Source organism: Solibacillus isronensis (assembly GCF_900168685.1).
GTDB classification, from domain to species: Bacteria; Bacillota; Bacilli; order Bacillales_A; family Planococcaceae; genus Solibacillus; species Solibacillus isronensis_A.
In genome coordinates, this window is the sequence record NZ_FVZN01000010.1 from 57672 (window position 1) to 115342 (window position 57671).

At 38.0% G+C, this 57671-nt stretch carries 59 protein-coding genes and 1 pseudogene (2 of these 60 cut by a window edge); 18 read left to right on the forward strand and 42 right to left on the reverse strand.

Annotation, left to right across the window (positions count from 1 at the left end):
• The 10 genes from B5473_RS03370 to B5473_RS03415 all read right to left on the reverse strand — a co-directional run.
• Window positions 1-185, reverse strand: partial view of a DEAD/DEAH box helicase gene (locus tag B5473_RS03370; protein WP_079523658.1) — the 5' end (the start) only. The gene continues 1048 nt to the left of window position 1, outside the view; the window shows 185 of its 1233 coding nt (coding positions 1-185); it begins with the start codon at window positions 183-185; its stop codon lies beyond the left edge, outside the window.
• A 518-nt stretch (window positions 186-703) separates the two neighbouring features.
• Window positions 704-1885 carry an acetyl-CoA C-acetyltransferase gene (locus B5473_RS03375; RefSeq protein WP_079523659.1) on the reverse strand — a complete coding sequence of 394 codons (1182 nt, stop codon included), beginning with the start codon at window positions 1883-1885 and terminating at the stop codon, window positions 704-706.
• Window positions 1886-1908: 23 nt separating this feature from the next.
• Complete coding sequence (locus B5473_RS03380) at window positions 1909-3051, reverse strand: acyl-CoA dehydrogenase family protein (RefSeq protein ID WP_079523660.1); 1143 nt, start codon at window positions 3049-3051, stop codon at window positions 1909-1911.
• A gap of 161 nt (window positions 3052-3212) precedes the next feature.
• Complete coding sequence (murQ, locus tag B5473_RS03385; protein ID WP_079523661.1) at window positions 3213-4118, reverse strand: N-acetylmuramic acid 6-phosphate etherase; 906 nt, start codon at window positions 4116-4118, stop codon at window positions 3213-3215.
• On the reverse strand, window positions 4115-5092 hold the full coding sequence (locus B5473_RS03390; protein ID WP_079523662.1) for a BadF/BadG/BcrA/BcrD ATPase family protein: 978 nt from the start codon (window positions 5090-5092) through the stop codon (window positions 4115-4117). Before B5473_RS03390 ends, murQ begins: the two co-directional genes overlap by 4 nt.
• A 13-nt stretch (window positions 5093-5105) precedes the next feature.
• Window positions 5106-6137 carry a serine hydrolase domain-containing protein gene (locus tag B5473_RS03395; protein ID WP_079523663.1) on the reverse strand — a complete coding sequence of 344 codons (1032 nt, stop codon included), beginning with the start codon at window positions 6135-6137 and terminating at the stop codon, window positions 5106-5108.
• Between the two features lie 10 nt (window positions 6138-6147).
• Window positions 6148-6972 (reverse strand): carbohydrate ABC transporter permease, encoded by an 825-nt coding sequence (locus B5473_RS03400; RefSeq protein WP_079523664.1) that lies wholly within the window; start codon window positions 6970-6972, stop codon window positions 6148-6150.
• A 14-nt stretch (window positions 6973-6986) separates the two neighbouring features.
• On the reverse strand, window positions 6987-7880 hold the full coding sequence (locus tag B5473_RS03405) for a carbohydrate ABC transporter permease (RefSeq protein ID WP_079523665.1): 894 nt from the start codon (window positions 7878-7880) through the stop codon (window positions 6987-6989).
• 71 nt (window positions 7881-7951) lie between these two features.
• A complete protein-coding gene (locus tag B5473_RS03410) occupies window positions 7952-9355 on the reverse strand; it encodes an extracellular solute-binding protein (RefSeq protein WP_079523666.1) in 1404 nt (467 codons plus the stop codon).
• Between the two features lie 57 nt (window positions 9356-9412).
• Complete coding sequence (locus B5473_RS03415; protein ID WP_079523667.1) at window positions 9413-10258, reverse strand: MurR/RpiR family transcriptional regulator; 846 nt, start codon at window positions 10256-10258, stop codon at window positions 9413-9415.
• A gap of 212 nt (window positions 10259-10470) precedes the next feature.
• Here B5473_RS03415 and B5473_RS03420 point away from each other — a divergent pair, with 212 nt between their 5' ends.
• Window positions 10471-11046 carry a metallophosphoesterase family protein gene (locus B5473_RS03420; protein WP_079523668.1) on the forward strand — a complete coding sequence of 192 codons (576 nt, stop codon included), beginning with the start codon at window positions 10471-10473 and terminating at the stop codon, window positions 11044-11046.
• A 58-nt stretch (window positions 11047-11104) separates the two neighbouring features.
• Here the strand turns inward: B5473_RS03420 and B5473_RS03425 are convergent, their stop codons facing one another.
• Window positions 11105-12004, reverse strand: a complete 900-nt coding sequence (locus B5473_RS03425) for a radical SAM/SPASM domain-containing protein (RefSeq protein WP_079523669.1) — start codon at window positions 12002-12004, stop codon at window positions 11105-11107.
• 150 nt (window positions 12005-12154) lie between these two features.
• The gene (locus B5473_RS03430; protein ID WP_079523670.1) at window positions 12155-12652 is read right to left on the reverse strand and encodes a DUF1456 family protein; all 498 of its coding nucleotides are present in this window, start codon (window positions 12650-12652) and stop codon (window positions 12155-12157) included.
• Between the two features lie 324 nt (window positions 12653-12976).
• Here B5473_RS03430 and B5473_RS03435 point away from each other — a divergent pair, with 324 nt between their 5' ends.
• The 5 genes from B5473_RS03435 to B5473_RS03455 all read left to right on the forward strand — a co-directional run bounded on the left by B5473_RS03435 (window position 12977) and on the right by B5473_RS03455 (window position 18604).
• Window positions 12977-14644: a peptide ABC transporter substrate-binding protein gene (locus tag B5473_RS03435; RefSeq protein WP_079523671.1), complete on the forward strand. Its 1668-nt coding sequence runs from the start codon at window positions 12977-12979 to the stop codon at window positions 14642-14644.
• Window positions 14645-14773: 129 nt separating this feature from the next.
• Entirely contained in the window at window positions 14774-15703 is a 930-nt protein-coding gene (locus B5473_RS03440) for an ABC transporter permease (protein WP_079523672.1), read from the forward strand.
• The gene (locus B5473_RS03445) at window positions 15703-16638 is read left to right on the forward strand and encodes an ABC transporter permease (RefSeq protein ID WP_079523673.1); all 936 of its coding nucleotides are present in this window, start codon (window positions 15703-15705) and stop codon (window positions 16636-16638) included. The genes B5473_RS03440 and B5473_RS03445 overlap by 1 nt, the downstream gene beginning before the upstream one ends.
• A 15-nt stretch (window positions 16639-16653) precedes the next feature.
• A complete protein-coding gene (locus B5473_RS03450; RefSeq protein WP_079523674.1) occupies window positions 16654-17706 on the forward strand; it encodes an ABC transporter ATP-binding protein in 1053 nt (350 codons plus the stop codon).
• Complete coding sequence (locus tag B5473_RS03455; RefSeq protein WP_079523675.1) at window positions 17699-18604, forward strand: ABC transporter ATP-binding protein; 906 nt, start codon at window positions 17699-17701, stop codon at window positions 18602-18604. Before B5473_RS03450 ends, B5473_RS03455 begins: the two co-directional genes overlap by 8 nt.
• A gap of 155 nt (window positions 18605-18759) precedes the next feature.
• Here the strand turns inward: B5473_RS03455 and B5473_RS03460 are convergent, their stop codons facing one another.
• The gene (locus B5473_RS03460; RefSeq protein WP_079523676.1) at window positions 18760-20247 is read right to left on the reverse strand and encodes a class I adenylate-forming enzyme family protein; all 1488 of its coding nucleotides are present in this window, start codon (window positions 20245-20247) and stop codon (window positions 18760-18762) included.
• A gap of 291 nt (window positions 20248-20538) precedes the next feature.
• On the opposite strand from B5473_RS03460, the gene B5473_RS03465 reads away from it, so the two are divergent.
• Window positions 20539-20775 carry a DUF1540 domain-containing protein gene (locus B5473_RS03465; RefSeq protein ID WP_079523677.1) on the forward strand — a complete coding sequence of 79 codons (237 nt, stop codon included), beginning with the start codon at window positions 20539-20541 and terminating at the stop codon, window positions 20773-20775.
• Between the two features lie 68 nt (window positions 20776-20843).
• On the opposite strand, the gene B5473_RS03470 is transcribed toward B5473_RS03465, so the two are convergent.
• The gene (locus B5473_RS03470) at window positions 20844-21083 is read right to left on the reverse strand and encodes a hypothetical protein (RefSeq protein ID WP_079523678.1); all 240 of its coding nucleotides are present in this window, start codon (window positions 21081-21083) and stop codon (window positions 20844-20846) included.
• 68 nt (window positions 21084-21151) lie between these two features.
• Window positions 21152-22408, reverse strand: a complete 1257-nt coding sequence (locus tag B5473_RS03475; RefSeq protein ID WP_079523679.1) for an MFS transporter — start codon at window positions 22406-22408, stop codon at window positions 21152-21154.
• Between the two features lie 225 nt (window positions 22409-22633).
• On the opposite strand from B5473_RS03475, the gene B5473_RS03480 reads away from it, so the two are divergent.
• Complete coding sequence (locus B5473_RS03480; protein ID WP_254865231.1) at window positions 22634-23236, forward strand: DUF3298 and DUF4163 domain-containing protein; 603 nt, start codon at window positions 22634-22636, stop codon at window positions 23234-23236.
• Window positions 23237-23341: 105 nt separating this feature from the next.
• Here the strand turns inward: B5473_RS03480 and B5473_RS03485 are convergent, their stop codons facing one another.
• Entirely contained in the window at window positions 23342-24739 is a 1398-nt protein-coding gene (locus B5473_RS03485) for a hypothetical protein (protein WP_079523680.1), read from the reverse strand.
• A 229-nt stretch (window positions 24740-24968) separates the two neighbouring features.
• Between B5473_RS03485 and B5473_RS03490 the strand changes: the two genes are divergently transcribed.
• Window positions 24969-25214, forward strand: a complete 246-nt coding sequence (locus B5473_RS03490; protein ID WP_079523681.1) for a hypothetical protein — start codon at window positions 24969-24971, stop codon at window positions 25212-25214.
• Between the two features lie 46 nt (window positions 25215-25260).
• Here the strand turns inward: B5473_RS03490 and B5473_RS03495 are convergent, their stop codons facing one another.
• The 6 genes from B5473_RS03495 to B5473_RS03520 are packed head-to-tail and all read right to left on the reverse strand — an operon-like array spanning window position 25261 to window position 31186.
• A complete protein-coding gene (locus B5473_RS03495) occupies window positions 25261-26598 on the reverse strand; it encodes a gluconate:H+ symporter (RefSeq protein ID WP_079523682.1) in 1338 nt (445 codons plus the stop codon).
• 60 nt (window positions 26599-26658) lie between these two features.
• Window positions 26659-27663 (reverse strand): LacI family DNA-binding transcriptional regulator, encoded by a 1005-nt coding sequence (locus B5473_RS03500; RefSeq protein WP_079523683.1) that lies wholly within the window; start codon window positions 27661-27663, stop codon window positions 26659-26661.
• A gap of 3 nt (window positions 27664-27666) precedes the next feature.
• Window positions 27667-28503: an SDR family oxidoreductase gene (locus B5473_RS03505; protein WP_079523684.1), complete on the reverse strand. Its 837-nt coding sequence runs from the start codon at window positions 28501-28503 to the stop codon at window positions 27667-27669.
• Window positions 28503-29573: a mannonate dehydratase gene (gene uxuA, locus B5473_RS03510; protein WP_079523685.1), complete on the reverse strand. Its 1071-nt coding sequence runs from the start codon at window positions 29571-29573 to the stop codon at window positions 28503-28505. Before uxuA ends, B5473_RS03505 begins: the two co-directional genes overlap by 1 nt.
• A 3-nt stretch (window positions 29574-29576) precedes the next feature.
• Window positions 29577-30206 (reverse strand): bifunctional 2-keto-4-hydroxyglutarate aldolase/2-keto-3-deoxy-6-phosphogluconate aldolase, encoded by a 630-nt coding sequence (locus B5473_RS03515; protein ID WP_079523686.1) that lies wholly within the window; start codon window positions 30204-30206, stop codon window positions 29577-29579.
• A gap of 23 nt (window positions 30207-30229) precedes the next feature.
• Window positions 30230-31186 carry a sugar kinase gene (locus tag B5473_RS03520; protein ID WP_079523687.1) on the reverse strand — a complete coding sequence of 319 codons (957 nt, stop codon included), beginning with the start codon at window positions 31184-31186 and terminating at the stop codon, window positions 30230-30232.
• Window positions 31187-31586: 400 nt separating this feature from the next.
• Between B5473_RS03520 and B5473_RS03525 the strand changes: the two genes are divergently transcribed.
• Complete coding sequence (locus B5473_RS03525) at window positions 31587-32471, forward strand: patatin-like phospholipase family protein (RefSeq protein WP_079523688.1); 885 nt, start codon at window positions 31587-31589, stop codon at window positions 32469-32471.
• A gap of 32 nt (window positions 32472-32503) precedes the next feature.
• Here the strand turns inward: B5473_RS03525 and B5473_RS03530 are convergent, their stop codons facing one another.
• From B5473_RS03530 to nadX, 4 genes are all read right to left on the reverse strand, one after another.
• Window positions 32504-33967: an alkaline phosphatase family protein gene (locus B5473_RS03530; RefSeq protein ID WP_254865232.1), complete on the reverse strand. Its 1464-nt coding sequence runs from the start codon at window positions 33965-33967 to the stop codon at window positions 32504-32506.
• A gap of 225 nt (window positions 33968-34192) precedes the next feature.
• On the reverse strand, window positions 34193-35854 hold the full coding sequence (locus B5473_RS03535) for an SLC13 family permease (protein ID WP_079523690.1): 1662 nt from the start codon (window positions 35852-35854) through the stop codon (window positions 34193-34195).
• A 387-nt stretch (window positions 35855-36241) separates the two neighbouring features.
• Complete coding sequence (locus B5473_RS03540) at window positions 36242-37210, reverse strand: tRNA dihydrouridine synthase (RefSeq protein WP_079523691.1); 969 nt, start codon at window positions 37208-37210, stop codon at window positions 36242-36244.
• 136 nt (window positions 37211-37346) lie between these two features.
• A complete protein-coding gene (gene nadX, locus B5473_RS03545; RefSeq protein WP_079523692.1) occupies window positions 37347-38123 on the reverse strand; it encodes an aspartate dehydrogenase in 777 nt (258 codons plus the stop codon).
• 165 nt (window positions 38124-38288) lie between these two features.
• Between nadX and B5473_RS03550 the strand changes: the two genes are divergently transcribed.
• Entirely contained in the window at window positions 38289-38729 is a 441-nt protein-coding gene (locus B5473_RS03550) for a YtoQ family protein (RefSeq protein WP_079523693.1), read from the forward strand.
• Between the two features lie 60 nt (window positions 38730-38789).
• Here the strand turns inward: B5473_RS03550 and B5473_RS03555 are convergent, their stop codons facing one another.
• Window positions 38790-39644 carry a malate synthase gene (locus tag B5473_RS03555; RefSeq protein WP_079523694.1) on the reverse strand — a complete coding sequence of 285 codons (855 nt, stop codon included), beginning with the start codon at window positions 39642-39644 and terminating at the stop codon, window positions 38790-38792.
• A gap of 550 nt (window positions 39645-40194) precedes the next feature.
• Here B5473_RS03555 and hpaB point away from each other — a divergent pair.
• Both hpaB and B5473_RS21025 read left to right on the forward strand, forming a co-directional pair.
• Window positions 40195-41649 (forward strand): 4-hydroxyphenylacetate 3-monooxygenase, oxygenase component, encoded by a 1455-nt coding sequence (gene hpaB / locus B5473_RS03560; protein WP_079523695.1) that lies wholly within the window; start codon window positions 40195-40197, stop codon window positions 41647-41649.
• Window positions 41650-41735: 86 nt separating this feature from the next.
• The gene (locus B5473_RS21025) at window positions 41736-41861 is read left to right on the forward strand and encodes a hypothetical protein (protein WP_303047302.1); all 126 of its coding nucleotides are present in this window, start codon (window positions 41736-41738) and stop codon (window positions 41859-41861) included.
• Here B5473_RS21025 and B5473_RS20570 read toward each other — a convergent pair.
• Window positions 41858-42064, reverse strand: coding sequence for a hypothetical protein (locus B5473_RS20570; RefSeq protein ID WP_176142007.1), 207 nt, complete (start codon window positions 42062-42064; stop codon window positions 41858-41860). The genes B5473_RS21025 and B5473_RS20570 overlap by 4 nt on opposite strands.
• Before the next feature lie 379 nt (window positions 42065-42443).
• On the opposite strand from B5473_RS20570, the gene splB reads away from it, so the two are divergent.
• Window positions 42444-43472 (forward strand): spore photoproduct lyase, encoded by a 1029-nt coding sequence (gene splB / locus B5473_RS03570; protein ID WP_079523697.1) that lies wholly within the window; start codon window positions 42444-42446, stop codon window positions 43470-43472.
• A gap of 70 nt (window positions 43473-43542) precedes the next feature.
• On the opposite strand, the gene B5473_RS03575 is transcribed toward splB, so the two are convergent.
• From B5473_RS03575 to B5473_RS03595, 6 genes are all read right to left on the reverse strand, one after another.
• Complete coding sequence (locus B5473_RS03575) at window positions 43543-44046, reverse strand: QueT transporter family protein (protein WP_079523698.1); 504 nt, start codon at window positions 44044-44046, stop codon at window positions 43543-43545.
• 151 nt (window positions 44047-44197) lie between these two features.
• Window positions 44198-44920, reverse strand: a complete 723-nt coding sequence (locus tag B5473_RS03580; RefSeq protein WP_079523699.1) for a 3-oxoacyl-ACP reductase — start codon at window positions 44918-44920, stop codon at window positions 44198-44200.
• Between the two features lie 59 nt (window positions 44921-44979).
• Window positions 44980-45201: a DUF2829 domain-containing protein gene (locus B5473_RS03585; RefSeq protein ID WP_014822646.1), complete on the reverse strand. Its 222-nt coding sequence runs from the start codon at window positions 45199-45201 to the stop codon at window positions 44980-44982.
• Between the two features lie 105 nt (window positions 45202-45306).
• The gene (locus tag B5473_RS20575) at window positions 45307-45450 is read right to left on the reverse strand and encodes a hypothetical protein (protein ID WP_014822645.1); all 144 of its coding nucleotides are present in this window, start codon (window positions 45448-45450) and stop codon (window positions 45307-45309) included.
• Window positions 45451-46131: 681 nt separating this feature from the next.
• On the reverse strand, window positions 46132-46983 hold the full coding sequence (locus tag B5473_RS03590; protein WP_079523700.1) for a DegV family protein: 852 nt from the start codon (window positions 46981-46983) through the stop codon (window positions 46132-46134).
• A 176-nt stretch (window positions 46984-47159) separates the two neighbouring features.
• Entirely contained in the window at window positions 47160-48014 is an 855-nt protein-coding gene (locus B5473_RS03595; RefSeq protein ID WP_079523701.1) for a dimethylarginine dimethylaminohydrolase family protein, read from the reverse strand.
• 166 nt (window positions 48015-48180) lie between these two features.
• Here B5473_RS03595 and B5473_RS03600 point away from each other — a divergent pair, with 166 nt between their 5' ends.
• The gene (locus B5473_RS03600) at window positions 48181-48915 is read left to right on the forward strand and encodes a YqcI/YcgG family protein (RefSeq protein ID WP_079523702.1); all 735 of its coding nucleotides are present in this window, start codon (window positions 48181-48183) and stop codon (window positions 48913-48915) included.
• Window positions 48916-48981: 66 nt separating this feature from the next.
• On the opposite strand, the gene B5473_RS03605 is transcribed toward B5473_RS03600, so the two are convergent.
• From B5473_RS03605 to B5473_RS03615, 3 genes are all read right to left on the reverse strand, one after another.
• Window positions 48982-49263, reverse strand: coding sequence for a potassium transporter Kef (locus B5473_RS03605; RefSeq protein ID WP_079523703.1), 282 nt, complete (start codon window positions 49261-49263; stop codon window positions 48982-48984).
• A gap of 46 nt (window positions 49264-49309) precedes the next feature.
• On the reverse strand, window positions 49310-50161 hold the full coding sequence (locus B5473_RS03610; RefSeq protein ID WP_079523704.1) for a DegV family protein: 852 nt from the start codon (window positions 50159-50161) through the stop codon (window positions 49310-49312).
• 227 nt (window positions 50162-50388) lie between these two features.
• Window positions 50389-51294 (reverse strand): NAD(P)/FAD-dependent oxidoreductase, encoded by a 906-nt coding sequence (locus B5473_RS03615; protein ID WP_079523705.1) that lies wholly within the window; start codon window positions 51292-51294, stop codon window positions 50389-50391.
• 367 nt (window positions 51295-51661) lie between these two features.
• Here B5473_RS03615 and B5473_RS03620 point away from each other — a divergent pair, with 367 nt between their 5' ends.
• Window positions 51662-53665 (forward strand): methyl-accepting chemotaxis protein, encoded by a 2004-nt coding sequence (locus tag B5473_RS03620; RefSeq protein WP_254865233.1) that lies wholly within the window; start codon window positions 51662-51664, stop codon window positions 53663-53665.
• Between the two features lie 125 nt (window positions 53666-53790).
• Here B5473_RS03620 and B5473_RS03625 read toward each other — a convergent pair whose 3' ends face one another.
• The 3 genes from B5473_RS03625 to B5473_RS03630 all read right to left on the reverse strand — a co-directional run bounded on the left by B5473_RS03625 (window position 53791) and on the right by B5473_RS03630 (window position 55592).
• Window positions 53791-54747, reverse strand: coding sequence for a zinc-binding dehydrogenase (locus B5473_RS03625; RefSeq protein WP_079523707.1), 957 nt, complete (start codon window positions 54745-54747; stop codon window positions 53791-53793).
• A gap of 146 nt (window positions 54748-54893) precedes the next feature.
• Window positions 54894-55067, reverse strand: a complete 174-nt coding sequence (locus B5473_RS20580) for a hypothetical protein (protein WP_176142009.1) — start codon at window positions 55065-55067, stop codon at window positions 54894-54896.
• Between the two features lie 54 nt (window positions 55068-55121).
• Complete coding sequence (locus B5473_RS03630; RefSeq protein ID WP_079523708.1) at window positions 55122-55592, reverse strand: SRPBCC family protein; 471 nt, start codon at window positions 55590-55592, stop codon at window positions 55122-55124.
• Between the two features lie 184 nt (window positions 55593-55776).
• On the opposite strand from B5473_RS03630, the gene B5473_RS03635 reads away from it, so the two are divergent.
• Entirely contained in the window at window positions 55777-56463 is a 687-nt protein-coding gene (locus B5473_RS03635) for a hypothetical protein (protein WP_079523709.1), read from the forward strand.
• Window positions 56464-56931: 468 nt separating this feature from the next.
• On the opposite strand, the gene B5473_RS03640 is transcribed toward B5473_RS03635, so the two are convergent.
• Both B5473_RS03640 and B5473_RS21180 read right to left on the reverse strand, forming a co-directional pair.
• Window positions 56932-57336 carry a hypothetical protein gene (locus tag B5473_RS03640; RefSeq protein WP_139377674.1) on the reverse strand — a complete coding sequence of 135 codons (405 nt, stop codon included), beginning with the start codon at window positions 57334-57336 and terminating at the stop codon, window positions 56932-56934.
• A gap of 10 nt (window positions 57337-57346) precedes the next feature.
• Window positions 57347-57433: pseudogene (locus B5473_RS21180) on the reverse strand (CotG/ExsB N-terminal domain-containing protein); the annotation flags it as partial.
• Window positions 57434-57638: 205 nt separating this feature from the next.
• On the opposite strand from B5473_RS21180, the gene B5473_RS03645 reads away from it, so the two are divergent.
• Window positions 57639-57671: the 5' end (the start) of a CotH kinase family protein gene (locus B5473_RS03645; protein WP_079523711.1), read on the forward strand. It continues 1059 nt past the right edge of the window; the window shows 33 of its 1092 coding nt (coding positions 1-33); its start codon is at window positions 57639-57641; its stop codon lies beyond the right edge, outside the window.

A 57671-nucleotide genomic window follows, 5' to 3' on the forward strand; every position in this document is an offset into this window, starting at 1 on the left:
TTACCGTCTACTTTATTTAAAATCGGTAATGTGTAGGCTAACGTTTTCCCAGATCCTGTCGGTGATTCTGCTACGATATCTTTGCCCTCAACCATCGCAGGAATCATTTCCTCTTGTATTTTCATTGTCGTTTCAAACGACCATTTATTTTGAAGTGTTTCGTTTAATAAGCTAATTGCTGACATATTGTTTTACCACCTTTTATTCGTTGGCTTTAGTGTACCATATTCCATTATTAATGCGAAAATTTGGCGGGATATCGGTAAGTGTTTTACAGCGAAAAAAGGAGGCGATGTGTCAAATGAAGAATGGAGCGTGGAAGCTGGAGGATTTTCTAATAAATTCGGAAATCATCTAATAAATTTGAATTTGTTCTAATAAAATGGCGATCTTCTAATATATGCGTCCGTTGTGCTAATATCGGTTCGCTTTGTTCTAATATCAACTTGCCTTTTTCTAATAAAGCTCGGACATTTTCTAATATCCCGTATCATTGTTCTAATAAAATTCAAACCGGATGCTTTTCCGTACGATTTGAACTCAAAAACCCGCCCCTAAAATTCAGGTATTAACCGAAGTTCTAATAACCTCACTATTTCTTCTAATATTCCCCTCATTTCTTCTAATAACTCTCTCCATTGTTCTAATAAAAAACCCGCAATAAAAAAGCATGCCGGAAACCAAATTCCAGCACGCCTAGTTTCTACACTCTTTCAATAATTAAAGCAATTCCTTGTCCGCCACCTATACAAAGACTGGCAACCGCATACTTCCCGTTGCGTCGTTGCAGTTCATATGCAGCGGATAAGATAATTCTTGTTCCACTTGCACCGACCGGGTGACCGAGGGCAATTGCACCACCGTTTACATTCGTTTTCTCACGGTCCAGACCAAGTTCCTTCTCCACCGCAATATACTGGGCTGCAAATGCTTCATTAATTTCAACTAAATCCATGTCTTCAATTGTTAAATTCGCACGCTCCAATGCTTGACGAATTGCCGGAGCCGGGCCGATTCCCATAATCGTAGGATCTACACCCGCTATTCCCCATGAGACAATGCGGGCTAACGGCTTTAACCCTTGTTCATTTACAAAATTTTCACTAGCGACAACGACAGATGCTGCCCCGTCATTAATTCCCGAAGCGTTCGCAGCAGTAACCGAGCCGTCCTTTTTAAATGCAGGGCGTAACTTTGCCAAGCTTTCCATTGTTCCGCCTTCTTTAATATGTTCATCCTGATCTATTAAAATCTCGCCTTTTCTCGTAGCTACAGCAACCGGCACAATCTCTTTTGCAAAAGTGCCATTCTCACGCGCTTTTGCGGCCCGTTCATTTGATAGTATTGCAAATGCATCTTGTTCCTCACGGGAAATCGTATATTGTTCAGCAAGTTTTTCTGCCGTCATGCCCATTCCTGATCCAGTATACTGATCAGTTAATGTCGCTTGAAGCATGTCGGTAAACTCCAGGTTACCTAGTTTTGAACCGCTGAAGCGTTGTTCGAAATTCGAATATGGTGATTGGGACATATTTTCCGCTCCCCCAGCGAGTACAACATCCCCTTCACCTAGCTGAATCATCTGAGCCGCCGATACGACCGATTGCATACCCGATCCGCAAAGACGATTTAACGTTAGTGCCGGCACTTCCTTTGGCACCCCTGCATAAAGGCCGATATGACGGGCTAAATATGCCGAGTTCGCACCAGTTGTAATTACACCCCCGTAAATAACATGGTCGACTTGCTCAGGCTGTACGTTTGCCCGTTTTAACGCTTCCACTGCTGTTTTTGTGCCAAGCTGTACTGCATCTGTTGTTGCAAAAGATCCTCCAAAAGCTGTAAATGCTGTACGAGCCCCGTCTACGATATATACGTTTTTCATTAATTCCATCCCCTTTGAAAGTACTATTTTATAATTTGTTTTGCGATAATCCCCTTCATGATTTCGGTCGTTCCTGCGTAAATTGCTGCTACTGGAATATCACGATATCGTCTTGCGATTTCATATTCCTCCATATAACCGTAACCACCGTGAAGCTGCAGACAATCCGATACAACACGCTTGGCCATTTCACTGATCCACCATTTGGCCATCGATACTTCCTTCACGATATCTTGTCCTGCAATATGTTTGGCAATTAAACTATCGACATATGTACGGCCAAGGTCAATTTCAGTTGCCATTTCCGCTAACTTAAATTGAGTATTTTGGAAATCGGCGATGCGGCTGCCGAATGCTTTTCGTTCTTTTACATAGTCTACTGTCAGGTTTAAACAGCATTCTGCCTCAATTTGTGTTTCGATAGCGACAATAAGACGTTCCTGCTGCAGTTTTTCCATTAAATAATAGAAGCCGCGGTTTTCTTCCCCTAATAAGTTTTCGGCCGGTACACGTGCATCTTCAAAAATAAGCTCTCCTGTATCTGCACTGTGCATCCCGATTTTATCGAGTTTTTTCCCGCGCTTGAAACCAGGTGTCCCACTTTCCACAATAAGTAGACTAACTCCTTTATATGCCGGACTTGCCTGCGGATCTGTTTTACAAACGACAACAATATAATCTGCATGAATGCCATTCGTAATAAATGTTTTTTCACCGTTTAAAATATAATAATCCCCATCTTTTTTCGCTGTCGTCTGAATGCCTGCGAGATCAGAGCCTGCACCGGGTTCCGTCATAGCAATAGCCGAAATATATTCGCCTGTAACGCTTTTAGGAAGCCATTTTTCCTTTTGTGCAGCAGTCCCATATGCTTCAATATAAGGTGTCACAATATCGGAATGAAGCGATATCCCACTTGCTAACCCTGCACCAACACGCTCAAGTTCCTCCGTTAATATAGCAGAATAGCCAAAATCGAGCGCAAGCCCCCCATATTCTTCACTGACCATTGGACATAAAAAGCCATTCTCCCCGAGCTTCAGCCAAAAATCCCGTGGAATATCGCGATCTTTTTCCCATTGCTCGAAATAAGGATACGCCTCTTTATCCAGCATTTTTCGTAAAGCTTTTCTGAACATCTCATGCTCTTCAGTATAAATGCCCATTTCCCCGCCCCTTTGTTTTTTCTGAATATTGGTACATTTCAATTTTAACAGGCACAAAATATGGAAACAATGTTTTTATAAGAAATATTATTGCACTATACAGAAATTCTAGTAAAAACCAAAAAAAGAGTTGCCAGAATTATTCATGACAACTCTCGGTATTAACTATTGTTTAAAAGTAAAATAGCTTTCCTTGTATGGCCATTTACTTGTTCTAACGCAACTTTTACTCGTTCATATTTTTCATTTGTTTTTAGCATGACAATTGCCGGCTTAACAGCAAATTTCGTTTTTTCAAGTACTTCTTCTGCTTCTTCATATTTGCAGTCCGTCGCATCGATGACAATTCTTTTAGCCCGCTCTATTAATTTTTTATTGCTCGCATGTACATCGACCATTAAGTTTTCGTACGCTTTGCCTAATTGCACCATTGACGCCGTACTGATCATATTTAAAATCATTTTATGAGATGTAGCTGCTTTTAATCGGGTTGATCCTGTTAATATTTCAGGACCTACGACGACTTCAATCGCATCTTCCGCATAGCGGCTTACTTCAGAATTAATATTGCTTGTCAAACTTACCGTGTAAGCACCGACAGATTGCGCGTAATCTAAAGCACCCATCACAAACGGTGTAGTACCACTTGCCGTAATACCGATAACGGAATCGAACCGCGTTATGTTCTTTTCCTTTAATTTATTTCTTCCATCTTCCAAACGATCTTCAGCATTTTCAACTGCCTGGAAAAATGCATCCTTTCCGCCTGCCATGATTGTTTGTACTAGCTCCGGATCAGTCATAAAAGTAGGGGGACATTCAGATGCATCAAGCATTCCTAAACGACCACTAGTTCCCGCTCCGATATAAAAAAGGCGGCCTCCGTTATTTATATTTTCAACCACTCTTTTAATTACTTTCTCAATGGTAGGTAAAACTTGTTCAACACTTTTCACAACTTGCATATCTTGTTTATTCATGATTTGAAGTATGTCCGAGATAGGCATTACATCCAAATTCATTGTTTCATTATTTCGTTTTTCAGTCGTTAATTGATCGTAATTCATGTTATCTCACCTTCCAATAGACGCCATGTTTGTTGAATCGTTTGTTTAACTGGATCACTTACTTCAACTTTACTTTCATGTAACGCTAATAAATAAGCTCCTACTGTCCCCGAAATTGTTGGCTTTAATGCAATTAAATCAGGAAATCGCGACGAAAAACGTACGGTAAACTCTTCATAAAATTTATTATTCGAAAATAATCCACCGTGTAATACAACCGGCTTTTTCCGATCAATTCGTGAATAGGCACTATCAATAAGTTCCATCAAAGCTTCTTGAACTGCACTAACGATGGATTGTGCTAATAGGTCTTCCTCAAGAGCATCTAGCACGATCCTGCTTACAGAAGAAATAGCTGTTACGGGATTCAGGTTCCCATAAATTTTTGTAATGAGCTGGTCAGGTGAATGTACATTAAAATTGGTCAATATCTCTTCCTGAAAAGGTTTTAAAGGCACTTTTTCATCATGCGCTTTTAATACGGAACGAATGGCAAGCTTCCCTAAATGATAGCCGCTTCCTTCGTCACCTAATAAATAGCCCCAGCCACCAACACGAAATGTTTTTTGCCGCTCATAACCGAATATAATCGCTCCGGTTCCAGCAATAAGTAAGGCACCTTCTCTGCCCCAAGTTCCCGCTGCCAATGCGGCATGAATATCACTCTGGATTTTAAGTTTTTCCAGAACTGGTGATTGCTTAAACGTATCATAAATTTTCTGTTGTTCAGCTTGTCGATCTGCCCCTGCCATTGCAGCAAATACCATTTCCACATCTGTTAATGCTGACCCTGTCTTTATTAACAACTGGTCGATTAATTCATTTATAAGTGTGTACAACTGCTCTGTTGAAATTGCTGTTAAATTACCGGAACTTCCTTTGGCTACTGCAAGTAAATGTCCACTTTCATCCCCAATTACAGCAGTTGTTTTCGTGCCGCCGCCATCTATACCAATCCATAGTTTTCCTGACATATGCTCACCTTATCTATTCATTTTCAAGTGCAACTAAGTTATGCACGATTCGTCGAAACCGTTGAATTTCACAACTACGTCCAAAATGAACGCGATTTGTTAACAAAATAACTGCTAATTGCTTCTCATCCGATATCCAAATTGAAGTGCCAGTAAAACCGGTATGCCCAAAACCTCCCCTTAAAAATTGGCCGGAAAATGAAGGTGAAGAATACAGTTGCCATCCTAATCCACGCTGTTCCTCATGCTTGTTAGTAAAGCTTTGCTTTGCCAATTGTTTCGTATGCTCGTGAAAAATAGAGTCGGTACCTTTCATAAACGATTGAGCAAACTTTGCCAAGTCTTCTGCAGTCGAAAATAACCCGGCGTGCCCGCTTACCCCGCCAAAATGCAGTGCATTTTCATCATGTACTTCACCCCATTGATGTTTCTTTAAATAGGTACGGTATTCAGTTGCAGCAATTTTCCCCTGTAACTGGTCAGACGGATTAAATACGGTATTGTTCATACGAAGCCGCTGAAATATATTTTTATCGGCATAGTCTGCTAATGAAATTCCGGTAACCTTTTCTATTAGTTTTCCTAATAAAATATAGTTTACATCACTATAAATCACCTGCTGCTCAACGCTTTCCCGTCCTGTTTCCTGTGCTATCCGCTCAATAACATCAGTGTAAGCTATCCCTTCTTTATAAAACTTGATTTCAGCCTGAAAGCCGCTCGTATGTGTTAATAAATGACGAATCCTAACTTCTTCATGCATCAACTTGAGCTCCGGAAAGTAGTAGCTAATGGAATCATCTAAATCCATAAAACCTTGCTCAAGCAATAATAAAATCGAGCTTGCCGTTGCTGTTACTTTCGTTAATGAAGCACAATCAAACATCGTCTGTTCCGTCATTGGAATTTGCGGTTCTGTATGGGCCATGCCAAATGCTTTACAGTAAAGGAGATCTTTTGCATTTGCCACAGCCAATACCGCACCTGGCAGTTCTTTGTTATAGATCGCTGTTTCTATAAACTCTTCTACTCGTGAAAAAGACATGATCCCCCTCCTATTTGATTGCACCTTCTGTCATACCTTTTACGATATGGCGTTGGAAAATCGAATAGAAAACGATTACCGGAATAACTGCAATACATAATCCCGCAAATAGTACACCCCATGCACTATCATATTGCGCGTCTATTTTCAGTAAATTCATCGCAACACCTAACGTATTTTTACTTTCGGTTTGCAGTAAAATTAACGCCATGAAAAATTCGTTCCAATAAGAAATGGCATTCAGAATCGTCACTGTCATAATCCCAGACTTGATGAGTGGTGTCACAATTTTAAATAGAATTCCATATGGACTCATACCATCAACGACCGCTGCTTCTTCCAGCTCTTTTGGAATATTTCCTATGAACCCAACGAGAATGAAAATCGTAAACGGCACATGCGAAATAGCATAAACAAGAGATAACGCCCACAAGTTATCTAGTAAATTAAACTTCATTAGTAAGAAAAATAGTGGAATCCAACCTAAAACGGATGGAATCATCATTGACGCCAAATAAACATTCACTAGCACCTCACCAAATTTTGAACGAACACGCTCCAATGCATAAGCTGTTGGAATCGATAATATGAGTGTTAAAAAAGAGCCAAGTACTGTTACAAAAAAACTGTTTAAAAATGCTCGCCCGATATTGTAGTCATTCCATGCGCGTTCAAAATTTGTAAAACTAAAATCAGTCGGCATTGACCAAGGTGACGTGAAGATTTCTGCATTCGATTTAAACGCACCCATAAACATCCATATTAGTGGGAAAATAACGATAAACGCCCATAGGATTAACGGGATACGTACTAAAATTTGTGAAACTACTTTCATCTAAATTCCCCCCGTTAATATTCGACTTTTTCTTTTTTTAGTATAAATTGGGAAATGAGAACTGTAATGAGCGAGACGACAAGGATTAGAACACCAATCGCTGCACCATAGCCAAATTGGAAGTCTTCAAACGCGCGCTGGTATAAATACGAACCCATTACTTCTGAAGCACTACCCGGTCCACCACCTGTCATTACTTGCACAAGTACAAACGAACCGTTAAGAGATGTAATAATGATATAAAGGATTGATGTCTTTATTTGTGGCCAAACGAGCGGAACCGTAATATGCCAAAATTGCTGCCACTCGGATGCACCATCAATATCTGCAGCTTCATATAAACTCTTCGGCACATTCGAAATACCACCCATAATAAGAAGCATAAATAATCCAATCCCTGCCCAAATTGCGGGAATCGCTATACTAGGCAGTACCCATGTTTTATCCCCTAACCAAGGGCGGGCCCATTCTGTCAATCCGACCTGATTTAATAAGCTGTTTACAATCCCCATGTTCGGATCATAAATAAACTGCCATAAAATACCGATAACTACTACGGACATAATATTAGGAAAGAAAAATACAATCCGGTAAAATGGCGCTTCTTTGATTTTTAACTGCGTTAATGCCACCGCAAAAAATAGAGCAAGTGTCATAATCCCAATTACTTTTACAAATACGAAGAAAAAGTCATTTATAATCGCCTTTTTAATAATGGAATCGTTCCATAGGCGAATATAATTATCTAAGCCGATAAATGTTTTGTTTGCACTTGTTCCTGACCATTCAAAAAATGAGTAATACAACCCGCCTAACATAGGATAAACAGTAAAAATTAAAAAGAGCAGAAAAGTTGGCAGTAAACAAAATGCTAAAAACAAATATTTGCTTTTGGAAGAAAAGGTCATTGTCATTACTCCTTTCTCTATTGATTAAATAAGGTTGCTAAAAAGCTTTTAGCAACCTCAATTTCCTCTGCTTATTTTCTTAGTTCCTCTGCTTTTTTCACCATCTTATCGACGAATTCTTCAGCAGTAATTTCACCAAGTAAGATATCAATGATTAATAATTTAATTTCATTTGTAATTTCAACCGCAATTTTTTGCATTTCAGCATCTGGTGTATAACGTTTATACGTATGAACCGCACCTGGATTGTTGATCATTTCATTAATATTTTTCAAGAAATCCTGAACATTTGTATTCGAAGACAAATCAACGTCTTTCATGTTCATTATCGCACCTGTTGATTCAGCAAATGCCTGTGCATATTCTTCCGTAAAGATGAATTCTAAAAATGCTTTTGCAGCTTCCGGATTTTTTGCTTTTTCGGCAATTGCAATTGTACGAATATCCGGTACAAGCGCTAATGGTTGACCTGGATCATTCATCGGTGTTGGTGTGAAGCCAAATTCAAAACTGTCCGGTGTATCATTTTTCATTTCATTAGGTAACCAGAAACCTACTGGAATATAAGCATTTTTATGCATTAAGAAGTTCATTTGAGATTGCGTATGATTGTAAGCCGCAAAACCGCTATCAATTACGCCAGCCTTAGCAATTTTTTCTACCTTCTTCAATACTTCAAGCGTTTCAGGTTTTTTCCAAGCCTCAATTACACCATTGTTTAAGTCATTTAATAACTCTTCACCGCCTGCTGCAGCAAATGCAGGATTCAATACGCCACGGTGGAAGTATTGTGTATGTTGACCTGTCGTTACAAACGGTGCAATTTTTGTATCAGCTTTAATTTTTTCCATAGAGCTGATCCAGCTATCAAAGTCTGTTGGGACTTCCCATCCATTTTCTTCAAACCACTTCGTGTCATACCAAGTTCCCCAAGTATCGAATACTAATGGTAAACTATAAATTTTTCCGCCATCTACTTCTTCTGCAGGCGAGATGAAGCTATCTAATAGTGGTGTACCATTTTCAAGTTTAATCCCTTTTGCAAATTCACTAATATCCATTAACTGACCTTCAGCGATCATTTGTGTTTCACTAGCTCCTGCACCATCGATATATACAACATCAGGTGGTGTTTCCGAAATCCAGCGTGTGTTCATTTCTGTATTAATATTTGGACCTGCATGTTCCACAATTTCTAAATCCGGGTGCTGTTTTTGGAAGTCCCCTATAACTTGCTTCCACCATCCATCACCATATCCTCCGACAAAATATTGAATTTCCAGTGTCCCTGACAAACCATCCCCTGTACTTTCTGTAGAAGTATTATCCGATGGAGTCGTTGATTGTTCTGTACTGCTGTTTCCTTCTGTCTCGCTGTTTGATTCCTCGTCATTCGTACACGCAACGAGCAATAACATTAAACTCATTAATGCTACTAAAAACCAAGTCTGCTTTCTCTTTTTGATAACAAACATACATTACACCCCTTCATTTTCATTATGTTAACTATATGAATATAGTCAGCACCAATATTAACGAGAGAAACCCTTAATTACCTCGAGTGTGCGATTTAACGCAATAATCGATTTATCATAGTTTAATGTGGCAATTCCTGTATATAAAATATCAATTAGTGTCAGTTGGGCGATGCGTGATGCGGTTGCCGAGCTACGAATATCCGCTTCATTAGAAACAACGTATAGAGCATAGTCAGCAAAGCTTTGTATTGTATTTCGCTTATTTTGAGTCATTGTAATAATCGTTGATTGATTATCTTTTGCAACTGTAAGCGCATTAATAATTTCCTTCGTTTCACCTGAGTACGAGATTGCGAATACAACATCTTCGCTCGTTGCATGTGTTGCGGCAATAAGCTGCCCATGACTATCGAAAATCGTTTCGCAGTTCTTATTGATCCGCTTTAATTTGTGTTCAAAATCCTGTGCAACGATTGCTGAAGCCCCGATGCCAATAAAGATAATCTTTCTCGCATTATTAATTTGATGGATAATCTTTTCCAATTCCCTTTCACCATTAATCATTAGCGTTTTTTTGATTGCATCGATATTGTGCATTTCAATCGTCTGTATCATTTGGAGTATCGTTGAATCTTTTTCTAATTCAAAGTTGTGGTTGTGTGGAATTTCCAGAGTAGGTGCTGAAGCAATACTTAGTTTTAAATCTTTGAAACCCGAGAAGTTTAATGCCCTGCACATTCTCACAATTGTTGCTTCGCTTGTTTTAGCTTTTTCAGCCAGCACAGCAATAGGCATGCGAATGACATCATCTAAATGACTTAATATATATAAAGCCACATTTCTTTCAGCAGGTTTAAGCAATTCCATCCCCGAACGTATTCTTTCAATACTATTTTCCAAGTTTATTACCTACCCTCAAGCAAAATGTTGTAAAACTTCCTTTTTTAAGTAAAATATATGAAATTTAACTTCATAATAAAACCTATATTGCTAGTCGTCAATATTTTTATTTAAATTTTCTGAAAATATATGGAAATAAATGTTTTATTTTATCGATAAATTGACTATTGCTATAATAGTGTAGAAATTCAATTATATGGTGGTGAACCTTTATGAAATATGCAATTTTGAGCGACTTACATTCGCATTATAAAAATACAAAAAAGGTATTAAATCATATACAGCAAGTAGCGCCCAATGCAGAGATTATTGGATTAGGAGATTTGTTTGAGTGTAAAATCGGCAAGAAAAAGGCAAAAATGATTCGGCATGCAAAGCTAAAGGATGCAGCGATAGTTGATGAAAGGTTTATGAGCCTCTTAACATTTCCTTCAATTATCGGGAATCAGGAAGAACGTATTGCCCTTGTAACAGGGGATGAGCGCTTTCTTCAATATGAAAATGCGCTTGTAATTGAGCATGCCACTTTAATTCATGGGCATCAAATAGAGTGGGATAAAACATTCAATCCTACCTTCCCGAACATTGAAACGCCATTGCTGTTCTTTGGACATAGTCATGAAGCTGCAATCTATAAAGATGGGCTACGCCATTCTGTTCCTTACGATATCCCACTGGCTGTCGGAAAAAAACAATACCAGATTAATGTCGGTCCTGTCGTCGACAATAAAGAATGGTGTTTGTATGACAGCGAGGAAATGACGGTTACATTTATGCAAGCTCAATAGGAAAAGGCTGCCCTGGAGAAAATCAGGACAGCCTTTTTTAATCTATCAATTTAATGGACTATAAAACATCCGGCAGCTCGGAATCCATGCCGAACTTTTGGCGGAAACCGCATTTTTTACACAGTTCTTCAATAGCTTCACGGCGAGAAAACCCATCTACTAAGTTTTGTGCACGATCTGTCGTAATAATATCGCCGAACTTCTGGTCGTGGACATTTCCTAAATTAATGACACCCTCGCCATCTAAACAGCATGGAACAACAGAACCATCTACTAAAATCGCTGCATGTGTACGCAATGCATGACAGAATCCTTTGCCTTCATCCGCTTTTTCAAGCAGGCTAGGCCAGCGGAATTCATGATCTTGGTTTAAATAAATGTTTTTTGCAATTTTTACTCCTGAGCCCATTTCCACCCGCTCTTGAATTTCATAGTCCAGCTCATACTCTTTTTCCAGAATTTCAAGTGTTTCGCGGTTTCTGCGGTTTGCAAGCTCCGAAACATTATTGCGCTGCAAATTCCATAGACGGTAGGAAATAATGACATTATGTTTTCGTACATCCCGTACAAACTCCAAAATATCACCTAAGTACTTTTCGCGGTTTTCAGAACCTTCATGTCCATCAAAACTATGAAGCGAAAAGTTTATTTGTCTTAGTGCAGGCTTGCCCAGCAGCTTTTCACGGTTCTTTTTAATTAATGTTCCATTTGTCGTAATATTAACTTTAAAGCCTTTTTCATGTGCAATATCGAGTAACTGCCCGATGCGCGGATGCAATAAAGGCTCCCCTTTTACATGTAGGTAAATATATTTTGTATAGCCGCTAATTTCATCTAAAATATGAGCAAATTGCTCTACCTTTATTAATCCTTTTGCTCGCTCTGTAGGTGGACAAAAGCTGCATGCTAAATTACATACACTTGTAATTTCGATATACACTTTCTTAAAAGTTTTCAACGCTCGTTCACCATTCCTTTTTTTCATCCTAAACAATACTACTCATTGTAACAAATTTCTTATGTAAAAAGGAAGCTGTCTGTTTAGCTTAATATATAACGTAAATAGAAAAACCGCCTAGAACATGAAAAATTCTAGGCGGTTTGTATTTTATCCTCGGTATCTTACAGATAGGCCTTTAAGGAACTTACGCGCAAAGTTGTCGCCGCATTCTTTGTAATTACGGTGACCCGGTTTACGCATTATTGCACCAAGCTCACCTTTTGAAACAGCGATTCCACCGTCATCAAGCACATCCAACATTTCTTCGGCAGTTAATTGGCATGCTACTTTTAATTTTTTTAGTACCATGTTATTCATATGATCTGGCTTTTCTTGTACTGGCGCTGCTTGCCCTTCCTTTTTCGGCATTGGACCACGCTTATGAGTAATTAAGCCATTGAAAAATGCTTCTAATGTTTTGTTGTTAACTTTTATTTGATCGTAGTCAGCTGGCACTTCTTCATCTTTCTCTAACGACTTCGTCAACAGTTTTGGCATGTCTTCTGGTTTCACTGTTATGCCACCAAGTTTAAAAATTTCAATCATTTCTCTATTTTTCAAATCCAATGCATAACGCGTTCGGATGAGAATATCATTATTATCCATAATAACCTCCATACTTCTTTTGCTAGCAAATATTATATCAGAGGTTGGACTTGAAATGTTAGCGTGATCACTTAAACGTCGGGGATATCTTTTAGCGTACTTTTTTATACATTTCTTCTCAGCTAAACTAGTATTCACTATGTTTTGAAAAAAAAAAAGTAACCTGTAAAATAAATAACACTAAATAGTAATTTTATGCTCTAAACAGAAAATTTACGTTATTTATAAAAAAATAGGTTTATAATTTTCAGAAGATTTGATATAGTTATATTGCATTAATTTGCAAAAAATATCATGTTTTTACACAAAATGGGGGGTTTTAAGATGAAATTGAACAAGTTTCTAACACTTTTCATGGCACTTGTACTATCTGTAGTACTTGCGGCATGTGGTGGAGACGACAGTAAGGAAAATGAAACATCGGAAGGTTCTACAGGTACTGAAACAAATAATGAAGGGTCTACAAGCACTTCATCAGAACCAAAAGAGCTTAACTTAGTATTTATGTCTGAACCACCGTCTTTACACCCGGGGTTAGCATCTGATACTACATCAAGTACTGCTATCAACAACATTTTTGAAGGTTTAATGACAATGGAAAACGGCGTTCCTGTTGAGGCAGCCGCAGAAAGCTATGAAATTTCCGATGACTTATTGACTTATACATTTAAATTACGTGATTCAAAATGGTCTAACGGTGACCCTGTAACAGCAAACGACTTTGCTTTTGCTTGGAAATGGGCATTAACTCCAGAAAACGCTTCTGAATACGCGTCAATTTTATACCCAATCAAAGGTGCTGAAGCTTACCACTTAGGTACTGGCTCTGCCGATGATTTAGGTATTAAAGTTGTGGATGATAAAACGTTAGAAGTAACTTTAGAAGTTCCAACACCGTATTTCTTAGAATTAACTGCTTTCAAAACATTTTCACCAATTCACCAAGCTACTCAAGAAGCAAATCCTAACTGGTACACTGAAGCAGATTCAATCGTATCAAATGGTGCTTACACTTTAACAGAGTGGGTTCACAATGGTAACTTGGTATTCACTAAATCAGAAAATTACTGGGATGCTGAAAACGTAAAAATTGATACAGTAAACGTAGCAATCGTTGAATCTGAAGCTTCTCAAATGAACATGTTTGATGCTGATGAAATTGACTTCTTAGGAACAAACTATGGTTCTATCTCTTTAGATGCAATCGATCGCTTAAAATCAGAAGGCACGCTTAACGTAGCGGAGTACTCTGGTGTTTACTGGTATAAATTCAACACGACAGATGAAGTAACGGGTAATGTAAATATTCGTAAAGCTTTAACTTTAGCAATAGACCGTGCAAGCTTAATTGCCAACATTACAAAAGCGGAACAACAACCTGCATTAGGATATGTTCCAAACTCTGTTGATGGATTTGGTGATGATGAAGGTTATTTCAAAGATGCTGATTTCGAAGGTGCAAAAGAGTATTTAGCAAAAGGTTTAGAAGAACTTGGTTTATCAGATCCTTCTGAATTAGAAATTACAGTTTCACATAACACTTCTGAAGCTCATGCTTCGATTGCACAATTCATTCAACAAGGATGGACAAAAGAATTAGGTATCAAAGTAAAGCTTGATAACTCTGAATGGCAAGTGTACTTAGACAAACTTACTAATTTAGATTATCAAGTAGGTCGTTTAGGTTGGATTGCTGACTACAACGACGCTTACACATTCCTGGAAATGTATAACTCTGCGGATAACGGAAACAACGATACTGGCTGGGAAAATGCGGAATACGCTGATTTATTAAAACAGTCAGTTACTGAAACAGATCCAGACAAACGTACTCAGATTATGTTACAAGCAGAAGCAATTATGGCTGAAGAAGTTCCAGTTGCGCCAATCTACTTCTATACTAACCCTTACATCGTAAAAGATTATGTAACAGGCATGGAGCCAGACGCATTAGGTAATATTTCACTTAAAAATGTTGATATCAACAAATAATCTATAACGTATCAACACAACTTACTGTGTATTTTTGCATGAAAGGCTGCTCAGAATCCATGTGATTTAGAGCAGCCTTTCCATATATTTCAGAATATTCATTATCTTAAAACAAGGGGGGGTTGTCTAATGCTTAACTATATTTTCAAGCGATTAATTTACATTTTGATAGCATTATTTTTTATCATTTCGGCAACGTTCTTTTTAATGAAACTTGCACCAGGTAGCCCATTTGCCAGTGAGCGTGAGCTATTACCAGCAATCGAACAGCAACTTAATGCAAAATACGGCCTCGATAATCCATGGTATATCCAATATAAAGATTATTTAATTTCTTCTCTTACATTGGATTTTGGTGAATCCATGAAATACAAAGGACGTTCAGTAAACGATATGATTTCAGAAGGATTTCCTGTTTCATTAATATTAGGTTTAGAAGCAATGTTGTTAGCAATAGGTTTTGGAATTTTATTTGGTGTCATTTCAGCGCTCTATCACAATCGTTTTCCTGACTATGTGTCTACTGTCATCGCTGTTATTGGCATTTCTGTCCCATCCTTCATTCTTGCAGCGTTATTACAGCTGTATTTGTCGCTAAAAGCTGGCTGGTTCCCTGTGACGGGATGGAAAGGCTTTAGCTACACGGTTTTACCTGCAATCGCTATTGCCCTGTCACATGTAGGGTTTATTGCAAAGCTAACTCGGTCCAGTATGCTGGAACAAAATAATAGTGAATATGTAAAGCTTGCACGTGCTAAAGGAATTGGAAAATGGACAATTGTATTTAAACACTCGCTTCGTAATGCGTTGTTGCCGGTTATCACCTATTTAGGACCTTTAACTGCAGGAGTACTGACAGGAAGTTTCATTATTGAACAAATTTTTGCCATACCGGGTATTGGCCGTCACTTCGTACAATCTATTACGAATCGTGATTATACGACGATTATGGGTGTAACTGTTTTCTATTCAATTATTTTACTCTTTGCGGTATTAATTGTAGACATTTTGTATCACTACATTGACCCTCGTATCAAATTGAAAGGAGCGAAAAAATAATGACTTTAGAAAATAAATTTAATGAACAAATCGCTCCGGAGCGTTTTGAAATTGTAGGCGCCCGTCCAAGTGATGCGGATTCTTTAAACAAAAAGCAAATTTCATTTTGGCAAGAGGTAATGTACCGGTTTTCACATAACAAGCTAGCAATTATAGGCTTGGTTATTTTATCGTTTATTACAATTATGGCTATTTTTGCACCGATGTTTTCCTCTTGGAGTTATGAAGAAAATACGGGTCTTTACAATACACCCCCTTCAGCTGCCCACTGGTTCGGTACAGACGACCTTGCACGCGACTTATTCGTTCGTGTATGGATTGGCGCACGAATTTCGTTATTCATCGGTCTTGCTGCAGCTGTAATCGATCTAATTATTGGTGTCCTTTGGGGCAGTATTTCAGGATTACTTGGTGGCCGCGTAGATAACATTATGATGCGTATAGCCGATGTTTTAACAGCGATTCCTTATTTATTAGTTGTTATCATTTTACTAGTGGTTATGGAGAAAGGATTAATTCCTATGATTATCGCCCTATCCTTTACGGGATGGGTAAACATGGCACGTATCGTTCGTGCTGAGGTACTTTCAATTAAGAGTCGTGAATTTGTTTTAGCTTCTCGCACATTAGGCGCTGGTTCATGGCATTTAATTAAACGTCACCTAATTCCAAATGCAATGGGCGCTATTTTAGTAACAATGACATTAACTATTCCAGCTGCAATCTTTACAGAATCATTTTTAAGCTATATTGGTTTAGGAGTACAACAACCGCTTGCAAGTTGGGGGACGATGGCTTCAGAAGGAAATAAGGCAATCCAATCAGCACCTTGGCGATTAATGTTCCCTGCCCTCTTCATCTCGTTAACGATTTTCGCATTTAACGCTGTTGGAGATGGTCTTCGCGATGCTTTAGATCCAAAATTACGTAAATAGAAAAGGGTGTACGATATGAAAAAGAAAATTTTAGAAGTTAATGATTTACATATTCATTTCAAAACGTACGCCGGTATTGTACAAGCTGTACGAGGCGTAAACTTTGAACTATACGAAGGCGAAACATTAGCTATCGTAGGTGAATCGGGTTCAGGTAAAAGTGTTACGAGTAATGCTTTGATGAAGCTGATTCCTGAGCCACCCGGTATTTATGCAAAGGGCGAAATTAAATTTAATGGTCGTGATTTGATTCCTCTTTCTGAAAAAGAAATGTTGTCCATCCGGGGCAATGAAGTAGCAATGATTTTCCAAGATCCGATGACAGCACTAAACCCAACGATGCGAATCGGCAAGCAAATTATGGAAGTTTTATTGAAGCATAAAAAAGTTTCCAGTAAAGGAGCAGCGAAAACTCGTTCCATTGAATTATTAAATCAAGTGGGTATCCCTTTTCCGGAAAAACGTTTTGCTTCTTATCCACACGAGCTTTCTGGTGGTATGCGTCAGCGCGTTGTCATCGCGATTGCCCTTGCTGCGGATCCTAAGCTTTTAATCGCCGATGAACCAACAACAGCGCTCGATGTAACGATTCAGGCGCAAATTTTAGAATTGATGAAGGACATTCAAAAAAGTTCAAATACATCGATTATTTTTATTACCCATGATTTAGGGGTCGTGGCAAACGTGGCTGACCGTGTTGCCGTTATGTACGCCGGACAAATTGTTGAGTATGGTACAGTAGAGGACATTTTCTACAACCCTAAGCATCCTTATACTTGGGGTCTGCTAGGTTCAATGCCCGACTTAAACAACTCTACAGACGAGTTATTACGCGCAATACCTGGTTCGCCTCCAAACTTGATTAATCCGCCTACAGGCTGTGCATTCGCCCCTCGTAATGAGCTGGCTTTAGCAATCGACTATGAGGAAGAGCCACCGATGTTCCAAGTTTCTGACACTCATTTTGCAAAAACTTGGTTACTTCATCCTAATGCTCCAAAAATCCCACTTCCTGAGGCGGTTGCTCGCCGTATTGAAATGGCAAAAGGAGGCACAGCTAATGCGTAAAAAGATTTTAGAAGTAAAAGGCTTAAAACAATATTTCGGTACTGCCAAAGAGCCTATTAAAGCGGTTGACGGCATTAGCTTCGACGTTTATGAAGGCGAAACACTTGGACTAGTGGGCGAATCTGGCTGTGGTAAATCAACAACGGGACGTTCAATTATTCGCCTATATGATATTACTGAAGGCGAAATTTTATTTAACCAAAAAAATGTGAATTCTTATTCTTCACGAAAAGAATCGATGCAATTCAACCGCGACATGCAAATGATTTTTCAAGATCCTTATGCATCGTTAAACCCGCGGATGACAGCTGGTGAAATTATTGCGGAAGGCTACGATATTCACGGCCTTTACAAAAATAAAAAAGACCGTCAAGAAAAAATTGGAGAGTTGTTAGAGTCTGTTGGTTTAAACCGTGAGCATGCAAACCGTTATGCACATGAATTTTCAGGCGGTCAACGCCAACGTATTGGGATTGCCCGCGCATTAAGTTTGGATCCAAGCTTCATTATTGCGGATGAGCCAATTTCTGCTCTAGATGTATCTATTCAAGCTCAAGTCGTTAACTTATTAAAACAGCTACAAAAAGAACGTGGGTTAACATACTTATTCATTGCCCATGATTTATCGATGGTGAAGTATATCTCGGATCGTATTGCAGTTATGTATCGCGGGAAAATTTTAGAGTTAGGTGATGCGGATGAGATTTACAACAATCCAATTCACCCTTATACAAAGTCTTTACTTTCTGCGGTACCTCAACCCAACCCTGAGTATGAGCGTAAACGTGTTCGTATTCCTTACAAGCATGAAGAAACACCAGAAAATGCAGAAACTTTAGAAGCACGTCCAGGACATTTTGTATTTGCCACAAAACAGCAACTTGCTAGCTGGTTATAAATAGAGAGCCGAGTATCCAATTTGAGTACTCGGCTTTTTTCAATATATTGCTCCAGTTTCTCTACCAATTCCTCACTCCTGCACTGCAAAGGATTGGAAAATAGTCTTATTTTATTCATGAAAAATAGCCTCGACTAAATCGAGGCTATCATATTTTATATCGTCTGTTTTGGTCTTAACGTATGCTTCAGTACTTTGCCGGAAGCATTACGTGGCAGTTGATCGATAAAGTCGACTTCAAACGGAACTTTATACTTTGCAAGCTGTGTCATGCAATAGTCCAGCACATCCTGTTCCATTAGTTGCTGGCCTTCTTTTAATACAACAAACGCCTTTGGAACTTCACCGTACACTTCATGAGGGACCCCTACAACAGCAGCCTCTAAAATTTGAGGCATTTGGTAAAGTACCTCTTCCACTTCAATCGGATAAATATTTTCGCCGCCACGAATAATCATATCCTTTTTGCGGTCTACAATATATAAATAGCCTTCCTCGTCAAAACGGCCTAAATCTCCGGTATACAGCCATCCATCTTGAATCGACTTTGCTGTTTCTTCCGGTGCACGCAAATATCCTTTCATTACTTGGGGACCTTTCACGCAAATTTCACCGACTTCCCCTAATGGTACAATTTCACCATTTGCATCGCGCAGCTGAATTTCAGTCCGTGCTAACGGTTTGCCTACTGAACCGATTTTAAACAGTGCTGCATCATCCAGCAATGAACTCGCAGCAGGTGTATTTTCAGTTTGCCCATATAAGTTCTGTACTTTTACATTCGGGAATGTATCCTTCAGGCGCTTAACAAGCTCATACGGCATCGGTGCAGCTCCATAGCAGAACAGACGCAATTGACTAAAATCATAGGATTGCAACTCTGGTTTGTTCAATAAAATCGTATACATTGCCGGTACCCCAAAGAAAATAGTCGCTTTTGTTTCAACTAAGTTTTTCAATGTCTGATCTGGTGAAAAGGCTTCTTCTATAAGAACTGCTCCTCCTTTATAAATTGTCGGCACCGCAAATACATGGCTGCCTGCACAGTGGAACAATGGTGTACAAATAAACATGCGGTCCTCGTTCGTCATATTCATTGAGTCAGACCAGATTTGCGCTGTCTCCAAAATATTCCGGTGACTGAGCATAACCCCTTTTGGTTTTCCTGTCGTTCCGGATGTATACATAACAACGGACGTGTCTTCTAGGTCTAACTGCGGCAATGATTGAGAAGCGCTGTTTCCATTAATAATTTCTTTAATTTGTGAAAGTGAAAGGATTTCCTGAAAACCATGTGTCGTAAGATCAATCGTCGCTTGCAGTTTTTCATCATATATTAAAATTTTTGCCTCTGAATGCTTAAATATAAAATCCACTTCAGGAGGAGCCAGCTTGGTATTCACAGGCATTACGGTTAAGCCTGCAAGCTGTACGCCATAATAAACGGCCATAAACAAATGGGAGTTGAGCGCAAATTCTGCTACAATATCATCTTTTTGAAAGCCCTTTTCAATCAGATAACCGGCAATTTTCCGCGAGTTATTCAGAAGTTCTTCATATGACCATACTTCATTTTCAAATTGAATAGCCGTTGCATTTGGTGTCTCCAGAGCTTGGTCAACTAATGCCTGTAAAACTGTCATTTAAAATCCCCCTTAATATACAAATATCTTAATATTCTAAATTTTAACAATTTTAAGCTGCTTAATGCAATATTTTCTGTCTGTTTATTTTTTAAGCAACTAATGAAAATTTTAGAAGACGCGAATGTTATACGTTTATTTTGGATAAGCTAGTTGTCAAATAAAGCTAATTGATCCATTTTATTTGAACATAAAAACATTCAGAGTGGACAAATTAATGATGAAGATTCAAAAGGAAAGCAATCACGCGCCTTTTTCTTCATTATTGCTAAATCAAAGAGGAGGAGAATTATGCCAGCTTTAGAGGTGAAATGTACTGTATCAGATTGCTTTTTCCATGCAAAGGGGAATTTTTGTGGGGCTGAAAAAATTGAAATCGATATGGAAAGTATAACCAACAAAAAAGAGCGGTCGGAATTTGCTTCTGACTTTGATTTGCAAGCCCCTAAACAAAAAGAAGCCAAGTCTTCCAGCGACACTTGCTGCAAAACATTTATTTGTAAAAAAGATGCAGAAAAGCGTCACTAAGTAATTTTGAAGAAGCTGTCTAGTAAGTGTACACCACTTATTTAGACAGCTTCCTTTTTATTAATGATTTAATGCGGACCGTTGCCACCTAACTGCCCACTACCAGGCACTTCATTAACCTTGTAAGTACGGCTGTCGACTTCCAGATTTTCCGTTAAAGGGCGAAGCGGCATTTCATCAGTCGTCTTCACTTCCTGTTCCTTGGCAAGTATAGCAAGCGTTTTATTATACGAAAGACCGGAAGCTGCATTCAAACGCTTTACTTCATTAACATCTGTTCCTGCTTCTGTGAAATTTTTTTCGTTCATTCATCCACCTCCTCAACTATTAGGATGTGCGATGAACAATTGTTTATGTAACTATTAGTTATTCAAATCTAGAATGTTTCCGTAGCATGCACTTCTTTGTATAACATAATTCCAATTAAACCGATTAAAGAAAAAAGAACCGGAATAATGAAGCCATAGAAATAACCGTATTGTATATCTATCGAGCTTGCCTGAACATAGTCCAATATTGCACCTAAAAAAATCGGCAATAGGACGGCACTTAAAAAGCCTCCTGTATTGGCAAATCCCGATACAATGCCAGACTCTTTCATTGGGAATGACTGCCGTACAGCAGCAAATGTCAATGCACTTGCTCCATATCCGAAGCCGATGAGGAAGAAAAGTACAATAACTCCGATCAGGGACGGATATCCTTGAAATAAAAGAAACATAAACCAGCTTGCAAAAACAATCGTTTGCACTGCTATATATGGTTTTTTAATCGATTCATACATACTTGCAACCCAACTCATAAAAGGCGCACCAATAATTGCACCAACGAGCCCAACCATAATTAACTGACTCGCTTGTGATCGGCTCATTTCGTAAAGATCCATTCCGTACGGCACAGCCCACGAGCTGATAAATCCGACATAGCCGCCCACTACTCCAAAATGGCATAAAAATAATGCCCATGCTTGCCGGCTGGAAAACACTCTTTTCACAATGCCAGCTGTTTTTTCACGTTGGACGGGCTCTGTTACTACAGGCAAAGTTTGCGGAAAAGCCCTTTTTGCTTGTTTTATTAAAATCATGTATAGCAATAGACCGCACAAACTTACAAGAAGACCTAATGAGAAAAATGCCCATCTCCATCCAAGGAATTCAATCCAAGCCGAAAATGGAACAGTCGCCAACAAGAATCCTAAACTGCCTGTCATCCCGGCAAAACCGACTAAACGGACAAATTCCTTCTTATAAAACCACTGGCCTAATATGAGCATCATATTAACCCAAATCGTCGCATCCCCTATTCCCGTAAAAATCCGCGATATAAATAGTACCGATTCATGTGTTCCGACACTGTAAAGAACTGTTCCCACGCCTGCAAGGACGGCCCCGAAAATAAGAAAGAAATTTGGTCCAAAGCGATCTGCCAAAATCCCCATTGGTATTTGCAAACTTGTATAGACAAAAAATTGAACTCCTGTTATTAACCCGATTGTAGTGGCCGTAATATTAAAGTCGTGCATCAGCTGATCGGTAATTAATCCAGGTGCTGTCCGCTGACTGGCCATCAATAAATACGTAAGCAGAACCGAAACATATACTACCCATCTGTACTTACTATTTTGCTTTTCCAATGATCACTACTCCCATAAAAGTTTTTCTTTAGACATTTGAATTTTTAATTATGAGTTCTTTTACCTTACCTATTTTATGAAAGTACTTAGGCTGTTATCTTTTCAAGCCAACACTTTCATAAAGTTATATACCCTACATATAAATAACAGTATGCAGGGTTAGTTGCATATTTTTATTCAAGAAAAAAAGGTGAAGGAAGTGAAAATATTCTTCAAATTGGTCCAATGCCTGTTAGTACTGTTCGATTAGATTATGGACCGAATCAATTGGTATATTATCCACATGTTACTTACAAGTGGGATCATTCATGGGAAAATGAGATGAATGAGGCGATTAAGGAGCTAGTAAAAAAACAAATTGCACAGCAAGTTGGCGATATGCCGACAACTGTAGAAGAAATGCTGGGGCTATATGAAATAAAAAATAATCAGCGGCAAGTACTAAGTTTGAGCCTATCCAATTACACTTATCATGAAAAGGCCGCACACGGGATGACGACAATTGAATCACTGACATTTGATATAGAAAAGAAGAAGCTATGTACACTCAAGGATTTATTTAAACCGGGCGCCAATTACGTCAGAAGACTTTCTGCTCTTGTCGATATTCAAATTCAGGAGCGGGATCTCCCTACATTAGGTGATTTTCCGGGTATAAGTCCGGATCAGGATTTCTATATTGCAGATAAAACACTCGTTATTTATTTTCAGTTATATGAGATTACTCCATATGTTGTAGGTCTGCCAATGTTTCCGATTTCTGTTTTTGATTTGGCAGATATTATTGATGAATCCGGTCCACTTGGCAGATTGGCGACTAACGGTTAATGTTAAGTGAAAATGTACTATATTTTTAAGTTCAAAATATAGTACATTCCTTTTCGTACTTGTAATGAGGTGCCAAGTAAAAAATTTATACGTCCCCTTCCAAGGCTAAATAATGAAAAACGCTACAATTGTCGTCACAATTAAACCAATTATTACCGGTACAAGATTTCGTCTTGCAAGCTCAAACGGGCTAACATTACAGATGGCTGCTGCAGGAATAAGCGCCCATGGAACAAGTGTACCGCCACCTACCCAAATAGCCGCGATTTGACCAAGAGCAGTCAATGTTGCCGTACCTTCTCCAATTGCAGTACCAAATAAATTTCCGAGTGACCCTACTAAAGAAATTCCGGAAAAGCCGGATCCATCCAGTCCTGTAATTGCCCCAACACCTGTCAATGTCACAACTGCAATTTCCGTTGTTAATGGTACAAGCGCCGCCAGTCCCATACCAAGGTCATTCACAATACCATGTGATGTTTCAGGCAGATGATTTCCGAGAATTGTAATAAAACCCGCGTCCCCTAAATAGAAAAACGCCGCAATCGGGATGACCGGTCCAAATACTTTAAACCCAAACTGGAATCCTTTAATAAAGTAGCTTGTCGTTTCGTCAAGCCCCTTCTTTTTATAAGCAATAACACAAAGTATCAGCAGGATAAAAACAGAAGTACCTCCTACTAGTGCTGTTGCGTCTCCTCCTTGAAGATCAAAAATAGCCATTGCAACAACATCCAGTACAAAGGCAACCGGAATTAAAAGAGCGAAGATTTTTTTCTGAGTCATCGATAATAGATTTTCTGTTTGCTCCAGTTCTTGCTCCGTACTATTATCATACGTTCCGACTAAAGGAATAGTGCCGCGCTTCATATCGCGTTTCAAAAAGTAAAATGCTGCAACTGTCGTCACAACCCCCATCGTTATGACAAGAGGAATACTTGCCGACACGACATCTCCAACAGGAAGTCCTGCAGCATCAGCTGTTAACTTCGGGGCACCTTGAATAATAAAATCACTGGATAACGCAATCCCGTGACCGAATAAGTTCATTGCCATAGCCACACCTAATGCCGGCAGCCCCGCCCGTATTGCTACAGGTAATAAAACAGCTCCAAGCAGCGCTACTGCAGGAGATGGCCAGAAAAACCAGGAAATAATCATCATTAATATCCCGATTGTCCAAAATCCTAATGTCGGGTTTTTAATAATCTTTGTAAAAGGGGCAATCATTACTTCATTAATCCCCGTTTTAGTAAGTACCCGGCTCATCGCAACGATAATTGAGATAATTAAAATAGTAGATAAAAGTTCGGTTATTGCATAAATGAAGCTATTAAAAACCCCGCCAATTGAAGAAACAAAATCCCCTGTCGCGACAAAAGCAATAACAAAAATCCCGACAATGCTAATCAATGTTGTATCCAGACGCCTTACCATAAAGATAATGATCAGCATGATGAAAACAACATAGATCCAGTGGAGAGCTGTTATTTCAATCCCCATACTTTACCTCTTTTCCTTTTTACTTAGCATATGGAGAGAAAAGAAAGGTTGTGAGCGCCTAGTAACAATATATATTTTTTAAGTTTTTATGGTATTCGCCTAGATTCTATAAATCATAGCCCAATGTTAGGAAGGTCACTCTAAAAATAATTTCATTGGCCATTTGTGTTTATTTATTGGTTATAAAAAGACATATTACATATATATCGATAAAAATAGAGGTGTGCTTATGGCAATTTGCCCATTATGCAATGCATTAGAAAAAGTCAGTATAGATTGTCCGACATGTACCAGTCCGCTGCAGGATGGAGGAAAGGTAGCCGATTATTCAGATCCATACGGACATTATAATGATGAAAATACTGTAAAGCTTTTTGACGGCTACCCAAATACCGCTAAAGATGAGATTTGCCCACATTTACTCGTTTGCAAAGAATGCAGCTTTGAGCGGGTCCTGTTTATACAGGAACAATAAAAAGCATGTCCGAAATAAAGTTTCGGACATGCCATAATCAAAATTATCAAATAAATATATCCAGAATTAATACTACGCCAAGACCGACAATCGATGTTGTGAATAGTAGAAGTCCCCATGTTTTAAATGTATCTTTGATCGATAAGTTAAAGTACTCTTTAAACAGCCAGAACGATGCATCGTTAACATGTGTAATTGTATTACTGCCCGCCGCTGTTGCCAAAACCATGAGTACCGGATTGACATCAAATGTATGGATTAACGGTCCTACAATACCTGCAGCTGTAATCGCCGACACAACCCCTGTACCTGTAGCAATACGGATAACCGCTGTAATCAGCCATGCCATAATTAACGGGTTAATGGACGTGTTTTGCATCACACCTGCAATAAGATCACCGATGCCCGTATCTAAAATAATCTGTTTAAATGCACCACCAGAACCGACGATAAAGATAATCATTGCAATACCTTCTATCGCACCCGAGAACGAATTCATTACTTCCTTCATCGTACGGCCGAGACGGATACCGAATACATAAATCGCAATCAGTACTGCCAAAATCATACTAATTTCAGCACTACCTAAAAAGTTAATAAATTGGCCAACAGCCGAGTCTTTATCGAAAATCATATTGTAAATCGTAGCGCCTGTAATAATGATCGCAGGTAATAACGGAATTAATAAACTAATTCCAAACCCCGGTGCATCATCCAGATTGACTTCTTCAGATTTTTTCAATAATGGAGGTATTGGCAAATCCAAATTCTTTAAAACACGCGGAAGAATAATCCCCGCTGCAATAATTGCCGGTACCGCTACAACAATCCCCAGCAGATAGACCATACCCATATCCGCACCATATGCTTCTACAAGTGCAGTCGGACCTGGCTGTGGCGGGAATATACTATGCGCCATTGTAGCAGCTGCAACCATTGTAATTCCTAAACGCAAGTAAGGCATTTTCGCTTCAATTGCAATAGAAATAACTAATGGTGCCAAAATAATAAACGCTACTTCATAGAATACAGAAATACCGAAAATTGCACCGACAATCAAAATTGCCCATTCCACATTTTTTGCTCCGAACTTTTTGAGCAATGTCGAGGCAACTCGTTGGGCAGCCCCAGAATCAACCATTAACTTCCCGAGAACTGCACCCATACCGATAATAATCGCTAAACTACCAAGTGTGCTCCCAAAGCCTGTTTTAACAGATGTCACAACATCCGTTAACGATAAACCATTTAAAACCCCAACAAGAATTGCAACAATAAGTAAAGCTAATACACTATTTAATTTTACAACGATGTTTAAATATAATAATAAACCGACACCAAGTGCGACCCAGATGATCGGTAAATAGTCTACTATGAAATCCATGTTTTCCCCCTAGGTTGTTAATAGCTGTACATCCATGCAATAATCAACACAGCTTTTGTATTAATGACTTTGACGCATATTAAGTTGGCCACCAAAGCGGATAGTTTTGTAGTCAGACAGCTTTTGATCCCCTTTGATTTGCTGTAATAACAACTCCACGGCTTTATTCGCCATTTGTGTTGTCGGCTGTGAGATGGTCGTAAGTTGGGGTGTAAACAAGTTTGCAAATGATACATCGTCAATTCCAATTACCGCCAAATCTTGCGGAATGACAAATTGATTCTCTTTTGCAAAGTTTAAGATTTCGACTAATACACGGTCACTGCCTGCGATGATCGCTTCCGGCCGTTGATCCAGTTTAAACATATTACGAAGAGATACTTTCATTTCTTCGACTTCAACACTATGTATATATTCATCTTTTACTTGTATGCCTCTACTCACTAAAGCTTTTTTATAACCATCAATTCGCTCCAGCCGTGGTGTAATGTTACGTGTTATCGGAGCGGTCAGCATAGCAATCCTGCTATGCCCGTTATCGGTCAATGCCTTTACCGCCATTTCTGCCGCTTGTTCGTTTTCCAGTAAAATAGAAGGAATTCCCAACCCCTCTATCGTACGGTCCATGAAAACAATCGGATACTTTTTCTTTTTCATTTGCTCATACAAATCCAGATTATCGCCAGTCGGGAAAATAATCATCCCGTCGACCTGCTTTGCCATGAGCATTTCAATGTACTGCCGTTCTTTCTCAGGTTCATCATCCGCATTGCATACAATTGTATGAAAGCCGTGTTTATTAAAGTTCAGTTCAATTGCTCGAATAATATGAGTGGAAAATGAATGTAGAATATTCGCGACAATAATTCCTACAGTGAAAGTAGATTTTTGCGACAAACTGCGGGCAATAATATTTGGTCGGTAATTAAGTTCGCGAATGGAATATTCCACTTTTTTTCGGGTATGCTCGCTCATATATTCATATCGACCATTCAAGTATTGCGAAACGGTACTTTTAGAAACACCCGCATGCTTTGCGACATCGGAAATAGTGATATTTTTCAAATATCACACCCCCGAATATGCGTTAAAGCCACCATCTACTGCAATTGTTGTTCCCGTAATAAATGATGAATAAGAAGAGTCCAGTAAAAATAGGAGTGCCCCTAATAACTGATCTGGTTCACCAAATTTTTTCATCGGAGTTGCTTCAATTATTTTTTTTGAACGTGCTGTATACTCTCCTTCTGCGTCAACGAGCAGATCTTTATTTTGCTGAGTAATGAAAAATCCCGGTGCAATTGCATTTACACGTAAGCCTGTTTCAGCAAAGTGAACCGCCATCCAGCTTGTAAAGTTGTTGATCGCCGCTTTTGCTGCACTGTACGCAGGAATTTTAGTTAATGGTGTGTATGCGCTCATCGATGAAATATTGATGATAGCTGGATTTTCAGCTTGTAAAAGTGCCTCTCCAAACACTTGGCACGCCAGGAATGTACCAGTGAAATTTAATGAAAACACATCTGAAAAACCATTTTCCTGAAGGTCAAAAAACGAAAGACCTGTAGAATTTGCCTCATAATACTCTTTTTCTGTAATCGCATCCGGGTGATTTCCGCCTGCACCGTTAATTAAAAAATCAATACGTCCAAACTGTTCAAGAATTTGCTCTTTGGCTGCAAATAAAGAATCTTTATTAAGTACATCAGCAGTGATGGCCACAGCTGTACCCCCTGCTGCAACAATCTCTTCTTTAACTGCTTCTACCTTTGACTCAGTACGACCGACAATCGCTACTTTTACTTGATGGCGTGCCAATTCCTGTGCCATTTTTGAACATAGAACACCGCTGCCGCCTGTAATTACCGCTACTTTATTTGCTAAATTTTCGTGTATTGGAATCATTATTTGCCTCCTGACTGTTCGCTGTAAGCATCCCATAAACCATTTAAATACATAATACCGAGTGCACGATCATATAAACCGTAGCCAGGTCGACATACTTCTCCCCATAAGTGACGGCCATGGTCTGGTCGCACGTAGCCTGTATAATTCTGATCATGCAAAGCTTTTACGATTCCTTTAATATTAATTGAACCATCTGATGTGAAATGAGAAGTTTCTGCAAAGCTGCCGTTTTCGTCGATCTTAACGTTACGAATATGGGCAAACGGTGAACGGTATGCATATTTTTCAGCAATTGCAACCATATCATTTTCCGGTGATGCACCCATCGATCCAGAGCAGAATGTAAAACTGTTCGCTAATGATTCATTGATATTGATTAATTTTTCATAGCTTGCGGCCCCTGTAATGATACGCGGTAAGCCAAAAATCGAGTACGGTGGATCATCCGGATGGATCGCCATGCGTATTCCAACCTCTTCAGCAACAGGGATAATAGCATCTAAAAAGTAGCGTAAGTTGTCCCAGAGTTTTTGCTCATCCACTTCTTTATACGCTTCGAAAAGTTCCGCGATACGGGCCATACGTTCAGGCTCCCATCCCGGCAATGTTAAATCGGAAGCTTCACTAACCGTTTTCACAAGTTGCTGCGGGTCGAGATTTTGTACTTTTTCTTTATCGAAGTACAGTGCTGTTGATCCATCTTCAAGCGGGTGGAACATATCTGTACGTGTCCAGTCGAAAATCGGCATGAAATTATAACAAATTACTTTTACACCAACTTCAGCTAAGTTACGTATTGTTTGTTTATAATTGTCGATATATAAATCGCGGTTACCAATACCAAGTTTAATATCTTCATGAACGTTGACACTTTCAACAACATCAATATGGAAACCTTTTGATTGTATATAATCCGCTTCCTCTCTAATCTCTTCTTTCGTCCAAAGCTCGCCTGCAGCTTTTTGATGCAATGCCCAAACAATTCCTTTAACATTCGGAATCTGGCGTATATGGTCGAGTGTTACCGTATCATTATCTCTCCCGTACCAGCGAAAAGTAATATTCATCTTTTACACCTCTCCTTGTTTTGCTGCTTCTACATATTTTCTGCTTGCTTCTACTACTGCTGCATGTCCGCCTGTTGCATAAGCTTTATTTAAATCACTGCCGATTCCTACTGCGATTGCTCCCGCATCAAGCCATTCACCGATATTGTCAGTATTTATACCACCAGTCGGCATAATCTGTACGTGCGGTAATGGACCTTTAACTGATTTGATGAACGAAGGTTTAAAGTTATTAGCCGGGAATAATTTAATGACATCACAGCCATATTCAAGTGCCGATACCATTTCCTGAATCGTCATACAACCCGGGAAATATGGAATGGCATAACGATTGCATACTTTTGCCACTTCTTTGCTGAACTGTGGACCTACAACAAATTTTGCACCATTCAAAATTGCATGACGTGCTGTTTCTGCATCAAGTACAGTACCAGCACCTACTATTGCATCAGAGTTTCGGAATGCTTCCAATACTTGCTGTGTATTTGGCGTTGTGTAAGTAAGCTCGATTAAATGGATGCCCCCATCAATCGCTGCATTCGAAAGAGCGATTGCTTCTTCTGCTGAATTTCCTCGAATAACCGCTACTACTTTCGAACTTTTAATCGCTGCTAATGTATCTGCCTTTACCATATGTTCATCTCCCTTTAATTTGATTAACGTTCAATTGTTTTTATATTGTTCATAAAGTCGAGTACTTCCTGCAGTTCCGGCAACCCCTCGTTATCACCTTTTACAGTCGTTACTAACGCGCCTACCGCATTCGAAAAAGTAAGACTCTCTATTGGTGAATAGTTGTGAAGTGTCGCATATATATATCCTGCATCAAACCCGTCTCCGGCACCTACAGTATCAACTGGTGTAATCTTGAAAGCTTCCTTTTCATGCCAGACATTTTCTGAATAAAGCTTTGCTCCGTTTGCCCCGTCTTTAATAACAAGCTGTTTGATCCCATATTGCTTTGCGAAAGCTTCCAGTGCAGGTTTGCTTACATCATGTTGAATAAGCTCCATTTCCTCCAACCCTGCCAGTAGAATATCTACATAAGGGAAAATTTGCTCATACGCTTTACGAGCTTCTTCAATCGTCCATAGTTTTAGTCGAATATTCGGATCGAACGAAATCTTTATATTTTTTTCTTTCGCCTTTTTCAAGACGGCTAGTACAATTTGCAAATTTTTTGGAGCGATTGCCAAAAATACACCTGTTAAATGGACAATTGCCACGCCATTCAGTAATTCGTCCGTAATATGTTCGGGCTCGATTGTTAATACAGGAGATTGATGACGGTAGTAAAAGGTTTTTCCAGATCCGTCTTCACGTATTTCTTTAAAATTCAATGATGTCGGATATCCATCAACAAACTGAACTTCCGATACGTCAATGCCTTCTCCGCGAGCAAACTTGTATATCCCCTTACCGAATTCATCATTACCTAGGCGACTCATCCATTTCGACTGCAATCCAAGTCGTGCACAACCAATAGCAAAGTTTAACTCTGCCCCTCCCGCTTTCTTTACAAAACCTTGCACATAACGAAGCGGTCCTGTTTCGGATGGGTTAAACGTAACTAATGCATCTCCTAATGTAAAAACAGTTGGATTTGTAGTCAAAATTATTCCTCCTTGAGAAAACTTAAACTAAATACTTTACTAAACCGGTTTAGTAAATCGAATTATTCAAATCTTACATTGAAAGTGCTTTCAATTCAATAGTAAATTTTAGAATATTTTAAAAGTAAAATGTTTTTTGATAGTACTAAATGCTGTTACATAAGGTATTAATAAGCTTTATCAAGTTGCAATTTTCTCTTTTTATTTTTCCAGAAAACAAATTTCTCGAATCGTAAATCAAAATACCTTTACTTTATTCATCATTAATAACCCATTTTATTTTTATCAACATATACTGTTATGACGACAAATTTAAATATCGTTTCACTGTGCTAAACTTTCAAATTCTACCTGTTAATTGCATTTTATAGACTTATAAATAAAAGAAAGGAGAGAACGGATGATTGTAGATGGGGTTTTTTCAGGCGGCGGTATTAAAGGTTTTGCATATGTAGGGGCCATTCAGGCGCTCGAAGAAAAAGGCGTTAAATTCGAGCGTGTAGCCGGAACGAGTGCCGGTGCCATATTAGCCACTTTCATTGCTGCTGGATTTAACACTAAAGAACTTGAGGAGATTTTTGATGAACTGAATTTAAAGGTTTTACTCGATCCTCCGAAATTTATAATCGAGCTTCCATTTTTAAAATGGCTTAATTTATATAAAAGGATGGGATTGTATCGCGGTAAATCCCTGGAAAACTGGTTTCTCGAAAAGCTGGCGACTAAAGGCATCTACACATTCGGAGATTTACCAAAAGGTATATTAAAACTAGTAGCTTCCGATTTAACAAATGGTAAGATTTTAGTACTCCCCGATGATTTGCAACATTATAATATCGATCCAAATAATTTTCCGGTCTCCCGCGCATTACGCATGAGCTGTGGTCTTCCATTCTTCTTTGAGCCTGTGTATTTAAAAAATGGGAAAAGGGAGTCTGTTATTGTAGATGGCGGTGTTTTAAGTAACTTTCCAATGTGGATTTACGATAATGGAAATAAAGAGCGGCCCGTTCTTGGTATGAAACTCAGTAGTTCAAGCGAGGATATGAAGCCTCACGAAATTAATAATGGGATTCAACTTTTTGAAGCGTTATTTAGTACAATGCAAAATGCACACGATAATCGCTATATTTCCCGTAGACACGAGAAAGATATTATCTTTATACCGGTTGAAGAATACAGTGCAACCCAATTTGATTTAGATGAGGCGACTAAAAATAAATTGATGGGCATCGGAAAAGAGCGGACAGTTCAATTTTTGAAAACATGGTTCCCAGTTTGGTGAAAATTAACAATAAAAAAACTGGGTGCTTTCAGTTATGAATCACCCAGTAATTGAAGTATCCAATTTTTTAAATCAACTAAACGATTAGATTCAGGTAATTTACTTGCCCCAGTCACAATAATCGGAACAACCGAATCTACTTTATGAAGTGAGCCATGCGCACCACCACCCGCATGGTCATGGCTATGCTTTTCAATAAACTCATAAGATGGTTTAGCATCCACAATAATAATACGCCCTTCCTGTGAATGAAGCGCTCCATGTAGCCTTGCAAGTGCATCCGGATAATCCTGATAAATAATTTGCTGTTCGTTCGTCATGTTTAAATCCAGAATTGAGGCATCTCCTGCAATTCGCCATGATTGATTGTAATTATCGACGTACTTACCTTCTGGTGAAAATTCTAACTCTCCCTCACTATGTGGGCTAACAACATAGTTTGTTTGTCCACTCTTCCATGCGATAAAGCCAATTCGCTCATCCTCTTTTAAAACATTTACAATCTCGGATAGCTCAACTTGCTGATCGAGTGCATAGATGTATGCCATGCGCTCGTTAACAGCAATAGCGAGTTGGGCATTCGGATTTTTCCTCTCCCAAAAAGAATAATTTTTAAGTACTTGATTCAAGTCAATTAACGACGTTTTTTTATCATCAAGTACGTATGATTGACCACTATCGCCCAATATAATCCATGTTACTTCTTGAATAGCAGCTTCCCAAGATGGAAAGCTATTTAAAACGTTTTGTACAGACTGATCCACTTCTTTTATACCCTTTATATGTTCGGGACCGTATTTGTGTATGGAAGCATCCGCATCCGGTAAATAAGCAAGAGTAAAAGCCGGCAACCGCTTTTGTTTAATTAAGTATTTCAACTCATTGGCTGTAAACTGATTATTGATTCCTAATCGTTGCCATATAAAATTATGATGATTATTTTCCGGATTATATTGTGCTAATGTTCCAAGCGAAAAAAATGTAGGTCCATTAATATGAATATCCTTCGGTAAAAGATCTGCCATAGTAATTAGTCCGGGGACATTAAGACGATGTTGAAAATTTCCACGATATAACAGACCATTTATCGAAGCCGAAGAAAGATTTCCATTGGCCAACTCTTCGTGTAGTGTTTGCACTTCTTTACTTAAATGACTGTCATTTAGATGGACAACGCTATCAATGGCGACATTTTTAATTCCGTTATTCCATATTTCACTAATTCCGCTACCATAACTAATTATTCGATTCTCATCTTCTTTAAACCAAATCAATCCCGGTACTTTATGCTGATTTGGATATGTACCGGTCAGTAACGTACTATCAATCGTGACAGACATCGTCGGATAAGAGCTAATCATTTCCTCATGAAGCTGTCCGTTGTTCATTAAATATGCTAAAGCTGGTGCATTACCTTCTTTTATTACTTTTTGCAATGGTTCATTCATTAATGAATCTACGACAATGAGTACTACAGGTTTCTTCGTGTTATTCATTATTCGACCTTCCAGTTTTTTTAGTGGGGAAATTGAAAGCGCTAATAAAAAACTAGCACAGATAACAACAATTAAAATCGCTGCAACTATTACTTTTCGCTTCATCGTGTCACCTGCAACCTAATTATTTAACATTAGTATGGTTTGAATTGGAATAATATATGTAGAATCATTATGCACCACAAAAAAGATGAAATCGTTTGTAACGATTCCACCTTCTTCATACTACTTATTCATTTCTTTAAACATTTCAGGAACTGAATTTAAATCGATATCCCAAATAATTGGAAGCAGGAAATAAATGGACAGGGTTATGAAAACCACACCGAAGACATTCAGTGCAAACCCGGCCTTCATCATATCCTTAATCTTAATATAGCCAGATCCGAATACTGCCGCATTTGGCGGTGTGGCTACCGGAAGCATGAAAGCACATGATGCAGCTACACCAGCAGCAATCATTAACGCATATGGATGTACACCTAGCGCTACAGCAAGTGATGCCATTATCGGGAACATCATAGAAGCAGTTGCAGTGTTTGATGTAATTTCAGTTAAAGCAAGAACAAGTGCTGCAACAAGGAAGATTAGTAAGATAACACTTACTCCTTCCAGACCCATAAGTTGTGTACCAATCCACTCCGATAATCCTGTGCCTACGAATCCGGATGCAATTGCAAGTCCTCCCCCGAATAGAAGCAGGATACCCCATGGTAATTTTACCGCTGTCTGCCAATCCATTAAGCGTTCGCCTTTTCTATTTACAGAAGGCAGTGCAAATAACACAATCGCAAAAATAACGGCAATCATACCATCTGTTAACCCATCGATAAATTTGCTTAGTAAAAATGTACGGGTAATCCAAGAAAATGCAGCTAATGCAAAGACAACGAATACAAGTTTCTCTTCAAATGATGCTTCTCCAAGATCTCTTTTCTGTTTATCAATAACTGTACGTCCACCTGGCAATGTTTTTAATTTCGACGGAAACGCAACTTTTACAAGGTAAATCCATGTAATGACTATAAAAATCCAGGCAAATGGAACCCCAAAGAGCATCCAACCCGCAAATGATAATTCTATTCCATACATTTTATTAATCGCACCCGCAAGCAGTGTATTTGGCGGTGTACCAATCAAAGTGGCAATCCCTCCAATTGAAGCAGAGTATGCAATCCCGAGCATCAACGCTTTACCAAATGCAAAACTCTGTGGAGATGTGTCAATCGACGGGTCATTTTTTAATCCATCAGCCACTTGATTGATGATCGCTAGTCCAATCGGAATCATCATCATTGCTGTTGCGGTATTAGAAATCCACATTGATAAAAATCCTGTTGCAATCATAAATCCAAGAACAATTCGGTCCATATTTGTACCGACCATTGAAATAATAGAAATTGCAATACGTCTATGTAAATTCCATTTTTCCATTGCAAGAGCGATAATAAATCCACCCATGAAAAGAAAAATCGTTTCATCCCCATACGAAGATGCCGTTACTTTCATATCCAGGCTATTCGTTAACGGGAACAATACTAGCGGCAATAACGATGTTGCCGGAATTGGTATTGCTTCGGTAATCCACCATGTCGCAATCCAAATAGTACTCGCCAATACGCCCCTTGCTTCTGTCGAGAGACCTTCTGGCTGAAAGAACAATAAAGTTAAAATAAAAAGAAGCGGACCTAAAAACAGACCAATCATTTGAGCTGTTGTATAACTGCGCGGCGTATATCCACCGCCATTACCTGAGTTTTCATTTTCTTGCTTTCCGCTAATTCCCTTTGACACGACCTTTGAAGAATTTGGTTTTATGAAAAAAGTAAACATATCTTTTACTTGATCATGCATTTCCCATAACCGATTCCAAGTTGCTGAAAACAATACCTTACCCCCTAAACTTCGATTTAAATAGCTTTAACCCAATTTTCATAAGGCTATATTGCTATTCCCTTTTACATTTTTACTTAGGTTAAGAAAAAAAGCAATAGTATTTAAAATATTTCGATTTTAGTATATGGATGAATATTAGGATAGAAAAATACAAAAAATACCACATTTTTCGTATATAGATAGTATTTTTATGCAATAAGTGTTGTTGTATAACACTTTAAAATTATTCTAAAAAAGTAACTTTCTACAGTGAAATAGTTAAATTAATTTTCTATAATAAAATATTTATTTCTGTCAAAAATAGAAAACTAGCATTTATATCTTTTGAAAACTAAAAAAAAGACATAATCCCATATTTATCGGAATCATGCCTGTTTTTTATTCTTCTTTATTTAATTCAAAGCTATTAAGCAATGCACGCACTTCGTCGGTAGATTTTGTATTCATTAACTGATTTCTCAGTTCGCCGGCACCTCGGAAGCCCTTTACATAAATTTTGAAAAAGCGGTGAAGACCCGACATTGAACGAGGAAGTTCTTCGGCATACTTGTCCTGCAAATCAAGTTGTAGTTTCAAAAGGTCAAGATACTCCTCAGGACTGTGCTCCTTTGGTTCCTTTTCAAAAGCGAACGGATTTTTGAAAATACCGCGACCAATCATTACCCCGTCAATTCCGTACTTTTCCGCAAGCTCTAAACCTACTTGACGGTCTGGAATATCACCGTTAATTGTTAGCAGTGTGTTTGGAGCGATTTCATCACGCAATGCTTTAATTTCCGGGATAAGTTCCCAATGTGCATCAACAGCACTCATTTCTTTTCGTGTACGTAAATGAATGGAAAGATTTGCGATATCCTGTTTTAAAATATGTGTAAGCCACTCTTTCCACTCGTCTATTTCTTTATAACCAAGTCGTGTTTTCACGCTGACAGGTAAACCACCTTCTTTAGCAGCTTCGATTAACTCTGCTGCTACATCCGGACGTAAAATCAGACCGCTGCCTTTCCCTCGGCCAGCAACATTCGGTACCGGGCAACCCATATTAATATCAATTCCCTTAAAGCCCAATTCCGCCATACCAATGCTCATCTTACGGAAATTCTCAGGATTGTCTCCCCAAATATGTGCAACAATCGGCTGTTCGTCTTCTGTAAATGTTAAGCGACCACGCACACTTTTGATCCCATCAGGGTGACAGTAACTTTCCGAGTTAGTAAACTCCGTAAAAAATACATCCGGTCTTCCCGCTTCAGCCACTACATGCCGAAATACTAAATCAGTTACATCTTCCATCGGCGCGAGTACAAAAAATGGTTTTGGTAGCTCCTGCCAAAAATTCTCTTTCATATGTTAAGTTCAATTCCTCTCATTACAAACAATCATCTATACTTTTAAATTTCCTCTAACAATATTAGCGTAAATAGTGTAGAAAAGTAAAAGCAGATGATTTAAAAAGCAGTCTTTTAGAATAATTTTTGTTCCATTAACCGATAAGCAGCTTCCTGTTTATCCTTTTTAGCGTTCCTAAAATACTCATCGCTGCTAAGTAACTCGTTTTCGGATTCGCAGGAAGCGGATTATTAATAATTGTAAATGTTGCCTCTCCAAAGTCCCCAGTCACTTCAATTTGATGAATATTTTTATCAATTTCCGGGTCCGCCACTAATGTTACTTTCGTTTCGTCAAACCCAATACTCGCCAATGCAAGCACAATCGACACATTCATATTTTTCGGGTAACATCTAATCGCCTCTGTCGCATTCCCTTCAAATATTACTTTCGCCTCTTCGATTGTTTCCTCAACTAACGAGCTTGCCGGTTTGCGCGTTGTTAGCTTAACGGATGTAACTGTACCAAGCGCATGTGCATTTTGAAGTAAATCCAATCCGCCGACCGCACCTGATGGCAAGTAAAGTCTCCTGTTGTATTCATTCGCCAAGCTGTTTAACTCTGTCAACAGCTCTTCCTCCACTAATGCACCAACACTAATCACAACAACATCTTTTTTCCTGATTGCTGAAGGAAGCAATGTATGGACCGCTTCAATATTTGCGGCCTCCACAACTATATCAATTTCTGAATCTAAAAATGCCTCTATATCCGTGTACAGCTTTACACCATAATTGGATTCTAGCAATTGATGCTTTTCCTTATCTCTTACAAATACGCTTGTAATGCACAAGTTTTCTAGCTGCTTTCCATTGATTTCTTCCAAAAGAAAATGAGCAATTGCACCCGCGCCAATTAAACCGACTTTCATTGTGTACCTCCTATAAATCGTTCATTAATTTCTATTGTACTCTTCTACAACCATATCATAATTTCAGCAATGCATTCTCCCATCCTTTTATCAGAGGGTTTACTTCAATTATATAAGTGAATTCGTTAGTATGAATATAAGGCAAAAATAAGAGGAGGCATTCGTATGGAACTAACAGTTTATTTAGCAGGACAAATTCATGATAATTGGCGGGAAGAAGTTGCACAAAAGGCTAAGGAAAAAAATCTGCCTTTACACTTTGTAGCACCGCAGACAGACCATGACCGTTCAGACAATATCGGCGAGGAAATTTTAGGCATCCAGCCATCAGCATATTATAAGGACAATGCTGCTTCTGATATTAATAATTTCCGGACACAGGTATTAATGCAGAAAGCGGATATTGTCATTGCATTATTCGGTGAAAAGTATAAACAATGGAATACCGCAATGGATATAAGTACAGCGATTGCAATGAATAAACCGACGATCATCATCCGTCCCGAGTCATTAATTCATCCTTTAAAGGAGCTATCCAATAAAGCAAATGTAACAGTGGAATCTGTAGATCAGGCAATTGAAGTAATTCGTTATATATTTGATTAAAGTACCTAATAAAAAAAGAACGAACTCCTTGGAATTCGTTCTTTTTATATAACTATATAATTAAATACGCTTCAAGGCACCATTAGGCTGTGGTAATTCTTGCGCTGTAATTTCATTCATTTTGCAGAAGTGTGTAAAGAATTGCTGAGCCAGCTCTTTTTCCTGAGGGTCCGTTTTTAGGGAGATAATATCACGTAAAATTTGAGCCATCCACATATTGTTAAAGTAACGATGTTTACCTGTATTCCATGTCATTTTGTGAGTGAACTTTTCGTTTACATAATAGTTCCAGAACAGCATTTGCTCTGCTTCCTGTTCCGTCAGTTCAATTCGGTACTTTGAATGGGCAGGAATATAACCATCTTCACTCAGTTTCCCGATAAAATTCTCCTCTACCATATACACACCTAAAATGCGTCGGTCTTTTTCAGCCGAATTCTCATCTACGGCCGTTAATAAGACAGCACTGTTTAAGTGAAGGCGGATCGGTTTTACAGGCTTCCCTTTATTTACACCGCTTTTCGTTAATCCAGAAAAAACTTTCCAATCTGAAAAAGCTGTTTTCTGTTCTTCAGTGTCACACCAAAAAACTAATTGTGATTCAGGATGAAGTTTGAAGTTTTTCATATGTTTTTCATGTATTAATCGAAGTTCCTGGTTTTTACGTTGGAGTTTTAATTTCTCTTCTTTTTGCCATTCTTCTTCTCTTCGCTCAAGTTCTTTTTTCTGAATAATTTTTTCTAATGTTTGAACGTCATCTTTATCGTGAAGTACTAAGTGCTTTCCAAATACATCAGGGAAAACGAATTTTTTACTTTCCGATGCAAAATGTATTTCAATACTTGATTCATTCTGTTTAACGATACTACCCATTCCGAAATGCTTATGTGTAACCTTTTTATTGATTAGATTCATTATTTAAATCCTCCTTGTAAAATAAAAACACAGTTACGTTCAATTGCCAGTCAACAATTAACCCCGTTTAGAGCTTAGACAACTGCTAAAATTTTTGCTCTCGTGAATAAAAAAAGTACATATAAACGTATCCTTAAGAGTGAATAAAAAAGTACAAAGAATACATAATACGCACCGAAAACAATTGTAAGACTATTATAACATTTTTTTATAAAAATTACAAAAATTTTATTGACAATTTATTTTTCGTTAGGTAAAATAAAATTTTGCTCTAAGTCAACTAAAATATTTATCCATTAAAATTATAGTAGGCATCCGTTTCGGACGTGTAAACACATGTCCGAAACGGATGCTTTTTTACTTCCCCTAAAATAATTATTGCAGTAACTTTAAGTTTACTTTCAAAATTTTAAACGTTACGAAGCACTTTACTGCCGGACTTTACATATGTTGCGTATATATAAACATGCCTTGTTTTAGTTCAAGCCTATATTTGCATATAAGTAAGTAAATGGCTGGACGATGATTATGAAATTTAAGGAGTGGATGAATGGGTGCAATTAATGGTGAGAGCTATATTAACCGATTAAATGCGTTGAATAATGAAATATGGCTGGATGGAGAAAAAGTGGAAGGGCTGTTATCTGAACACCCCGTTTTCAAAGGACTTATTCAGACGAAAGCTTCCCTCTACGATTTACAGCACGATTCTAAAATAATAGATGAAATGACTTTCGTATCCCCCCTTTCAGGAAAACGTGTCGGCCTTTCATATTTGATGCCAAAAACGAAAGAGGATTTAATAAAAAGGCGAAAAATGATGGAGCATTGGGCTAAACATACACATGGGATTCTAGGAAGAAGTCCCGACTATTTGAATTCCGTTTTAATGGGTTTCACCTCATCTGCAGCACTGCTTGAAGGACAAGAAAACTGTTACCCAGATAATCTCCGGGCGTTTTTTGAATTGGTGAGAGAAAATGATTTATCGCTTACACATACATTTATTACTCCTCAAGTTAATCGTTCTCAAAGTTATATTGAAAATACGAATGAACCTATTTCTGCAAAGGTGGTCGCGGAGACTGAAGAAGGCCTCATTATAAAGGGCGCACGTCTATTAGCGACTCAAGGCGGTTTAACCGATGAAGTGTTTGTATTTAATGTCGGTAAGCTTGTATTCGGCGAAGATGAAACTTTTTCGTTTGCGGTCCCATCGAATACGAAAGGATTAAAATTTATTTGCAGAGATTCCTTTATAGGCGGAGAGTCTGCATTTGATCATCCTTTAAGTTCAAAATATGAAGAAATGGATTCCATCGTCGTATTTGACAATGTATTAGTACCTTGGGAACGTGTCTTTTTTTACAACAATGTCGAGGTTGCAGAAAAATTTCTTATTCAAAGTGCCTTTCACCATTTTGCCAAGTTTCAAGTTTTAATAAGGCAGATTGTGAAAACGGAGTTTATTTTAGGAATTGCTGAGCTCCTTATCGAGACAATCAAAGTTTATGAGTATCAGCATATTCATGAAAAGATGTCGGAAATTATTGTGGGGCTGGAAACGATGAAAGCACTGTTGGATAAATCGGAGAATGATGCCGCACCAGATGAATTTGGCTATTTGCGTCCAGCAATTTTTCCATTAAAAGTTGCCGGCTATACATTTTCGAAAATTTATCCACGTCTCACTGAAATCATTCAGCTTATTGGTGCAAGTGGAATCATTACACTTCCAACAAAAAATGCATTTCACTCTACAATAAGAGGTGATTTGGATCAATATCTTCAAGCCGCCACTAAACCTGCAGAAGAACGAGTGAAAATATTCCGGTTAGCTTGGGATTTAACGATGAGTTCATTTGGAACGAGGCAAACACAATATGAGCGTTTCTTCTTTGGCGATACTGTTCGGTTAGCGAGCGAATTATATTTCACTTATCCTAAAAAAGAATATGTAGAGGCGGTCAATTCTTTCCTCAATCTGAACGAGCAAGACTGGTGACGTATTCCGCTCTCTTTGGATTCGAACTAAATCTTCCTCCTTGCATATACTAGAGAAGAACGATAATCAAAAAGGATGATATTGAAATGACATCGCTGGAAATGGTGAGCACTATTGTGGCATGTACAAATTCCCATCCATTTGACGAAGATGCAATCGATGAAAGCAGCGATATGAACCGCTGGGAAAATGAAGGCGGCAGACCTCTTTAATTAATTCGACTTATTGTTAATATAATGATGGCTTCCGAATGCAAAGACAATTTAATATAAAAAATATCACTTTTCTCTAAGGAAAAAAGTGATATTTTTGCGTTTTTCAAAGCCATCCCTTTAGGGTGCTTGTCCCAATTCTGATTGTATTTTTCTTTATAGTTTACTTCTTCCATTGACTCATCACTTAAACGTTTAACCAAACATCGGTAATTGAATATAACTGATTTGCTCTTAAAAAATAATTCTTGTTGTAGTTTCTCGTTCGTACGTGTCTGTAGATTCTGTTAAAAAGCAACACAATATATCCCAGCAAATATGCACTCCACTTTTAGAATCACCATTCAGCAATAATTACTTTTAACTTTAACATTTAAACAAGACTCCTCTTTCCAATAACTCGGACTCAGGATCTGATTGGTTTATGACTAATTAGCGAATTTTAAGGAGTCTTTTTTTTTTGAGAAAATACATATGGAAGTATATAAACAAGCTTAATACTGCAATAATTACCACCTCATAAATGCTTCTTTCTTAAGGCAAACTAAAGCAAATATAAAAGGAAGGTGTTGTGCAAAAAACATGAATAAACCTTTCGTGCCGCAGCTTGTTTATTTTGAACCGAAAGCATTGGACTATCCGCTCGGTAAAGAACTAAAAGAAAAATTTGAAGCGTTAGGCATTGAAATACGGTATACAACCTCCCATAACCAAATACGAAATTTTCCCGGAAACAATGATTTGCAAAAGTATCGAATCGCAAAATCTACACTTGTCGTTGGTATTCGCAAAACTTTGAAGTTCGATACGTCCAAGCCATCTGCTGAGTATGCTATTCCGCTTGCTACAGGATGTATGGGTCACTGTCATTATTGCTATTTACAAACAACAATGGGAAGCAAGCCGTACATTCGCACATATGTGAATGTCGAGGAAATATTTGAAGCAGCGGATCAGTATATCGAAGAGCGTGCCCCTGAAATCACTCGGTTTGAAGCGGCCTGTACTTCCGATATTGTAGGGTTGGATCATTTAACACATTCATTAAAGAAAGCGATAGAGCATTTCGGCCAAACTGAGTTGGGCAGGTTAAGGTTTGTTACGAAATTTCATCATGTTGATCATTTACTCGATGCAAAACATAATGGTCATACAAGATTTCGTTTTAGTATTAATGCAGATTATGTCATAAAAAATTTCGAACCGGGTACTTCCTCGCTCGCCCAGCGAATTGAAGCAGCCGGTAAAGTAGCTAGAGCGGGTTATCCTCTTGGATTTATCGTAGCACCGATTTACCTTCATGAAGGATGGGAGAATGGCTACTATCATATGTTTGAACGACTTGACGCCGAACTCCCCCAAGACGTTCGGGAAGATATTACATTCGAATTTATTCAGCACCGCTTTACAAAGGCCGCGAAAAATGTGATTAATAAAAACTACCCGAAGACGAAGCTAAAATTGGACGAATCTGTAAGACGCGTGAAGTGGGGAAAATACGGAATTAGTAAGTATATTTATCAAAAGAACGAAGAAGATGAAATGAAAGAAAAGCTCTACAGCTACATGGAAAAGTTCTTTCCAAATGCGAAACTGGAATACTTTACTTAGATATAAAAGCAAAAGCAGACACGTTCAATTTTGAACTGTCTGCTTCTTATATTTAACGGATTTTTAATTTTTATTTTGTAAAATCAATTTTCTTTTGCAATAAATAAATTGTGACGCCGCCTACTAGCATTGAAAAGGCTTCTCCCACTGCTACCATTCCGTAAGTTGGCCAAAATGGCAGATCAAATACGATCATCAGCTGGGCTGCAACTGTAAACATGGATGCCGTAAAAATAATACCGGTTACAACAATTTTTAACACTAAGTTTTTCATATTTCTTGTAACGATACGGCAAATAACTAATACAATCAGTGTAGCAATCCCGCCTACCGGTACATCAATCCACCACATTGGTGAAAAAAGGTTTGCAATGACTACACCTAATGTTACTGCTACTATGTAACGTTTATGGAATAGCACTAAATAGTTAAACATTTCCGACAGCCTTAATTGAACGGCTCCGAAACTAATGACAGCCAAAACAAGCGTCACTGCTACATAAAGAGAAGCAACGATCGCAACTTTAGCTGTTTCATGCACGTTGACACGTGATGATGAAACAGAATTTTCCATTATTTAATTTCCTCCTTTATAAAATAGCTGTAGTTGCTATTTTACTGATAACTATGACCAAAGGAGCATGGGTGCTAGTACCCTGCCAAAGTGCCATAGTGTGATTTTGCACCCATTCATTATGGAGTAAATATTAAATAATGGCAATACTTTATTTGTTCATCCATCCACCATCGACCGGTAAAATTGTTGCATGCATATAATCGCTTGCTTCACTCGCTAAAAATAACGTAACTTTTGCAACCTCTTCAGGTTTCGCCCATCTGCCGGCCGGTGTTTGCTCTGCTACTTGCTTCGCCATTTCGCCTGAACCTTCAAAATCGGCTGCATTCATCGGCGTTTCAATCGCGCCCGGCGCAATCCCGTTGACACGTATGCCTTCCCTGCAATAATCATAGGAAAGCTGCTTCGTATAACCGATTACAGCATGTTTGGATGCGGTATATGCCGCTCCGCCGCCACCTGCAATCATTCCAGCAATCGATGCCATATTTACGATAACACCGCGCTTTTGAATAAGCATTTTCTTTAATACTGCATTCGTTACAAAGAACATCCCTTTTACATTCACATTAAAGATTTTGTCCCATAGCGCTTCTTCTGTTTCAAGTGAAGGGACATACCCGTCAAGGATACCGGCAGTATTACATAAAATATCTATTGATTCTATTTGTCCAATCGTTTCTTCAATAAACTGTTGATCCGTTACACTTCCTACAAAGTGATGATACTGGTCATCTATTATGACTGCTTTCTGAATATCGATCCCAATAACAGTTGCCCCTTCATTTAAAAAGAAAGCAGCTTGTGCTCGTCCGATTCCCGATGCGGCACCTGTTATAACGACGACTTTATTTTTAAATTGCTTTCCCACTGTAATTCCCTCCAAAAAAATAACTGACTTGCATAAAAACAAGCCAGCAAATAAATTACTTATAGAACGATTTCCCAATCATCCGCTAAAATATCACAAACTGTCGGTGTAAACATCGTATACCCTTCACCAGTTACATTAATAACAAAATAAGGGTTCATATCCAAACCATCCAATGTAGTCGCAGGCACATACTTTACATATAGTTCAGCACCGCCCCAGCCTTTACGGATTATTTTCTCTCCATTTTTTAAACGAGGCAAAATTTCTTCAAATGTCATATTCATCTTCCTTTATGTATTCATATTTCTTACACATATTATAACAATAAGTTGCGCAAAATCACATGCACCGGGTATCAAATGATATCCCGGTGCATGGCATCCTTATGTTCCTCTATGCTTTGTAACTTCTTGCGGCGGGTTATTATGAATTACCTGATTAAACTCTTTTGAATACTCTTCACGGCGATTCGTATCCTTCTTTTCCTTTTTGTTCTTAGTGAAGCTTGTTTTACTTTTTTTCGCCATACTTTTTCACCTCCTAAAAACGAATTGGATTCTTATTTATTTTGCGTAAAATTGATGAATGTATGATGACAATTTTTGAGCTTTGAAACAAGATTATTTTCCGGAGAAATTTTAAAACTTTTTGTATAAAAAATTATATATGACCTATACTATTAAAGATTTCACTTCAAATCTAAGTGACTGGGAGGGTTAACCCGATGAGTGCGAATGATCAATCTCAAAAGGACCAACAAAAACTGAATAAGCTTACACAGAGTATTTTTGGAGCAATCTAAAATTAATCTGAAAGCGAGGCAGTGTGTCATGGAGGATCATAAGTGGTAATCAAAAAAAGAACCTGGAATTAAAAACTCCAGGTTCTTTCTTATTGTTCAGATAATACAATTGAACTCCTCAAAATTTTTAAATTTTTTTCTTGATTAATGTTTAAAAAATGAAATACAGCCTATACTATTAAAGATTTCACTTCAAATCTAAGTGACTGGAGGGTTAACCCGATGAGTGCGAAAGATCAATCTCAAAAGGACCAACAAAAACTGAATGAGCTTAAACAGAATATTTTTGGAGTAATCTAAAATTTAATCTGAAAGCGAGGCAGTGTGTCATGGAGGAGCAAAAGTGATAATCAAAAAAAGAACCTGGAATTAAAAACTCCAGGTTCTTTCTTATTTTAATGGTTTATTACGATTCTATGCCAGCAATGCCAAATCCTCCAGGACCCGCATGAGTTGAAATCATCGCGCCGGCCTGCATCCATCTTACTTTTTCGAAGCCCGATTCCTTAGCGATTTTTTCTAGACGCTTCTTAATCTGTTCATCAAGTCCTATCGAGTAGATTAAATACAATTGCTTCCTATCAATATTGTATTCATTTAAATAATCCCTCATAAGTTTTTCTGCAACAATGTCCATCTTGCCACGGTATTTTCTTGTTGAAACAAGCTTACCTTCTTTTAACTCGATACAAGGCTTTATTTTAAGCAACGCACCACCGATATATGCAATATTACTCACCCGTCCCCCTGCTTTTAAAAAGTCTAAACTTCCAGGCAGGAAAGCTAGCCTTGTTTTAGGGACGATTGATTCGATTTTTGTAATTAAGTGCTCGTGGCTAATCTCAGGCTCTTCTTCAAGTAATTTAGCTGCATGTATCACCACTGCACCTAGTCCACCCGTAACATTTAATGCATCAATCAAAAAAAGATCGTCAAAATCTTCTGCTGCAATTACCGCACTTTGAAAGGAAGCAGATGCTTTTGACGTATAGCCTATGTGAATAATAATGCTTTCAGGAAACTTTAATCGAATATTAGTAAATAAATCTTGATATTCATGGGTATTCGTCGCAGCTGTAGACGGTATTCTTTTCGTTTGATCGTAAAAATCAAAAACCTCTTCTACAGACAGCTCACCATCCAAATAATCTTTTCCATCCATAATAACGTGCATCGGTACTACTTGAATTTGATGTTTTTCAACTAGGTCCTTCGGTAAATCCGCACCACTCTCAGTCGATAAAATAATTCTTTTCATTGTACCTTCCTTTCAAAAACGCAGTCACTGCTGCAGTCTTTTTTTGCGTATTCACCTTAAATATACACTAAAAAGGAAATGCGGGTAGCACAACTTTTAGAATGAGCGTTGTATAAAATACATATAGTAAAATTGAATACGAATTAGAAACATCGTTATTAGTAAGGTGTCAAAATTTACTGCCTTACAATTGGCATCGAACAACATCTGAACGAGCCGCCCGATTTAATAATTTCTGAAAAGTCGACTTCCAGCACTTCATAGCCATGCTGTCTTATTTGATAATTCACATCACGGTTAACCGGCAAGCTTAGTACACGATTTTGTCCGATTGAAAGAACATTTGTCCCCATTGAAAACTGCTCGCTTTCGCTTACTTCTATTAACTGATACATACTCGACAAAAGATTGACTACTTTTGGGTCGAATGCATCCGGAAAAATAAGTGCATCTTTTGATGAAAGAATATTGAATACACAGTCTAAATGTAAGTATTTTGGGTTAAACGGTATTGGAAGAATTTCGTAATCGGGCAGTTCTTTTTGTAAATTTTGAATGGCCTTTTTGCATGTGCGGTCACTAATTCCGATAAACACACGATTGCCATCAATAATCACATCGCCACCTTCAATTGAGTGATCAGAAAGATTATGGTAAGAAAATTTATTGTCCTTAAGCCATTGAGCCAGTACTTCCTCTTCCCCTTGACGGATAGGATTTGCCATCTCTGAAACAAACAACTGATTTCCAATAGTAAAACCAATATCTCGTGTAAACACTTGTTCCGGGTGGTCTTTACTAGGCGGTAGTTTAATTACTTCCACACCAGCATTACGTAATGTTTGTTCAAACTTTTGATGCTGGGCTATCGCAAGATCTTGATCAATATTATCTTGCATATATTTTTTTTGAACATCATTAATCACTTCTTTGATTTCCATATATTTAGGTTCGCATAACACAACCTTTTTTAAAGTTCCATATTCACTTTTACATACTATTTTGGATTGCTTTGAAATTATTTTTACCATAAGTCATCCTCCAAGTTCTTGATTCACCTTTATACCATTCCCTATTCTTGCGTTTTCATAAACCATTTGCTCCATTAAAAGGTGAATACTGTAGTTTTAAGAAATTCTCGTTGGGGTATGGACTTGCAATAAGAATTAGGTGAAGAACATTAACGGAGGAGATTGTATGATTACGAAAGGGCAGGCACTATTAACAAAAGAAGATTTCCATAATCGAACGGATTTGCCAAGTTGGCTCTATAAAGAATATGAAACTTTTCATAATACCGTAACGGATAAAACATTCCCTTGCTTTTTTGGAATGAGCGGCGAACTAAAAGGTGAACTTCGCTATGCGTATATTACACAAGACGACTGGAGCAACTTACCTCACGCAGTAGAAGGTTTTTTAGATTTATTTAAACAGCCTAATTATAAAAGACACGGTCTCTTTGTATTTGTTGAGCCTTTTGTACAAGAAGGGGCGCTAGATGATTATCGTCAGCAGTTTTGGGATATCCTCCAGTACCTACATACAGTCGATAAAGTAGAATGGCCGAAAAACAGTCCTCGTGATCCGGATCATTACTTGTGGGATTTTCATTTCGCTGGAGAGCCGATCTTTGTGTTTGGAAATGCTCCTGCATATAAGAAACGCAAAACCCGCCATTTAGGAAATGCAATGGTACTTGGATTTCAGCCGCGTAAAATATTCCAAGGTTTAGAGGGTACTGAAAAAGGCGGGATTATGTCGAGGGAGAAAGTGCGGAAACGTGTGGAAGTTTGGGATCAGCTTCCGAAGCATCCTGATATCGGCCACTTTGGAGATCCGACACATAACGAATGGAAACAATCTTTTATCGGAGACGATATTATACCTATTCAAGGAAAATGTCCTTTCCAGCATAAATCATTGCTATGAGTTTATATTTCTAATAAATAAAAGAACGAATCCACAGTGAGATTCGTTCTTTTATTTATTTTCAGGCTAACGTTTTCTTTTCGAACGGAATGACATAATAAGGGCAAACAAAAAGAGAAAAATAGTAACAATCCATACAAAATAAAATACCAATCCCAACCCGATATTCGCATCCTGATAATCCATTATTTTATTATCGATCAATGTCCATGTTAATAATGCCAGCGCTGTAATACCGATGAGGCTCACGATTATTCTGGATAGTCCTTTACTTACATAATAGATGACAATTAATAAAGTAATTAATACAATATAAGTTAGTGCCGATATCCATACAATTTTATCCATACTGTATCTACCCCTCAACTATTGAAACGTTATAACTGTATGCCAGCTAACATTCTAATCCTGCAATCCCTACTCCTCCTGGACCAGCATGTGTAGATATTCCAGCTCCCGCTTGCATCCACTTCACATTTTCGAATCCTTTCCCCTTTGCAATTTCAACCATCCGATTTTTAATACTTTCATCAAGTCCGATTGAGTAAATCAAAAATAGCAGTTTTCTATCAATATTATATTCATTTAAAAAATCACGCATAAACTTTTCTGCTACAACACTCATCTTCCCGCGATAGTTTCTTTTTGAAACAAGGTTCCCCTCTTTTAATTCAATACAAGGCTTTATTTTCAACAATGCTCCCCCAAGATAAACAAGATTGCTGACCCTTCCCCCTGCTTTCAAAAAATCGAGACTTCCTGGAAGAATCGCAAGCCGTGTTTTCGGAACAAAGGATTCTATTTTCTCTATTAAACGAATATGGTCAATGCAAGGTTCATTTTCAAGCAAAATGGCTGCATACATGACGATTGCAGCTAATCCACCCGTTATATTTAATGAGTCAATAAGGAAAAGATCTTCAAATTCTTTTGCTGCAATTACCGCGCTTTGAAAAGTGACAGATGCTTTTGATGTACACCCAATATGAATAATAATACTATCCGGAAAATCGGATCTAATTTTTGAAAATAAATTATAATATTCCTGTACATTAGTAGCTGCAGTAGATGGGATTTTCTTAGTCCGATTATAATAATCAAAAACTTCCTCTACAGAGAGTTCCCCGTCCAAATAATCTTTCCCATCCATAATGATATGCATTGGAGCTATTTGAATTTGATATTTTTCAACCAGTTCTTTCGGTAAATCTGCTCCACTGTCAGTTGATAAAATAATCTTTCTCATCGTGTACACCTTCCAAATAACGCAGCTATTCTGCGTACTTATTATTTTTATCGATAGTTAATCTTGTAATATACTTATTTATATTTTAATTGAACCTCTAATATATTTATATGTAAGAGTTAGATTGGCATAACCTGTTTAGACATTCTCAATAGAAAAAAACGAATTCTTTTTCAAAAATCCGTTTTGTAAATTTATCGTTCATTAGTTTTTGTTCTATTTCCTATTTAAAATCGTTCCTCAGTAAGATCGACATTTACTGAAACTGCGGCTTTATTTCCTCTGGCAGCTGAAATCATTAATGAAGACGGTCGGGCTGTTTCAGTTTCTCCTGCGATATAGACATTTTTCTCAGAAGTTCTGCCAACCCCGTCCGTTATAACTTTTCCATTTTCATGTACATCACAACCTAACATTTCCACAAGCTTATTCGGACGGTAATACGTTGGCGCTACAAATCCAAAAGATCGTTCAAGCGTTTCACCTGATTCAAATTCTATTTTTTCTAGAAACCCGTCATTACCAATTAAGGTTTTTATCCGATCCTCTATTATTTCGATATTCCGGTTTTTTAACTGAGAAGCCGCCTCTTTCGAAAGTTCAAGGCCATTTGTCAGAACAATTAAATCCTGCGACCAGTTATATATTAATTTAGTCAAATGCATGACATGATCTTCTTTTTCCGCGATGACCACTAAAGGCTTATCCCGCTGTTCCCAACCATCGCAGTATGGACAGCTAAATAAACTTTTCCCGTAATAGTTTCTTATACTCGGTATGAAAAAAACCTCTTGAATGCCTGTAGCCAATATAACTTTTTCAGTCATATACTCCTTCTTATTAGATGCTTTGACAATAAATCTTTCATTATTTTTATCCTTGGTTATTTCAGTAACCGTTGCGTTTACGTAAGATACTGATGGATAGTCCTCCAATTCTTTTAGTCCTATTTCTCTAAACTCCTGAGGATTGGTCCGATCCCGTGTAATAAACCCGCGAGCCTCATGCGTCACGCGATTACGGTTCGTATTATCATCGAATAATACAACCTCTCTTCTAGCCCTGCCTAGAACTAAACTGGCACTTAATCCAGCCGGTCCTCCGCCGATTATAATACAATCCAATACATCCATTTTTATCACCCACTCATTTTGTTTCTAATTTCATTAAATTCCCAGTATTTATATAGAAAAAACATCAATAATTCTTTATGCCCTATCTTGGATATTTTGAACCAAAAATCCAGAAGTATCCTATAGTCATTAATTTTCATTTAAAATTCTTCATCAAAGTCGATGAAATAATAAAATAAATCAAAAAATTATAACTTTTTAATATATATTATAATTTTCCAAAATATCGATAGACAAAAGTCCCACAATAATATATTCTATTATTCGTCTTTGAAACCCTCATTTTGGGAATGAAAGTCAATACATAGGTAAAAGGTAGATGAAAATGAATATACTCAAAAATGTTAAGATAAAAACTAAGTGGATAGTGTTGATTTCACTTGCTATTATTGCAGCGGTCGCCATCACTGTGTTATTTAGTCAGTGGACAGTACGAAATATTTTAACGGAAGAAAATGAACAGACTTCTTCTAATAATGCTAAAAATGCTGTTGATCAAGTGTCATTAGGTTTGGAAACTTATGAAACAAACCTTTTACAATTCGGTCAGGTCATTGAAACGATTTTACAAAAAGATCAAGTGGATTTTTCACATATCGATAAAATTACCAGCACTATAAAAGAGAACAATGAAAATTACTTATCCGTCTACTTTATGGATTTTAATTCCGGCAAACTGCATTCCACACCTGGAATAGATTATGAGTGGGACGTACGTGACTCTCAAACATTTGCAAAATTGAATGCAAACCCCAACATGCAATGGATGGACGTCTATTTGGATACTGGTATTAACAAGTTAATGACTTCTGTTATTGCCCCGGTATTTAAAGATGATAAACTTGTCGGTGCGGTCGGTTATGATATTGATTTCTCTACAATTGGTGAAATTCGTGAAGGGATCGAAGCAAAATCATCTTCAAAACTAATGATTGTTGATCCAAATGGATTGATTGTATCTTCATTTATCGAAGATGGGGACGGTAAGAATATCATTGCTGATAATTCCGGCAAGATTGCTGGTGTTACCGATCTATTAGATACTTCCGAATTAGAGAAAAAGTTTAATTGGCTGTCAGATGCTAAAAATGGGAACAACCAAATTGAACAGTTTGTATGGAATGACGTGAATTATACAGGTGAAATACAAGTAATCGAGAAAAATAACTGGCAAATTGTCTCTTTAGTAGACGACGATAGTTATGCACAACAGTTAAATAAATTAACGATTGCAGGCTGGATCTCATTAGCGATTGGTCTAGTAATAGGATGTTTATTCGCCTATTTCATGGCACGAAAATTAGTGGATATTTTAAATAGCTTTAAAATAGTATTCGAAAAAACAGCAAGCGGTGACTTTATTTCACGGTTCGAGACAAAGTCAAATGATGAAATTGCAAACTTAGCAAATGAATACAACAATATGCTTGATGAAGTTCGCAATTTAATTAACCAAGTAAATGAAAATTCAATGGAAATCCAGCATTCTTCTAACAGTTTAGCTATTATTGCCAAGGAAAATGAGCAAGCGTTAAATAATGTTTCAAACAGCATTGAAGAGATTGCTATGAATACGAGCACACAGGCAGAAAAAATGCATGATGGCTCTACAGCTATTCATGTATTGGCTGATGGTATTGAATCTATAGAACTAAAAACTCAGCAGATGGTAAATGATGCGGATGAAGCATTGGTAGAAGTGCATACAAGTATTGATAAAGTGCAACAATTGGAGACATCCTATGCGAATTTAGAACGAGCGTTCAATGAAGTAACTGTCGTAACAGAACAGTTAGATGGAAAAACGAAATCCATTTCGAAAGTAACAGATGTAATTGCCCAAATTACTGAACAAACAAATTTACTTGCACTTAATGCTTCTATTGAAGCTGCTCGAGCAGGTGAACATGGGAAAGGATTTGCGGTTGTAGCAGAAGAAGTAAGAAGCTTAGCGGAAAGTTCAAAAGCGGCAACAACTAATATTCAGCAAATCATTCTAAGTATTTTAGAGGATACTCAGCAACTTGTTCATGTTATGAAGCAGACAAATGAGATTAGCGAAGATCAGAAGTTAGCAGTTAATACTGTAGATAATGCAATTCAACAGCTTTCCGATACATTAGAAAATATGAAAGTGTCGATTTCAAACACGATGGAAGATGTATCTACAATGCAGCAGCAAAAAAATGTCGTTGTATCTTCAATAGCAGTTGTTAATGAAATGACAACAGAAGTTACAGCAGAGACGCAAGAAATTGCGAGTTCAATCGAAGAACAAACATCCGCTACTTCGGAAGTAACGATGCATGCCACTCACTTGAATAAACAAGTTGAAAAATTAACTGAGTCTGTTTCAAAATTTAAGCTATAGTAAGCAATCATACGAAGGTACTGGACAACCCTTACAAAATAACAAACAGTTCAAATTTTATTTGTATAAAATTTGAACTGTTCTTTTTATAATGTAAAGGTTTAAATTTGTAGATAATACTAAACTTACTTTTCAAATACAGCTACTAAACGGCCTTTTACTTCGTGATTTTTCAGTTTCTCGATACCTTTGTCGACTTCCTCAAATGGAATTGTAATCAGATTCGGACTCATTTTTCCAGTAGCAAAACAATCATATACGCCTTGTAAGTCTTCTACCGATCCACCGTTGCTTCCTAATAGTTTAATTTCTTTTGTAATCATTAAATACGTATTGATATTGGATTCCAGTTTCCCCATTCCAACAATTACAACTGTACCTTGTACCTTTACAGCTTCCAAAGCATCAGACGTGGTTTGTCCGAAACCGGCAAAGTCAACAATGACGTCGCATTCTGCCTCTTTCATATCTAGTATCGTATCGTAAACTTTATGGGCACCCAGTTCATCAGCAAGTTTACGAGCTTCAGGAGAAACATCGGTAGCATATACTTCGCACCCTTTAATTAATGCCATTTGCAGAGCAAACTGCCCAAGTCCACCGACTCCGATGATTCCTAATTTTGTACCTTCTTTTGCTTGCCCGATACTAAAAAGAGCACGATAAGCTGTAATTCCGGCATCTGTTGAAGCTGCACCTTCTACAAAAGATACACCCTCAGGGATAACCACACATTGATGTTCAGGAACACGCACTTTTTCCGCGTAGCCTCCATCATAGTTATATCCGGCAGTTACTTTCGTTGCTCTATCCATTGGGTTAACGCCAACACGGTCCCCAACTTTAAAATTTTTCACACCTTCACCAACTTCAATCACTACCCCGGCAAACTCATGCCCCATAATTACAGGACCATTAGGGAAAAGTGGCATCCACCCGGGATCCTGTAATGCCGCAACATCTGAATGACATAGACCAGCAGCTTTAACATCAATCACAACATGACCCGGTATTGCTTTTGGATCTTCTTTCTCAATCAATTCCAGCGGTTTATTTGTACCTGAAAATAACCAACCTTTCACACAATCGCCTCCAGATTATATAATTCATCTTAAATACCCTCTTTATTTAAAAACAAATCAATGTTTTTGCGTAAACCAATGCCAGCAGAAAAAACACCCCAATACACATTTTTCAAATGAATATTGGGGCTGTGCTTATAAGAATCTTAACACTCTTTGTTATTCTGTTTTTGATTTTTATTACGATTTTGGTTTTGGTTAAAGTTTACTTCCTGAGCAAATTCTTCTCTATTTGCTCGTGGTCTGTTAGCATTTTGATTTTGGTTCTGCTGTTTTTTGTTATCCTGAGTTTTATTGTTTTTATGTTTGTTGTTACCCATTCCAACTCACCTCCACTAACAGTGTGTGTGGAAAGTAAATTTCTATCCCATTGTTTAACTAAAAGCTTTGCTGTAAATTTCACGCAATCCGGCTGCGTTATCTTGCCAATTTGTCGCTTCTCCATTGACGATTTGGCTAAATACATCAAGGCATCGATGCCATCCTGCCGCAGTATTCACTGCCCATGAAGCATCATCGAAAGTATGGGCAAAATTCATTTTGCATCCTTGTTTCTCTTCTTCCAATGAAATATTTATCAAATCATCAACTTCACGGAAACTAAACAAATAGGGCTTTTCCAGTTCTGTAATTGTTGCTGTATATGTTGTTCCTTCACCATCGTCAAAAGTAATCTGCCCACCAAGTTGGATATCCATTTCCCCTGTTGCGAAAGGATACCACTGCATGAAGTGTTCGGGACTTGTCAAAATAGAGAATACATCTTCCGGACTTACGGGAAAAAATCGTTCAAATTTTAAATTATAGCGGCCGTTCAATTCATGTAGTGTTCCGTAATCTTTCATCGTATCATGCTCCTACCCTTATAGTATTTATACCCTTTATTGTACTAAATATTTTGTAGCTAAAAGAGGAATCTAACATGAAATCCTCGCGACACTTTCACAACCTCCGATGCGTATGAGTATGCTAATAAAAGAGCCCAATTTCATTTTATTATTGAATGAAAAGTAGAGAGGAATGGTATGAGTGTATCCTTATTATACAAATGGTTTTACCTACCCGCTTAGCGCTTCCTATGCAAAACCCTTTTCCCAATATACTGCACCGCTTCGGCATTTTTTAACTCGGCAACAGAACAATCTCGATCAGCGTTGCATAAGTAAAACAGAGGCCGATTATATGGCGATGAATCGATTGCTTTGGATGGAGCATGTCAACTGGACGCGGATGACAATTATTAGCATTGTGTTCCAATTGCCTGATTTACCATTTGTACAAAAGCGCTTACTGCAAAACGCAACTGACTTAGGCAATTGTCTGCGCCCATTTTACGGCGACCAAATTGCGGATTACTACGCTAAGCTTATTCAAGATCACCTAGTCATTGCTGCGGAACTTGTAACAGCAGCTGTCAAAGGCGATACTAATACAGTGAATGCTAATGAAAAAGAATGGTATAAAAATGCGGATGACATTGTTTTATTTTTAAGCAATATAAATCCATACTTATCTAAAGATGCATTGCAGGAAATGTTCTATAAACATTTAGAGTTAACTAAAAAAGAAGCCGTGTCAATGATTCAAAAAGACTATCAAACGGATATTGAAGTGTTTGATGAAATTGAAGCTGAGGCATTGGCTATGTCTGATATGATTGCTTCAGCAATTGTCATGCAGTTTTATTATCGGTTTAAATGTCCTTTCAACTGTTAAATATAACGGAATTGCTCGTTAAAAATTATACACAATACCAGTAAATAATTTACCACAGGTGACTATCTCAAACCTTTAAAATACACTTATTTCCATCTCAATCGACATGTAACGATTCAATTTTATCCTTCCAGGCCATATATTCAAAATTTATTTATGCAACCCAAGTAGAAGATCTTTTATGTAGAAATTGTAATTATATAATTCTAAACACTCAAACTTAAAATAAATCTAGGTGCTTCTCCTACTTGGGTTAGCCTTCATCTTGGACACCTAAATTGGGTGGATATATCAAGTTAACTAGTACGAACTAGTTAACTTGATATATAGTCGTACTCGATAGCCTACAGATTAACATTAAATGATACATTCTTTAGATGGACGATAATAACCTAATTTTTTAATACAAGAGATCATCGTAGTAGGAGTTACTGCTCATGCACCGGCATTTTTGGGAAGTACGCCGTTTCATACATGCACACCGCTTGTTTCGTGAAGCTCCATGTTTCTTGCACGTGCACCCGCATTTTCGGGAAGTTCGGCATTTCCCGCACGTGCTGTGCCCGCATTTTCGGGAAGTTCGACGTTCCCCGCACTTGCTGCACCCGCATTTTCGAGAAGTTCGACGTTCCCCGCACTTGCTGCACCCGCATTTTCGGGAAGTTCGACGTTCCCCGCACTTGCTGCACCCGCATTTTCGGGAAGTTCGACGTTCCCCGCACTTGCTGCGCCCGCATTTTCGGGATGTTCGGCGTTTTCCGCAAGTACTGCACCCGCATTTTCGGGATGTTCGGCGTTTTCCGCAAGTACTGCGCCCGCATTTTCGGGATGTTCGGCGTGAAGTTCCATGATCCCCGCTCGTGTGATGTTCATTACCAATAGGGTCTTGGTACATGAAGTGACTTAAACCTAAGTCGTTCGCCATATTTACTGCATTCTGGATAAATGACATATTCAAACCTCCTTTCATCTTTTTTGGGAAAGAAGGTGAATTCCTTAGTCCGAAACAACTTATACTCTGCACTTTTCCTTCCCTTATCGTACTATATGAAATTGAACTAAAGGTTTCAGAGTCAATCGCATAGTTTTAGAAAGTAAAATATAAACTCTATATCTTTTTGCGAGCCTTATTTTTTTGGTTTATGAGAATTTAATAATGAAAGGAAAGAATTCGAGTGGATAACAGCAGAATAATACCTGAATATCAG

Excerpts from the sequence above, each read along its gene's own strand:
- B5473_RS03495 (WP_079523682.1), bottom strand. The coding sequence starts at position 26,598 with ATGGATTTCATAGTAGACTATTTACCGATCATCTGGGTCGCACTTGGT.
- B5473_RS03470 (WP_079523678.1), bottom strand. The coding sequence starts at position 21,083 with ATGAACGAAAAAAATTTCACAGAAGCAGGAACAGATGTTAATGAAGTA.
- nadX (WP_079523692.1), bottom strand. The coding sequence starts at position 38,123 with ATGAAAGTCGGTTTAATTGGCGCGGGTGCAATTGCTCATTTTCTTTTG.
- B5473_RS03550 (WP_079523693.1), top strand. The coding sequence starts at position 38,289 with ATGGAACTAACAGTTTATTTAGCAGGACAAATTCATGATAATTGGCGG.
- B5473_RS03640 (WP_139377674.1), bottom strand. The coding sequence starts at position 57,336 with ATGAACATCACACGAGCGGGGATCATGGAACTTCACGCCGAACATCCC.
- B5473_RS03405 (WP_079523665.1), bottom strand. The coding sequence starts at position 7,880 with ATGACCTTTTCTTCCAAAAGCAAATATTTGTTTTTAGCATTTTGTTTA.
- B5473_RS03605 (WP_079523703.1), bottom strand. The coding sequence starts at position 49,263 with ATGGATAAAATTGTATGGATATCGGCACTAACTTATATTGTATTAATT.
- B5473_RS03610 (WP_079523704.1), bottom strand. The coding sequence starts at position 50,161 with ATGAGAAAGATTATTTTATCAACTGACAGTGGAGCAGATTTACCGAAA.
- B5473_RS03390 (WP_079523662.1), bottom strand. The coding sequence starts at position 5,092 with ATGTCAGGAAAACTATGGATTGGTATAGATGGCGGCGGCACGAAAACA.
- murQ (WP_079523661.1), bottom strand. The coding sequence starts at position 4,118 with ATGAATTACGATCAATTAACGACTGAAAAACGAAATAATGAAACAATG.
- B5473_RS03420 (WP_079523668.1), top strand. The coding sequence starts at position 10,471 with ATGAAATATGCAATTTTGAGCGACTTACATTCGCATTATAAAAATACA.
- B5473_RS03395 (WP_079523663.1), bottom strand. The coding sequence starts at position 6,137 with ATGTCTTTTTCACGAGTAGAAGAGTTTATAGAAACAGCGATCTATAAC.
- B5473_RS03485 (WP_079523680.1), bottom strand. The coding sequence starts at position 24,739 with ATGGGGATTGAAATAACAGCTCTCCACTGGATCTATGTTGTTTTCATC.
- splB (WP_079523697.1), top strand. The coding sequence starts at position 42,444 with ATGAATAAACCTTTCGTGCCGCAGCTTGTTTATTTTGAACCGAAAGCA.
- B5473_RS03490 (WP_079523681.1), top strand. The coding sequence starts at position 24,969 with ATGGCAATTTGCCCATTATGCAATGCATTAGAAAAAGTCAGTATAGAT.
- B5473_RS03435 (WP_079523671.1), top strand. The coding sequence starts at position 12,977 with ATGAAATTGAACAAGTTTCTAACACTTTTCATGGCACTTGTACTATCT.
- B5473_RS03540 (WP_079523691.1), bottom strand. The coding sequence starts at position 37,210 with ATGAAAGAGAATTTTTGGCAGGAGCTACCAAAACCATTTTTTGTACTC.
- B5473_RS03505 (WP_079523684.1), bottom strand. The coding sequence starts at position 28,503 with ATGATTCCAATACACGAAAATTTAGCAAATAAAGTAGCGGTAATTACA.
- B5473_RS03555 (WP_079523694.1), bottom strand. The coding sequence starts at position 39,644 with ATGAATCTAATCAATAAAAAGGTTACACATAAGCATTTCGGAATGGGT.
- B5473_RS20575 (WP_014822645.1), bottom strand. The coding sequence starts at position 45,450 with ATGGCGAAAAAAAGTAAAACAAGCTTCACTAAGAACAAAAAGGAAAAG.
- B5473_RS03515 (WP_079523686.1), bottom strand. The coding sequence starts at position 30,206 with ATGGTAAAGGCAGATACATTAGCAGCGATTAAAAGTTCGAAAGTAGTA.
- uxuA (WP_079523685.1), bottom strand. The coding sequence starts at position 29,573 with ATGAATATTACTTTTCGCTGGTACGGGAGAGATAATGATACGGTAACA.
- B5473_RS03440 (WP_079523672.1), top strand. The coding sequence starts at position 14,774 with ATGCTTAACTATATTTTCAAGCGATTAATTTACATTTTGATAGCATTA.
- B5473_RS03600 (WP_079523702.1), top strand. The coding sequence starts at position 48,181 with ATGATTACGAAAGGGCAGGCACTATTAACAAAAGAAGATTTCCATAAT.
- B5473_RS03630 (WP_079523708.1), bottom strand. The coding sequence starts at position 55,592 with ATGAAAGATTACGGAACACTACATGAATTGAACGGCCGCTATAATTTA.
- B5473_RS03450 (WP_079523674.1), top strand. The coding sequence starts at position 16,654 with ATGAAAAAGAAAATTTTAGAAGTTAATGATTTACATATTCATTTCAAA.
- B5473_RS03375 (WP_079523659.1), bottom strand. The coding sequence starts at position 1,885 with ATGAAAAACGTATATATCGTAGACGGGGCTCGTACAGCATTTACAGCT.
- B5473_RS03460 (WP_079523676.1), bottom strand. The coding sequence starts at position 20,247 with ATGACAGTTTTACAGGCATTAGTTGACCAAGCTCTGGAGACACCAAAT.
- B5473_RS03380 (WP_079523660.1), bottom strand. The coding sequence starts at position 3,051 with ATGGGCATTTATACTGAAGAGCATGAGATGTTCAGAAAAGCTTTACGA.
- B5473_RS03595 (WP_079523701.1), bottom strand. The coding sequence starts at position 48,014 with ATGGTAAAAATAATTTCAAAGCAATCCAAAATAGTATGTAAAAGTGAA.
- hpaB (WP_079523695.1), top strand. The coding sequence starts at position 40,195 with ATGGGTGCAATTAATGGTGAGAGCTATATTAACCGATTAAATGCGTTG.
- B5473_RS03430 (WP_079523670.1), bottom strand. The coding sequence starts at position 12,652 with ATGGATAATAATGATATTCTCATCCGAACGCGTTATGCATTGGATTTG.
- B5473_RS03585 (WP_014822646.1), bottom strand. The coding sequence starts at position 45,201 with ATGACATTTGAAGAAATTTTGCCTCGTTTAAAAAATGGAGAGAAAATA.
- B5473_RS03410 (WP_079523666.1), bottom strand. The coding sequence starts at position 9,355 with ATGTTTGTTATCAAAAAGAGAAAGCAGACTTGGTTTTTAGTAGCATTA.
- B5473_RS03455 (WP_079523675.1), top strand. The coding sequence starts at position 17,699 with ATGCGTAAAAAGATTTTAGAAGTAAAAGGCTTAAAACAATATTTCGGT.
- B5473_RS03590 (WP_079523700.1), bottom strand. The coding sequence starts at position 46,983 with ATGAAAAGAATTATTTTATCGACTGAGAGTGGTGCGGATTTACCGAAG.
- B5473_RS21025 (WP_303047302.1), top strand. The coding sequence starts at position 41,736 with ATGACATCGCTGGAAATGGTGAGCACTATTGTGGCATGTACAAATTCC.
- B5473_RS03480 (WP_254865231.1), top strand. The coding sequence starts at position 22,634 with ATGCCTGTTAGTACTGTTCGATTAGATTATGGACCGAATCAATTGGTA.
- B5473_RS03465 (WP_079523677.1), top strand. The coding sequence starts at position 20,539 with ATGCCAGCTTTAGAGGTGAAATGTACTGTATCAGATTGCTTTTTCCAT.
- B5473_RS03525 (WP_079523688.1), top strand. The coding sequence starts at position 31,587 with ATGATTGTAGATGGGGTTTTTTCAGGCGGCGGTATTAAAGGTTTTGCA.
- B5473_RS03575 (WP_079523698.1), bottom strand. The coding sequence starts at position 44,046 with ATGGAAAATTCTGTTTCATCATCACGTGTCAACGTGCATGAAACAGCT.
- B5473_RS20580 (WP_176142009.1), bottom strand. The coding sequence starts at position 55,067 with ATGGGTAACAACAAACATAAAAACAATAAAACTCAGGATAACAAAAAA.
- B5473_RS03400 (WP_079523664.1), bottom strand. The coding sequence starts at position 6,972 with ATGAAAGTAGTTTCACAAATTTTAGTACGTATCCCGTTAATCCTATGG.
- B5473_RS03615 (WP_079523705.1), bottom strand. The coding sequence starts at position 51,294 with ATGGATGTATTGGATTGTATTATAATCGGCGGAGGACCGGCTGGATTA.
- B5473_RS03445 (WP_079523673.1), top strand. The coding sequence starts at position 15,703 with ATGACTTTAGAAAATAAATTTAATGAACAAATCGCTCCGGAGCGTTTT.
- B5473_RS03530 (WP_254865232.1), bottom strand. The coding sequence starts at position 33,967 with ATGAATAACACGAAGAAACCTGTAGTACTCATTGTCGTAGATTCATTA.